The following is a 57,177-nucleotide window of genomic DNA, read 5'->3' on the forward strand; positions in this document are numbered from 1 at the left end:
TCGCGGAGAGAGTCTGACAAAGCTGACGGGGCAAGCGTTGGCGACGGTATACGATGGCGAGCCGATACCTGAACCGGATGTGACTCGGGACGCCGTCGATCACTACTTCGAGTTACTCGAGCAGCGCGATGTCGGCGCCGACGAGTACGTCGATTACTTGGAGCGGGCAGAAGCCGAACAGCTCAGCAAGCTCTCGCTGATCGACCAGCGTCCTGCCGTCGACGTGATCGTGACGAGAACCGCTGAAGAACGGAAGACGGTAGAGGAGATCCGACGGATGTTCGCCGAGTATCGCTGGGACAAGCTCAACGACCTCGTCGAGTCGACCGCCGACTGGCAGGTCTCCATTCCCGTCTACCCCGGCGACAACGAGACGATAGAGAAACTCAGTGCGTGTGAGCCGTTGTTCTCGGGTGCCGATCGGCTGGTGCTGGACGGTCGTCCGGGACGGCACAACGGCTACTTTGACGCCACCGACGGCGTCGTCATCCCCGATACCAGCGTGGAGGCTCGATTGTTGTGAGTGACGGCCCCGTCACTCGGCTGTTGGCGACAGCTCGAGGCGACGCCGTCGACGATCCGTTCCGCGTCACCGGAGTGATGATGCAGTACTACTACGTCTGTGAACGCGAGCTCTGGTTCGAGAGTCGGAACATCGAGATCGACCGAGAAAACGCGAGCGTCGCCCGGGGAACTCGTGTCGACGAATCCTCCTACGGCGAGCGTACACAGGAGAATCTGCGGTTGGGGATGATCTCCCCCGACTTACTCGAGGACGGACGGGTGGTCGAGGTGAAGCCTTCCTCGGCACTGACTGAGCCGGCCCGCATGCAGCTCTCGTACTACCTTTGGTACCTTGATCGAGTGATGGACGTACAGCGCGAAGGCGTATTGGCGCATCCAACCGAACGCCGACGTGAGGAAGTATCGTTAGACGAGGATCGACGCGAGAAAGTCGAGTCGGCGATCCGTAGTATTCACGCAATCGTGACCGCGGAGCGTCCACCGGAAGCCACCGAGAAGCCATACTGTGAGTCGTGCGCCTACTACGACTTCTGTTGGGTCTGATCATGGACAGGAACTACCACATTTTTTCAGACGGACGCATCGAACGAAGCGAAGACACGGTCCGACTGGAGACTATCGACGGTGAGAAAAAACACATTCCCGTCGAGCATGCCGAAGCAATCTACCTCCACGGACAGATCGACTACAATACGCGGCTGATGTCGTTTCTCAACGACCATGGTGTCGCCGTACACGTCTTCGGCTGGAACGATCGCTACGCGGGGTCGCTGATGCCTGAACGCGGCCAAACGAGCGGGCGAACCGTTGTCGAACAGGTCCGGGCATACGACGACCCCGAGCGACGGCAGACGATCGCCGCCTCGTTCGTCCGCGGCAGTATCCACAATATGCGGACGAACGTCACATACTACAACAGTCGGGACTACGACCTCGGAAGAGTCCTCGAGGACCTGGATGACGCGGTTTCACGCATTGACAGCACGAAGGATATCTCAGAACTCATGGGCGTCGAAGCGACAGCCCGCCGGGCGTACTACCGAACGTTCGATACGGTGCTCCCCGACTCGTTCTCATTTGACAGCCGGGAGTACAACCCACCGCCGAACCCCGTGAATGCGCTCATCTCGTTCGGGAACAGTCTGGTATATGCTAACTGTGTGTCGGCGATCCGGGCTACTGCGCTCGATCCCGCAATCAGCTATCTCCACGAACCCGGAGAGCGACGCTACTCCCTCTCACTTGATATCGCTGACCTGTTCAAACCGGTGTTGACGGATCGGCTACTATTCCGGTTAGTCAACCGGAGACAGATCAGCCGTGATGATTTCCGGAATGAAGTCGGTTCCTGCCTCCTCAACGAAGCTGGACGGACAACGTTCCTGAAGGAGTTTGAACAAACGCTCGAGCGAACAGTTGAACACCCAGAACTGAACCGGAAGGTAAGCTATCAGTATCTGCTCCGGCTCGAGGCGTACAAGCTGAAAAAACACCTATTGACTGGCGAGCCATACGAGCCGTTCAAGCGGTGGTGGTAGATGTACGTTATCGTCGTCTACGATATGGAGGCCGACCGCACCCACCTAATGCTGAAACTATGTCGTCGGTACCTGATCCACGTCCAGAATTCAGTGCTTGAAGGTGAGATTTCGGAGGGCGATTTGACGACGATGAAAGGGAAGATAGACGATCTACTGCAAGAAGGAGAATCGGTAGTGATCTACGAACTCTCCTCAGATAAGCTATTGAACCGTTCGGTGTACGGCGATGACCCGACCGAAGACAGTCGGTTTCTCTAGCTGATGTCGACCCCCGGGGGATCCAGGAGGATTGCGGGTCGACAGAAATAGTGAAGTGAATTCCGTGGATAGAGAGGATATGGTGGTCAAATTCACCATGGATTCAGACGTACCCTTGTGGGGTTGAAGCGTGAGGACGTAGATGTGCTCCGGATCGTCTGGGCGATTCAGACGTACCCTTGTGGGGTTGAAGCTCGAGGCCGACGTCGAGGACGAAGCAGAAGGGACGGATTCAGACGTACCCTTGTGGGGTTGAAGCAGTCGGATCTGGACGCCATCGTCGGTCTCGACGGCGATTCAGACGTACCCTTGTGGGGTTGAAGCGGCTCGTGGCTGGTCACACTCAACAGCGTCCCGGTGATTCAGACGTACCCTTGTGGGGTTGAAGCGACGGGAGCTCGTGATTGCCATCCTCGTCGACGAAGATTCAGACGTACCCTTGTGGGGTTGAAGCGCCGAGAGGGCGAGGCCGCCGACGATCGCTACGCGCTGATTCAGACGTACCCTTGTGGGGTTGAAGCACGGTCGGAACACCTCGGCAGATTTTCGCCTCGGCGATTCAGACGTACCCTTGTGGGGTTGAAGCCGAGCGACGCCGACTCCAACCGGCCCGTCCAGTCGGATTCAGACGTACCCTTGTGGGGTTGAAGCCGGAAGTGTACGAGATGGTCATCGAGGAGGTCTGCGGATTCAGACGTACCCTTGTGGGGTTGAAGCGATTGATGCAGGGTCCGGCGAAACCATAGAATCGGGATTCAGACGTACCCTTGTGGGGTTGAAGCGACGAGGAACTCAACGAACCGCAAGGCGCCTACGAGATTCAGACGTACCCTTGTGGGGTTGAAGCCAAATTGTCGCCGTCGCCAGCTTGTCGGAATCGCTGATTCAGACGTACCCTTGTGGGGTTGAAGCGAGATTCGACCGCCTATCAAGCGCGCCGACGGGTTGGATTCAGACGTACCCTTGTGGGGTTGAAGCGTCGAGTACAACACCTACAGCCTCGAGGACGCCCGCGATTCAGACGTACCCTTGTGGGGTTGAAGCCGAAAGACGAGATGCGGGAGAACGGATGGGATCCCGGATTCAGACGTACCCTTGTGGGGTTGAAGCCCGACGACAGAGGTCTTTATCTGGTACACTGACGACGGATTCAGACGTACCCTTGTGGGGTTGAAGCCCGACGACAGAGGTCTTTATCTGGTACACTGACGACGGATTCAGACGTACCCTTGTGGGGTTGAAGCCGCGACAGCGTATCGTCCGAGGCACGCCCGGAGAGATTCAGACGTACCCTTGTGGGGTTGAAGCGCGTGACGGTCAAAGGCGGCGCTCGATCGAAGACCGAGATTCAGACGTACCCTTGTGGGGTTGAAGCGACGCCCTCTCGTGGCTCGATGATGTCCTCGACACGATTCAGACGTACCCTTGTGGGGTTGAAGCTCGCGCACGAAGGGCGGCCTCCAGGCGAAGGACTAGATTCAGACGTACCCTTGTGGGGTTGAAGCAACGGCCTGGGCGCCTCACTCCGACTCCGGGTCACGGTGATTCAGACGTACCCTTGTGGGGTTGAAGCGGCCGGCCCTGTCACGGTAAGCGACAGAGTGGTCGATTCAGACGTACCCTTGTGGGGTTGAAGCGCACTCAGGGCACTGCCAGACGGAGACGACGTCAGATTCAGACGTACCCTTGTGGGGTTGAAGCGCCACATTGACTCGAGTGACAGCACGCTCCTGACCGAGATTCAGACGTACCCTTGTGGGGTTGAAGCTTCCGACCCGTTCGACGCCCTCTCGTGGCTCGATGAGATTCAGACGTACCCTTGTGGGGTTGAAGCGTTTGCCTCAACTCAGCATACACGACTCAAAATGACGATTCAGACGTACCCTTGTGGGGTTGAAGCGTCGAGGAAGGCGAACGCGAACGGATTACCGAGTGGATTCAGACGTACCCTTGTGGGGTTGAAGCGGTCGCGAACCGATCACGCCGATACTCCCGACGAGGATTCAGACGTACCCTTGTGGGGTTGAAGCCTCCGGAAGGAGTTTCCGGAAGTGTACGAGATGGTCGATTCAGACGTACCCTTGTGGGGTTGAAGCGAGTCAGTCCGTCGCGGATCGAGGCGCTATGTAGAGGATTCAGACGTACCCTTGTGGGGTTGAAGCGCGTGACGGTCAAAGGCGGCGCTCGATCGAAGACCGATTCAGACGTACCCTTGTGGGGTTGAAGCTACTACCGTCACAGACCCACGCTCGGAAGCGGGCAGATTCAGACGTACCCTTGTGGGGTTGAAGCGAGCCTACGACAGACGTGATCTACACCGCGAGCGTCGGATTCAGACGTACCCTTGTGGGGTTGAAGCTCGATGTCGAGTGCGTCCAGGACGATCTGCCGGAGCAGATTCAGACGTACCCTTGTGGGGTTGAAGCACCACTCAGGTCCCGGCTAAGGTAGACTCTCCCGCGATTCAGACGTACCCTTGTGGGGTTGAAGCCCCAACCCGTCTCGCGTCGTCGATAAGGTCCTCGTGGATTCAGACGTACCCTTGTGGGGTTGAAGCACACTCGTTAGTGACCGGCCCGAGCCATATCTTCAAGATTCAGACGTACCCTTGTGGGGTTGAAGCATAGGCTACCACCCTCTGGCAGTGCGAGAGAGTCGATTCAGACGTACCCTTGTGGGGTTGAAGCAAGCTCTCCGTCAACGAGGACCGCGTTATCCCGCGATTCAGACGTACCCTTGTGGGGTTGAAGCCCGATGTCGTCGACGATCTCCTCGAGGAGCGCGGATTCAGACGTACCCTTGTGGGGTTGAAGCCTCGAGGGCCGGCTTGTTGCCGATCTGATCGAGAGGATTCAGACGTACCCTTGTGGGGTTGAAGCGACCTCGAGGACGCCCTCCTGGGTCGCGACGTCGACGAGATTCAGACGTACCCTTGTGGGGTTGAAGCCTGGCCGCACTCGGTCGACGTGAGATTGATCCCCAGGATTCAGACGTACCCTTGTGGGGTTGAAGCACAGATAGCGCAGTACAGCGTCGTCATTCGAACTTCGATTCAGACGTACCCTTGTGGGGTTGAAGCGAGCGATTGCATGAGGCGATGGAGTTGGCAGAGGGATTCAGACGTACCCTTGTGGGGTTGAAGCCGCTGTCTCGAAGGCGCCCGGCCCCCCGTCGACTCAGGATTCAGACGTACCCTTGTGGGGTTGAAGCTCAATAAGCCAATCTATTGCGACCGATATTCGCTGAGATTCAGACGTACCCTTGTGGGGTTGAAGCTTGCGGACCATCTCGCGATCCGCTTCATCGCGCCAGATTCAGACGTACCCTTGTGGGGTTGAAGCTCTGACTCGCCAGTGCAGTATTTGCACCAGCTAACGGATTCAGACGTACCCTTGTGGGGTTGAAGCGACGTCCACCACTGCAACCGGCTCCGGTGGGACAACCGATTCAGACGTACCCTTGTGGGGTTGAAGCCCACCTCGAACCTACGGAGGGCGCGTGCGATGAGCGATTCAGACGTACCCTTGTGGGGTTGAAGCCACGCGAGTTCCTGGCGAACGCCCTCCTCGCCGTAGATTCAGACGTACCCTTGTGGGGTTGAAGCGCGTAGTCGGCGTTCCAGGCCGCACCGCACCGCGCGGATTCAGACGTACCCTTGTGGGGTTGAAGCCGGGTTGCGTCGATAGGTACGCGACGACCGCCTCGGATTCAGACGTACCCTTGTGGGGTTGAAGCAGCCTATTTATATACCCCTCCATAAACTGTATGGCGCGATTCAGACGTACCCTTGTGGGGTTGAAGCATCGTGACCACTCCTCGAGGTCGACGTCGTCGGGGATTCAGACGTACCCTTGTGGGGTTGAAGCTCTGACTCGCCAGTGCAGTATTTGCACCAGCTAGATTCAGACGTACCCTTGTGGGGTTGAAGCGACCTCATCTTCGATCGTTCCGTAGCGGTCGGTCGATTCAGACGTACCCTTGTGGGGTTGAAGCCTGCAGCGGCCTCCTTCGCCTGGCCGATCGCGATGGGATTCAGACGTACCCTTGTGGGGTTGAAGCTCTTCCCTGCAACGTAGACGCTCGGTCGCTCAGTGATTCAGACGTACCCTTGTGGGGTTGAAGCGCTCGAGCGACGCTCATCGATCGCACACCTCCGGATTCAGACGTACCCTTGTGGGGTTGAAGCGGTCGCATCCGTGACGTTCAGGTTACGTCTGCCGAGATTCAGACGTACCCTTGTGGGGTTGAAGCCTCCATGATACGGTCGTCGTCCCAGCCCTGGTCGAAGATTCAGACGTACCCTTGTGGGGTTGAAGCGTCATTATGACGTTCTTATGCGCTCACTAACGGGCGATTCAGACGTACCCTTGTGGGGTTGAAGCACGGAGAAACTGACGTCTCGGTTCACTCCCGAGCGGATTCAGACGTACCCTTGTGGGGTTGAAGCCGAAAGACGAGATGCGGGAGAACGGCTGGGATCCCGGATTCAGACGTACCCTTGTGGGGTTGAAGCGTCCGGTTCGTCAGTCACAGTGGGGTCACCTAATCAGATTCAGACGTACCCTTGTGGGGTTGAAGCATCATGTCGACGCGCTGGCCTTCGATCTCTTCGCGGATTCAGACGTACCCTTGTGGGGTTGAAGCCTCGTCAGCATCGAGGTACTCCCGCGTTCCGAACTCGATTCAGACGTACCCTTGTGGGGTTGAAGCCCCCATCGATCCACGCTCCTTGAGGCGATCTTTCGCGATTCAGACGTACCCTTGTGGGGTTGAAGCGCGATCGTGATCGTCGGCGCGTGGTACGTCCTCGCGATTCAGACGTACCCTTGTGGGGTTGAAGCTCGAAGGTTGCGTCAGGGTCTACGTGAATGTGAACGGATTCAGACGTACCCTTGTGGGGTTGAAGCATCGCGAAATCGAGGAGCACTCGATTCGCCTCTGCGATTCAGACGTACCCTTGTGGGGTTGAAGCGAGACGTCTGTCGGGAGCGCATCGATCGCAGTCACCGATTCAGACGTACCCTTGTGGGGTTGAAGCATCGCGACACCTCCGAGCCGTGGGCCGATACCGGATTCAGACGTACCCTTGTGGGGTTGAAGCCTCGCAGGGACAGCCGCAGCGCTCACGGTCGGCGGATTCAGACGTACCCTTGTGGGGTTGAAGCCCCCGAGGAGAGACCGAGGAGGACGCAGACGGCGAGATTCAGACGTACCCTTGTGGGGTTGAAGCGGCGGGATCATGACCTACCTCCTCTGGGCCCGCCGGATTCAGACGTACCCTTGTGGGGTTGAAGCCGGTTGTCGATGTCCCCCGTCTCCGAGATCGCGAACGATTCAGACGTACCCTTGTGGGGTTGAAGCGTGATTTTCACGTCATCGCATTCGAGAGTGCTGAAAGATTCAGACGTACCCTTGTGGGGTTGAAGCGGACGAGGCGCCGCAGCGGGCGCCGGGGCAACCGTGATTCAGACGTACCCTTGTGGGGTTGAAGCGTTATCCATGTCTGTTGGTCCGGGGATCGCGACGCGATTCAGACGTACCCTTGTGGGGTTGAAGCGCTGACGAGGACTCGTCAGGAGGCGGTGGAGGCGGATTCAGACGTACCCTTGTGGGGTTGAAGCGTCGACAAAACCGGGACGAAAACCGCGAGCTTCTGATTCAGACGTACCCTTGTGGGGTTGAAGCAGGAGGCGAACCACAGTGACCGCCGATCGAACCCCGATTCAGACGTACCCTTGTGGGGTTGAAGCTCCGTATCAGAGATAGCATACTTCTCCCGCAGAGATTCAGACGTACCCTTGTGGGGTTGAAGCGAGTAGCCGATTTCCGAGAGCCAGCGCCGAAGCTAGATTCAGACGTACCCTTGTGGGGTTGAAGCGGACACTGAGATCACCCGAAGACCCGCTCTTGGATTCAGACGTACCCTTGTGGGGTTGAAGCGCGGCGACTCCATCAGCGAGCCGACGTCGACGAACTGATTCAGACGTACCCTTGTGGGGTTGAAGCATAGGAGTCTCAGGGTGGTCTCGAGAGGCCGACTCGGATTCAGACGTACCCTTGTGGGGTTGAAGCCAGGGGTTCAAACCGATGAACGCCTATCTCGCTGGATTCAGACGTACCCTTGTGGGGTTGAAGCATCCACGTCCCCGAGGGCGTCGGCATCCACGATCTCGATTCAGACGTACCCTTGTGGGGTTGAAGCGAAGGGTGGTCTCGAACGTCGAACCCTGGGGGTGAGATTCAGACGTACCCTTGTGGGGTTGAAGCCCACGATCGACCCCGTGAGCGTCGATGGTGACTACGGATTCAGACGTACCCTTGTGGGGTTGAAGCGTTCAGCACGAACACAGAGGGGCTGATACCGGTCGGATTCAGACGTACCCTTGTGGGGTTGAAGCAACGACAGCGACCCGTCCCAGTGCTCGACGCCCGAGATTCAGACGTACCCTTGTGGGGTTGAAGCTACCCAACTGATGCCCCAACGGTCGGAAACGTCGAGATTCAGACGTACCCTTGTGGGGTTGAAGCACACCATCCTGACCGTACTCATCGCCGTATCGCTGGATTCAGACGTACCCTTGTGGGGTTGAAGCGTCATTCCGACTCCGTGAGACCGCCCCTGAGTCGATTCAGACGTACCCTTGTGGGGTTGAAGCGCGTGCAGAAACCCGTCTCCACAGCTCTAGATCGACGATTCAGACGTACCCTTGTGGGGTTGAAGCGGCTCGCGGAGTTGAGCGACTACGCCGGCGCCGATCGATTCAGACGTACCCTTGTGGGGTTGAAGCACGACGAGGTAACAGATCATGCCATGGACCGCCTGAGATTCAGACGTACCCTTGTGGGGTTGAAGCCCCGTGTACAGGTCCTCGTTGGTCCCGTTCGGGGGATTCAGACGTACCCTTGTGGGGTTGAAGCGAAGAGATCGTCGTCGAGATAGAGGAACATTTGAGATTCAGACGTACCCTTGTGGGGTTGAAGCCGTCGGATCGCCTGGTCCACGGCGAGAAGGCGACGATTCAGACGTACCCTTGTGGGGTTGAAGCGCGATCGCGCTGATCCAGGGCGGAGACGATCCCGTGATTCAGACGTACCCTTGTGGGGTTGAAGCGAATCGCCGCCGTCCGTTGCTGCAACTAAGGACGTGATTCAGACGTACCCTTGTGGGGTTGAAGCTGAATGGGTTTACTCGACAGTGCACAAAACGCGTGGATTCAGACGTACCCTTGTGGGGTTGAAGCGGTTCTACAGTCGAATGGGTTAGCTCCAGCGGTGGATTCAGACGTACCCTTGTGGGGTTGAAGCGAACTCTTGCTCGAGGGCACCCGGCGGATGGACGCGATTCAGACGTACCTTTGTGGGGTTGGAGCCTCCGATCATGATAACCACACGTACAAGGCCGTGATTCAGACGTACCCTTGTGGGGTTGAAGCCTCCCCCGTTAACGGTTGCAGCGTCGACCTCGCCATGATTCAGACGTACCCTTGTGGGGTTGAAGCCGTGTAGGAGGTTTTCCCTCGCTCGAGTGACTGAGATTCAGACGTACCCTTGTGGGGTTGAAGCCACAAGCTCACCGCCGGCGAACTCTGCCCCGAGAAGATTCAGACGTACCCTTGTGGGGTTGAAGCGCCGTCTACGGACTTCGCGGAACTGATCACCAGGTGGTTCAGACGTACCCTTGTAGAGTTGAAGCTACGAACGACTCCTACCACGACCCCTCTAACTGGGGACGAAGTACAGCGAGGGTTCGATTACCCCGACTGTGGCTATGAAGCCCGCTCGAGGATCGTCTACGGCGCTGAACGGAGAGGTCTCAGAACGTTCAGAATAGTATTTTTTCTCAGGCAGGAAGGGGTGGCCCGAGTCATATGGGCCAGGTTCACAGATGAGTATCGAAGTCATTGACCGCCACAGCGAAGCACTGTTTGAATTCCTCTGGTGTCCAGTCTGCGGGCACGAGGTATTCAGCCACATTCCCTTCGAGGGAGTGTTCTGCAAGAATTGCAACACGCGGGTCGAGTTCCAGGAACCCATGGAAGATCGTGGCTACGAAGATGCCGTCCTCGCCTGTTTCGATACAGACACGGCCTGGAATCTCCACATCGTCGAGAAATTGCGTCGCGACCTTCCCGATGGATCCGCCCGGATGAAAATTCTCGGCTCGCCGTACGCCTACGAGGTCGATTGGTGGAGTCCGGAGCCGGGTGACGAATGGGAGGCGGTCGAACGTGGTGAGTTCGACGATGCCAATGAGCCAGAAGAGGTGTCGCATCTGGCGTAGCGGAATTCGATTCCTCAGCGATTGTGAGATCGTTGTTGTTGCGCCAGTAAGGGGCACCGGCGCACACGCGCCGGGGAGTATCGATGTCAACACGGAGTCAACTCGATTCGTCCAACGAGTCGAACCGAATCCCAGAACAGACAAGTCGAACGTCCGTGATCGGATCATGCAAGTCTACGTCGTGGAACTGCCAACACAGAATCCATTCGACGAACCCGCCGAGTGGGCCGGATACGCTGGCCGGAGACTGATTCGTACGCCGTTCGACGCGTTCTGGAACGGGTATATGATGCGATTCGAGAGGAATCGCAGAGCGTTCGAGAAGGGGCAGACAATGCCGATGAACTCCTGCGAGAGTTCCAGGCGCTTCGAGACGCAGCGAAGCCTCAAACGCCAGGACGACTGACCATCACCTACGAACGATACGACGACACATTCGAGGCCTGATGTCGCAAACCACCGTCACGAGCGACCTGACGACTGCTGGATGCACGCGTTTAGCCGTGTCGTCCTAACTGGACGAACTCGACCAATGTTCGTCCGTCTGCACAAGGGACAAGAGACGAGAGACGAGTGGGTAGCGCCACTCGGAACCGACTACCATCATTGGAGACATCGATCCGATTACCCGCCAAGCCACCAGCCATAGAGCTGTGCCTGCTCGTCAGTGTCGGGATGCTTCTTCGACTGGCCGTAGGTTTTCCCCTTGAGGAGTTGACGTTCGACAGCGTTCGCTGCGAGACGGAGGGCGTGGGAAGCACCGTACCCCTCCCCATCGGCAGTGAAGTAGCCGCGGTCGGTGACCAGTCGAATCCGTGCCAGCACTAGCGGCACACCCCGGCTCTGTTCCTTGTGCTCCTGCAGTTCGATGCTGGCCTTGATCACGCTCATCTCACCGTACTTCGAGGTCATGCGCTCGATCAGCGCGGAGACGTCGTCGTAGTCCATCTCCTCCAGCAGGTCGAGCCCGAACACCTGCACGGCGTTCCGGTCATCGCGCTCCCAGGTGAGCGCCTCGATGACGTCCGTTTTCGTGATGATACCGATCGGCTCGTCGGTGTCGTCGGCCGTGACGACGAGTGAGGAGATTCCTCGCTCGAACATCGTCTCGACCACCCCGTCGAGCGGTGCGTTCCGCTCTACTGTCACGACTGCGTCGGACATCAGGTTCCGTACCGGGAGATCGAGCATCCGGTCGGCGTCGCCCTCGCGTGCGCCGAATCCACCACGGTTCTGCCCGCCACCGCCGCGGCCACCGAAGCCGCTCGACGAACCACCTTGGCTCTTGTTGCCGCCTCGCGTCGTGAACTCGATGACGTCGTACAGGCTCAGCAGTCCCACGAGGTCGTCCCCGTCGACGACTGGGAGATGGGCGATCCCAGCGTCCCGAAGCATATTGAGCGCTTTTCCGATCGAGGTTTCAGGGGCCGCACTGATCAACTCCGTTGTGTAGGCATCGTCGACGGTCACTGCGGCGAGAAACGGACGGACAGCCTCGAGGACCGCATCGCCGGTCACCACACCGACAACACGATCGTCATCGAGTACGGGGAGTGTTTTGGCGCCGCTACCGATCATGAGCCGCGCGACCTCGCGGACATCCTCGGTGCGCTCGACAGTTGGGACGTGCTGTGCCTGTGAGCTAACCTTCGCAGACGGCTGGTTGGACGACGATGCCAGCTGTCGGCGGCTAACGACACCGCGATACTCGTCGCCGTCTGTTACGATGACGGCATCAAGTTCCTGATTCTCGAACGCCCCGGCGACCTTCGAGAGCGGTGTGCCGATGTCGAACTCCGTGAATTTTGGGGAGAGGATCTCAGATATATCCATGTGTGATGTCCTAGTAGAAGGGTTGCTGGACGGTTATGGTTGTTCCACCCCCTAATCATTCTGTCCGAGCCAGCCTAAGTAACAATTTCCTGATATTCGATACAGAGTTGGAGTTAACATGAGTAAGGGAATGTGATGCCTTCTGATTCGATTATTATTTGAACGTCTTCCCCATCGCGTGAGCAAATGTCTACGTCGGGGTCATACTCGTGTCTTATCTCGTCTTCGCCATTTAGCGAGACGACAAGGTGGTCAACGCGATCTTCGACACCCCGTGATTCGTCAGAATGTCCTGCCGGCAACGAGTACGAGTGGTCGAGTAACAGGGAGTCATCCGTCGCATAGACGGCTATTTCGAGGGAAATTTGTTGATCAGTATTGTTACTCGGGATGATTTCGACAATCGTCCCTTCTCCACTCTGTTCCCCGCCGACACCGAGACAACCAGATATGACAATACTGCTCCCAAGAGCGGTGGATAGGAGGGAACGTCGTTTCATGCGCAAAACTCCTATTGTGATGGATAAGTGACTTTTCATTACCTGAAAGATTCGCACGCCTACTTATCGGTCAGTTCAGCGCTAGCGTGACGGAATCAACGAGTTCTCCATGAGAGACACATCCTCGGAGTCAGTCATCTCGTTTCTGACAAGAGTCGAGTAGTTCATCTAGTGTGTGCTGAACTCGGGCGTGACTGTGACGTGTGGTGAGAACTAATTTACGGAAGCCGGTGATCGCTCAGTACGGGTGATTGGATGATCGTTATTCCGCTAACCGTTGTGTACCATGCCATGCTACTTTCCTCGTTGTGGTCCATATTCTGGCCAGAGAATGGCTATTGATCCGCCTACCTCCAAGGCAGAGGTAGCACTAGCGCTCAACACGCCCTACAAAGCGCATACCGGAACGGTGTAGAAGTCGCTAATAGCGGCTACGAGCAAATTCATCATGATGACTCCCACGCCAAGTATAACCGAGTCCAACCCTACGCTGAGACGTGGATACTATGACATCGACTGAGTCGGTTCAGCGGCGATATGATTGGTCGAATATGGAGCCGAGCATAGCCGTCATCGATGCGCTTGCATCCCTGGAAGACGTACGGCCAGTTAACCTCTCAGACGAAATAGGCGGTACTCTATGTGATTTTGTTGATCCGGAAGCGCTTGATGCACTCGTTACCGACGAGAACGCCATATCGATTTCGTTCACGATCACTGAGTATGAGGTGCACATCGACGAAGATAAGTTGCAAGTCTATTACGAGTAAGAGATCTACTGGAGATCTCAGCAGCCAGTTCGCAGATCTACTGAACGGCTGGATCGTTGGCTTCGATGTGAAACAAACAAAGTCGTTGTGCTAAACTTATCCTCTATACCTCACACACAACTTCTGATAGCATTTCGGCAGTTCGTTGTGACTCTGCGAGATACAGGGCGCATATCTCGCACAACAGTCCCAGAGGAATGCGATATATCGGCCTGATCAACACCGGTCTGGTGACGTACGGTCATTTCTGAAAAGTCGCGATTACAACCGTCAATTCTGCTGATAAAGGCTGGTGTTTTGTTCACTCACACCGCTGAACAGCCGTTATGAGTTGGCTTTTTGGAAGCCACTCGTCAGAGAGGGTGGGAAGGTCATCTCGGTTGCCAAACTGTTGGTAATGGTCTCGAAGACGATTCTCTGACCGCTCATGTCGGTCAGTATCGACCTCTGTATTTTCAATACCCTTCTCGAGTGAATGGATTCTGTGTGCGAGTCCCATCAGTGGTCGAGCCGCTGCGGACTCTTTGAAGAGAATTGCGTCCTCGGTCTCTCTGGAGATGCGTCCAACGAACATCGTGGGTGTGGTTCTGTCCGCGACTCCAACCTTCTCGTCGGCCAACCAATCTGGAAGTTGAATAAAAAGCTCGTCGGTGCCAAGAAGCCCCAACAATTGCCATAGTTGCCGGGTTTTCTGTTCGTTGAGAAGCCCCCGTTCCCGGGCTTCTCCGAGAGAGATATCGTAGTCAGTGAGGGTATCTGAATGCCACGCACGAGCAAATGAGTCGTAGTCGGCGTATTCGGTAATCAGGTCATTCACTCCGACTCAAGAGGGAGTGCAAACACATAAAGATTCCACCGATTCTGACAGCTGTTCTGATTAGAGACTGCGAAATACCCAGAGTCGTCGTGCTGAACTCATCCGCTGGATCTCGCACGCTATTCCTGACAGAATTCGAGTTGTTCATACTACTCTGCTGCACTCAAAGCGCGTAGTCAACAGATCGAGATCTCTCAAAAACGGGTTAACCGAATTGTTCGTCCCCCTTTCACATAGCTCCATGGAAGGGTTTCCCAGCCAGTATAACATCGTTCGAGTAATGGCGACTGCGGGCTACCTTTACCGTTCCATTCGATCAGCTCCTCCTCGGCACCGTGTTCGCACAACTCCCGGGCGTGAGGGTTAAACTGGAGCGACTGATCCGGAAGTCCATTTCCACTCAGTGGGAGTACGAAACGCTCGAGCCGTCGAAGGGATTGACCCAGCAGAGGGCAGTCGATGCGACGACCTTCCTCGAGGGTGGGATTATCCTCGGGTCGCCAGTACCGCCTTTGCCACCTCAAACCTACCAATTCTCTGGTTTATTCGTCCATCTTGCGGTTCGCGACGCTCGCCAATCAGACCCTCCAATGGGGCCGCTCATCCTCAGTTGAGTCGGTTCTGGTATTCGAAATTAGGACGTAACAATAGATCAAAAACCCCAGACGGGCGCCAAGCGGAGCTGTACCGCCTTAGCGTTGTGAATCACGGAGGATCAACGGCTCGATAGCAAGTGTCCGTTTCGCTATGGTGACGATACGAAGGACATACGAGACGAACAGCATGAATGGAACGAGCGTCACTGCAAACGCACCGCCGACGACAAGGACGATGTGATCGAAACCGAGCGTGTTTCCCGGGAACGTCCCCGCATCAACGATTGCGATCATGATACCCGCAATAGCCAATGCCGGGACTGCAGCATAGAGAATTAGCTGAGACAAGTTGATGAGTGCCCACTGGAAGTACAGCGTCTTGATGTGCTCGCGTGCTGGTCCAAACAGTGACAGCGCTGTTTTGAGATCGTCAAGCAAGCTGTGTTCTTCCTCACCGAGGCTCTCTTCGTATTCGTTCGCGAGACGTTCAACTTGGAAGATTTTCCAGCTGTAATTGAAATTCAGTGCGGCAAATAACACGTCGAACGAGCCGAACTGCGCACCCTCAAGTTGGTCACGTACCGTGTCAGCGTTCCCAGTGACGCTTTCAGCAAATTCATCGACCTCTTCTCGGAGGTTCTCGTCATCATTCTTGCCAATAGAATCTCGAAGAGCCGTAGTCCGTTGTGCCGTGACTCCGATGATCTGTCGGAGGAACTCGGATGGATCGGCAGGACTCGGAGACCCAATTAATTCTTCAGTGAAATCCCGGAAATCCATTGAACTGGCCATCCGCTCGCGTTGATCGCCAAGCGGGCCGTTCTCCTGGGAGAGGACGAGCTGACCGATCGTGACGACGAGTGTCGTCCCAGTCACGATGACCGTGATCATCGTCGAGAACATCGTGTCGATCATGTCGCCGGACTCGATTTGCCGTGAAAACGGTGGATAGAGGACAGCGACGGCGATCACGAATACGACAAATACGGCACTGGTCAGGACGAGGGAAACGAGAAGGCGGTTCGCGCGCAGCAGCACCCAGAGTTTTATCCGACTCTCGCCCGAGCGCTCACGCATCGTGTTGGCCGTGCTGATGTCGGTCTCATCAGTCATACTGACTCACTCGATTGGGCAGGTCGCTTGAAAACGAGGTACTTGGTGCCGCCTCCCTCATAGTCGATCGTCTCCATAAACTCCCAGCCCTCTGCACCGAGTTGATTCAACTCTGCTTTCGGATCCTCTGATTCTTTTTTGGTCTCACCGCGCGGCGGGCGAAGCGTCTCGTACTCCCAGTGGGTCGCTTCTGATTCGGACATCACTACTAGTAGGTACTGCAGCCCTCTATACCCCGCTCCACCCCCGGATGGAGGGAACATTTCCTGATCGAGAAGACGGGCTGCTTGGACGCTTAGCAATGCAACGCTCAAGCACTCGGGCACCGAAGAGGACAAGTAATGACTGACACTCCCTCACGCCACCGCGTCGTTGCGACGATAGCCCTGCTTGGGCTGGTTGTTGGGAGCGGCTGTCTGACGCTCAGCCCCACAGTCACGATAGAGACGACCGAGTCGACAGTGTTCGAGCAACTCTCGGTGACCGAGCCCTGGGCCAGCAAGAGTGTCGAGACGACGGTGACGTTGACGCCGGCAGCAACCACGACGAATGGCGTCACGCAACTCGTCGTGATCGCCGAAAGCGGGAGTACGTTCGACTCGACGACGATAGATAGTGGGCAGACGAGTGTAACAATGTATCTCCCTACGAATCAGAACGCAACGATCGTCGCAGTGAATGCGGTTAACGGGACAGTCGTGGAAAGACGGACGGTCGCTACCGATGGGAACAAATTCTTCTAGACTCGGACGTCGGGAGTGCGCTCTGACGATATGACGACGGCTAGACCAGCCAGTGGGCCGTCAAAGTAAGCGCTCACAACGGCTCCCTCGATGGGACGGACCGACTGAGGAAGCCTTCAAACGAGCCACGTGGCATTCCACGGGTCTCTGAAGAACGCACTCGGAGAGGTCGCTGTCGAAACCGGATAGTCAAGTAAAATCCAGAAACATATTTATGTAGTCCGGTTCTATAATTACATAGATGATTACGAAGGCCGGACTTGCTGTCATTGACGCACTCAGCACCGGCCGAGAAGCAACTCCGGAAGTGCTCGCGATGGAAACCGGATATTCACAGACCCATCTCTACGACGTACTCGATGAGTTGCTCGCAGCAGGGCTCCTCGTCGAGACTCGTGGTCGGAAAAACCAGCGGCGAGTCCATCTCGCTGACCATCCGGTCACTGAAGCGTATCGAGCGCTGCGATCGGAACTCGGCCATGTGGACTGGGTTGACCTTCTCTCGCCAGCCACCCTTCGGGTGTGCTGGTATCTCGACGAACCGCGTCGCGTCACGAATATAGCAGAACAGCTCGGAATGAGCCGGCAAGGCGTCCATAACGCGTTGTCGCCACTCAAACATCGAGCAATGCTGTCCCCGTCCGGCCCCGAGTACGCGGTGAGTGAGGACCTCGCGCCGCTGCTGGCGTTCGCTCAGGCCGTCGCGACCCACGAGCACCGGTCGCGAGCCCGGGAGATCGCGCCGAGTGCGACGGTCGAGTGGTGCGACCCGAAACGAACACTCGTCCGCGTGCAGACCACCGAGGATACAGACGCGCTCATAGACGCACCTGATTGGCAGGTGACCGGGCTCGGTCGATTCGAGGAGTACGGGCTGCAGTTCTTCCTTGCAGGTGAGCCTGCGTTCTGGTATGCACCCAACGAGGAACTCACGCCGGGCGAAGTGATGTGTCACACGCTCGTCCTCGATAGCGGCTCCCGCCGGGTTAGCTATGCGATGCTGTTGATCGAGGCGTTGGACATCGACCAAGAGACGCTCACAGACACTGCAATGTGGTACGATCTGGAATTCACGGTCGCTGCGATGTACCAGGGGCTGCAGGGAGAGGTCAAGGACTCGGACGAGATCCCTGTCGTCCTTCCAAGTGAATCAGAATTTTTGGCGCTCAAAGACCAGTACGGTGTAGTATGACGGTATTCAAGGGTGGTGAGGCGATCAAAGAGTTCCTCGAGGAGTTCGATAGCTGGCTGTCAGAGTCCGTGACAGTGTATCTCCTCGGTGGATCTGCGATGACGGTTCAGGGGTTGAAAGACCAGACTGAGGATATCGATCTCGCGCTGGGTGTGGTGGCCGAATTCGAGCACGTCTACAGATAAAGCAGGGCGAGTGCCTCGGGGCTTGTCACCGAGGTACTTCATCGGACTGGATCCTCCGTCCTGTTTTTTGAACCCCCGAAAGGGGTACGGGTCATCAGCCCTCCCGCAAACCATCGATGAACACGATCGCACCACCAACACCCTCGGAAGGAGTACAGTCAGCACAGCCCGCTCAAAACTACCGAGAGCCGGTCGCATACGTCGGCTTTCGTGTTGACGACAACACCGTCGTCCTAAACCTCTCGGATCATCGGCGGGTCTCCCTCGAGCGCAGCCTCCAACTCGTCAACCACAGTCCGCGTATCCAACCGAAGGTACTTACGTGATACAGACGTATCACAGCATATGAGCACTGACAGCGACGCCGGTGGCGGTGAAATGGAAAAGATCAACGTCCGGGTACCACAGTCGCTGCTGGCAAAGGTCGACGAAGTTTGGGAGGAGCGGGGGTATGCAAACAAATCCGAGTTCATCCGCGACGCACTTCGGGATGCCGTCAACCCGCCAACGCAGCTATCCGAGGAAGCGCTAGAGCATCTGGCTGAGAGCCGCAAGCAGCGCGAACAGGGCGAGGTGGTGTCGCAGGCCGAAGTGAAGGACCGGCTGGGTATCGATGACTGAGGTTGAGTGGACACCGAAAGCACTCGATTTGTTGGAAGGACTCGACACCGAAGCCCAAGAGCGGCTAGTGAAGAAACTCGACGAGGCAAAAGACTGGACCTCCCACCGCCTCGAAAAGCTCAGTGGGTATCCATACTACAACCTTCGCGCTGGCGACTACCGAGCGATCATCACATGGGGCCGAGAAGAGGATGTCCTCATCGTCGAGGCAGTCGGGCATCGGCGGAATATATACGACCGTCACCTCCCACCGTAACCCATTCTGCCTACGGGGATGCTTCGGTCGATGATGGACTCGCTGTGAACTACTCCGCCCTACTGCGCTCGGGCCTACCCGGTCCTCGCTTGTTGAGGACGGAACTTCCTGTTTCTGTGTCGGAACTTGCAGGAACAGACCCCACAGCGGTTCCAGACTCCGCAGGCGACTTCCCTTTACGGGCGGTTCGGAGTGTCCCACTCCTACCGGTTCGACACTCAGCCACAACCGCCGTTGCACGCTTCTTGTCGCGTTTGAACAACGCCGGAAGCGTAGTGAGCATCTTACTACCCCCTTCAACCGTATGGGTAGTAAGGATGCTGCTGGGAGTGAAAATAAAACGTGCGGGCGCTGTATCCCCTCCCTGCTCGCTTCGCTCGCTGAGGAAGGGGGCTTAGCGCCCTCAATCACAGCTAAAATCCAAGTACGGTTCCGAGTCGGTAGTGTTCATTGCCCCCGAGAGGGGGCGGGGGTGCTCGAACGCGCATCTCACGAACAGACCGATGAGTGGAATGACCGACTCACATCCGCACGTACAGAGAGACGCCTCAGATGACGTCGACGTCGTCTATCTTGGCTACCGTCGTCGAGGCCGCGCCATCGTCGAGAAACGCCCCAGCCAAGAACAGCTCACGCCAGAGCGGAGTCTCGGGGTGATGAACCACAGCCCCTCCGGATTCAGCTGGGGATACGCCGGCAGTGGTCCAGCCCAACTCGTACTCGCCCTTCTGCTCGATTACACCGACGATGAGGAGGTGGCACTGGCCGGAGTACATGTCCTTCAAGACCGAAGTCGTGAGCCAGCTGGAGTGCACAGGGTCCGACGGCTGCTGGCGAGTCACCGAACGTGAGATCGACACTGTCCTTCGCGAAACATCGGATAATCCAGTCGCACCGTCCGTCAACTAACAACCAGAGAGCAATCCATGTCAGAACACAACCCGCAGTCTCACACGAAAACTGAATCGATGGAGAACAGTGATCGACAGGCACCAGTGGAGTACATCGAACGGAGCGACGTTGGTGTCTCCCTCACCGTGAAGCTCAAGCGTGGAACCGGAACGAGGGATGAGGACCAGATCACGGCCAAGGTGAAAGCGAAAACGCTCGAAGACACCCGTGAGGACATGGAAATCCTCCGCGAGTACATCCACGACCTCGCCGAAGACGCTCGCCAGATCCAGCCAGCAGACCCGCATAAATAGTAATTTATTTGAGTGTTACACAGATTTGTGCAATCATAGGATGTACGAAGTATGCGGTGAGAAGGAACTCAAGGTCATCCTCGCGCTCGAACCGAGTGATTCCATATCCGACGTCGCGCGGAAGATCGACGAGAACCGGGAGACGCTTCGGCGCGCCGTGAATCGTCTCGAGGAGGCGGGATACGTCGTATACAATGATGGTCTCCAGCTTGTCGATCAGTCAATCCGAGACGCCGGTCTCGAGTTCCTAATCGCAGCAGCCGACACCTCACCACCATCGATTTCGGAGGCGTACGTCCTCCCACAGTTCGCCGGCATGGACTACGCCTTCACCGCCATCGACGCGGTCTATGTCTGGACTCGCGGTGGCTACCAGGTCGCTCGCGACCCCGAGGACTATCCGCTGTTCATCGCAATCCACGAGACCGATCTTGACGCCTGGACGGCGTTCTTCGATCGGTTCGGAATCCCGGCTGCGAAAGAGCGCCAGCCAGCCGACGACCTCGATGGTTCGATACAGGTGGTCCTCAAGCCACGAGCACAGATCGAGGCCGAGATGGTCGACGGACGGTCCGTCATCTCCCTCAAAGAAACCGTAGCGTTCGCAAACGAGCACTACGCGCACTTCCAGTCAGCACTCGACATGCTCGACCGTATGTACGACGAGGTCGATACTGACGCGAACTACCGCCCGTATTGACGAAGATTCCGTTTAAACCATCCACAGATGTTTAAGTCATCGCAGTGCAATTGTGTAGACATGGCTGTGGATCTCACTGAACGGGTGCAAGAAATCGCCGAAGCGCGAGGCATCCCCAAGTCGGAGATCCTCGAACAGGCGTTGGAACGCGGCGTCGAAGACCTCTGGATAGACCTCATCCTCTCACAGTACGTGAACGACGAGATCGATCGAGAAACGGCGATCGAACTCGTTGGACGTGACCGCGTCAAGCGTGCGGAACGCGAACTGCAGGCAGTCGAAGACGATGTTCGGTGGGGACTAAGTGCGTGATTGTTGCGGTCGCTGATACAGGCCCACTCATCCATCTCGACGAAATTGATGCCCTTGACTTGCTCTCGGTAGTCGATAAGCTCCTCATCCCGCAAACTGTATACGACGAACTCAAGGTAGGTACAGTTCCGGCGGCACTCAGTACCATTAGTACGAACTCGTCGAGGCAGAGGTAACTGAACGCACCGATGATTTAGACCCCGGCGAGACTGCCGCTCTTGCAGTCGCGTCTAAGCACTCGGCTGTACTTTTGACTGACGACCTCGCTGCAAGAGACGCCGCTGAGGATGTCAATGTCGAGGTGCATGGCTCAATCGGTGTCATTGTTCTCGCATACACTCGTGGGGAACTCACCAAATCGAAAGCAGCTGAGCTGATGCGGGCACTCCAGACAGAGACAAGCCTGTTCATTACTGACGCCGTGGTTGAACGGGGAATCGCACTGCTCGATGAACCATTCGAGTAATTATGCGGCTATTCTCGCCTCTCAGTTGAATATCTACAACGAGTAGAAGCGGTGGAAACTAATCAAGGAAGGAGCTCGTAATTAGAGCAGTTTATCGTCGCCTCCAGAGAGCGAAGGCGAACAGAAGCGAGTGACTCGTCAGACCTATCCATCGAATCAGGTAGTCTCACACCGGAACAGCGTCTCGAACCGCCAAACACTCGATTCATCAACACTGGTATCGCGACGATTCACGACATGGAGACGCTGCGGGCGTGCGTCGCCTACGAGAACGCGAATCAGCAGCGTGTCCAGATCCTCCGCCGGCTTGAACAGCGGGCCAGCAAAATCCGATCACGGGACGACTGACGGGACATTCGGGATGTCTATCACAGTCTTAGTAGTAAAGGATCGAATGGTTGACCCGCCGTATTAGGGACCAGGATATTATAGTTTGGACTATTATAGTCTGGTTCCTAACTTCGGAGCACATATGTCCCTCCCACAACGACTGGAGGTATGGACCAGTTCGTCAATCGTATCGATGAACTCGATCGGTTGCAGACCCTCTATGAGAGTGACGCTGCAGAACTCGCAATCATCTATGGGCGCCGGCAGATTGGCAAGAGCGAACTCGTCCGCCAATCGATTGCCGACCGAGACGATGCCGTGTACTATCAAGCAGTCCAAGGAACAGCGACGACACAGCTCAGGCGATTCGTCGAGGCAGCAGCGACGACCTATCCAGACATCACGGCCGTCAAAGAGGAATGGGAACCGCTCTTAACGTACCTCACCGACAGAGACGCCATCATCGTCATCGACGAATTCCCGTACCTTATCGAATCAAACGAGGGGCTTCCGTCGGTCATTCAACACCTGTGGGATACAGCTGTCGACGAGAGCCAGGCAACGCTCGTACTCACAGGCTCTGCAATCGGCATGATTCATACCCACGTCCTCAATGGCGGTGCGCCACTCTACGGTCGGGTGTCCCAGACACCGAATGGCCGCCTCGAACTCACCCAGCTGCCGTTTCGCTCCATCCAAGAGTTCGTGCCGACGTACGATCCCGAAGAACGGGTGTTCGTCTATGGCATCTTCGGCGGCACACCCCGATATCTCAGCCCTCTCGATCCATCACAGAGCCTCGGAGAGAACATCACGCGGCTGCTGTGCGATCCGGATGGCCCACTCCATGACGAGCCTGAAACCGTCCTCCAGATGGAACTCAACGAAGTGAACACGTATTTTTCGGTTCTGGAGTCGATGGCCAGCGGGAACCGCAGTCGAAACGAGATCGCTCAGGGAGCCGGCATTGAGAGCACCAACACGTCATACTACTTCGACCGGCTGGAAACGCTCCAGATCATCGAGAAACACCATCCGGCACTCGCCGACCCGGCGCGCAGCAAGCGGACTCGGTACCAGATTCGAGATCCCGTATTCCGGTTTTACTTCCGGTATCTCTACGGCCGCGGGGGGCAGTACGAACTCTACGGCGAGAACGCCTACGCTGATCTCATCGAACCAGAATTGCCCGACTTCGTCAGCGAAACGTTCGAATCGCTCTGTCACCAGGCGGTGTCGGCGCTCTATGCAGACTACCAGCTCACACAGGTACCAAGCCAGTGGTGGTACAAGGGCCGGGAGATAGATGTTGTCGCACCAACTGACAAGTCAACGCTGATCGCTGGCGAAGCGAAATTCACCAACACCCCCCTCGGCTATGGCGTGCTCGCGGACCTCGAAGACGACGTGGAGTACATCGATTGGACGCCCACCGGAGGTGGTGAGCCGACGTATGAATTCGCCTTGTTCAGCCGCTCTGGGTTCAAACGCTCCGTCGAGGAAGCTGCAGACGAGCGTGATGACCTCCGTCTCTTCGATCTGTCCGATATCGTTGCCGTTCTCGAGAGTAGAGCCAACCATTAACGCCGGAGAGTAACAGCTGGGGATGGTTTTTTGACCCCCGGGAAGGGTGCGGGGGGTTCGACTGAAGCTCACGCAGTAATCCATGCGACCAAGCAACGTAGCACCAGCGTCGTCAGACGCTGAGACGATAGGGCTCCTGAAGCGAGGGGTCGCCAGATGACTAGGTGTACCGAGTGTCGGGTACCGACCTGTACGAGACTCACCCGTGATCGGGCCGGATACGCTGGCCGGAGACTGATTCGTACGCCGCTCGACGCGTTCTGGAACAGGTATATGATGCGATTCGAGAGGAATCGCAGAGCGTTCGAGAAGGGGCAGACAATGCCGATGAACTCCTGCGAGAGAGTTCTTCGACTTAATCAGCTGTGCCTTGTTCTGATGAGGGCAACCCAGCCTCGGTATTCTGTGACCGCTCGACAGCGATGCGTGCACGTCCACTCGTTTCGTCAAACATCAGATGAGTGTGTGGATACGCCATCTCGACATTAGCATCATCAAGTTCTTCCCAGACACTCTCGTGAACCTTTGATCGCATCTCGATAGGGAGATACGGCTTTTCAACCCAGAATCGAAGATCAATATGCACTCCATGATCACCGAATTCGGTAATGAACGCCCTAGGTTCAGCGGGATATCTCGTTCCACCGAGTCGAATCGCAGGCCCTCCGCTAATCACACCGTTTATGCGTTCAGTAGCTCGCTCCAGGAGTCGCTGCGCTTCTTCGAGATCTCCTTCATATGTCACCGTGAATTCAATCGAAACCCGCGTTCGCTCATCACTTGCGGAGTAATTTTTCACATCACGGTCGTAGATTGTTGAATTTGGAATGACTAGGAACGTATTATCTAACGTTAAGATTCTCGTATATCGGAGTGTAATGTCTTCGACATAGCCTCGGTTCTCCTCGTCTACAATCTCAATCATATCGTTGATCTCGTAAGGTCGATTGACCAAAATCAGAAATCCGGCGACAAAATCAGTGGCGATAGGCGCTAAAATGACTGCCAGAAGGGCGGAGAGGACAGTGACAGAGAGGAAGAGACCAGTAACCTCGACGCCGAGCATCCCCAAAGCGAAAAGAACGGCAGCGACCATCGCTCCCGCGCGAAGAAGTCGAAGAACGATATCTGTGACACTTCGTCGTCGGAAGTGTCGAGTGACATTTGGTCGGATAAACCGTGTGAGGAGTTTGGAACCATACCATGCGACCACAAGTACACCTATTACAAGGAGCCAGTTGCCACCCGGAAGTTGCACAAGTTCATCCATCCGCTGGGTTGGATTGGTTTGACCGAGTATCAAGGTCATAGGCCACTATACAACATAGTCGGAGTAAAGGGCTGAGTCCAAGATCACCAATTTCCTATGATATCGGTCTTTCCGCGTACTCGAGCCTGAGGAGTACTGCAACTGCCATGGAATGATCTCACCCCCTGACAAAGACTAACCCCGTGCTGGATAGCGAATCTTCTTGCGAACTTGTCTTACAGCAGAATCAGTCTCATCAGATCGGTTTTGCTATTCTAGCCATTGGCAACGTATCGCACTGCTCCAAGGCTAGCTATTCTGGCTTTTTCGATACCGTGTGTAGGTATTTGTATAATTCATGAATGAACTAATGAACGGTACTGAAAACGATTCTAACTCTTCTACCAGCACTGAACACGCCAACGAGAAACTGAGCAGCTGTACTTCCTGCCAGTCCTCGAGGCGGACGTTCGTGAAAGGCGCGGCCATTGCGGGTATCTCTGCGCTCGGTCTCTCTTCGACCGCCGCGGCCTCGGGCTCGTACACGAAGTACGACGGCGAGTACCGCCACGTCGTCAACGTCGTCGAGGCCGGCGCCGACAACACTGGAAACAAATCGATCACTCCCGTTCTCAGGAACATTCGGAACGACAATACGCTGTTTTACTTCCCACCTGGGCGCTACGCGATGGACAGCCAGCTCCGGTTTACCGGCTTCGACAACGTCGCCTTCATCGGCAACGACGCGACGCTCGTCCCCGCGAACCACTACAACTTCGAGGGGCCGAAGTACCGGCTCTTCCGTCTCGGCGTCGGCTACAGACCAGGGCGTCGCCTGCGTTTCGAGGGATTCGACGTCGACCAGACGGCCCCCGACACCGGGATTCGCGTCATCGAAGCGCACGTCTCCGATCGCCTCGAGGTGCGCGACATCAACATCGAGGGCCAGCACGACAGCGGGACGTGGGGACCAGGCCTGTTCAACGTCACCAGTTCGAGCGGCTACGGCATCGTCGAGCGCTTCCGCGCAGCCGATGGCGGCGAGTGGATCGACAACACCCCGACGGCCGGCGAGCGCTGGCGCGGTCCGACCGGTATCCTGGCCAACCAGAACGCCGGCACCCTCGAGTTCAAACACTGTACGCTCGGCGCCTTCCCGGACAACGGTCTCTACGCCGCCGGCGGCACGGGCAAGATCATCGTCAGCGGCGGCACCTACCGGAACAGTAACGGCGCGAACATCCGTGTCGGTGGCAACGGTAGTGAGATCAACTGGCCGACGGTCACCGTCGACGACACCCGCCCGGAAGACGTGACCCAGCGCGGGATTCGAATCGAGAACGGCCAGAACCTGCGTATCAAAGGAGCGGCCGTCAACATCACCTCACCGATGCCGACCAGTCACGCGATCTCGACGATGGGCAGCTGTGAGAGCGCTCGAATCGAGCGCATCCACATTGACATGCAGGGCAACGACGTCAATCACGGCATCGTTGTCTCACCCAACGCCGGCGAGATCACCATCGTCGAAACGAAGATCAACCACGAGACGGCCGGCGGCTACCCGCTGTGGATCCGCAACACGAACGCGACCGACCGCGTGCTCGCCGAATACCTCACGATCACCGGCGAGGCAGGCGACGCTTCCGGATTCCGTGACAGCATCCGCGTCGAGCGGGACAACTGCCGGTTCAACGCGATCGAGGTCACCCAGTCTGCACGGAGCGGTGCCAAGCGAAACGCGATCACGTCGTCCGCCAACGACCTGACGGTCTGGATGAGCACCCTTCGCGCGAGCCAATTCCCCGTCGTCGAACTCGGTTCCGGGTCGACCTACCTGGACATCGACGCCGAGTCGTACAGCGGCCGTGAAGCGGCCTGCCTCTACGATCAGAGTCGCAATATCTCCATGCGCAACAGTCGGCTGATCAACGGCGTGCGCGACCTCGGCTCCTCGAGCCTCACGCTGTCGAACAACACTACCGCGTAATCACATATCGAGACACATATAGGGCAGCTGGTTCTCGCTCTTTCTAATTTGCTTTATACGACACTATTCTAGACAATATTATGAAACGACGAAAACTACTGGCAATTGGTGTAACAGCGTATGGAACGATCCTCGCAGGTTGTACTTCAAACGAAGACGAGAAGGAACCGAGCCCAGTTGATGGCGATGATGCCGGAAATAGTAATGAGAATGAGAACGACGATAACAACGGCGATACAGCCGGGGAAACCGAAGCGGAAGATGTGGAGGTGGTGATTGGTGCACTGGTCGATGGCGATCAGATACACCTAGTCGTTGAGGACGTAACCCATCAAACAGAACTGGGCAGTTTTTTCGAGGCTGACGAAGGGAACGAATTCGTTGTCGTTTCACTGGCAGTGAAGAATGTCTCTGATGAGTTCCCCGAGATATCGAACCTACTACAGACCAGTCTCCATGACAGTGAGGATTATTCGTACAACAAGACCTTTGTTGGAGGTGAAAAGCCGACATTCAACGATGGTCCGTTCGCCCCTGGAGAAGTCGAACGTGGCGTAATTGTCTTCGAGGCTCCGGTAGACGCAAGCGGACTTGAACTCCAATTTGATTTTGATGTCTCGGTCTCCGGTGGTGGCAACCAGGTTCATGTCGATCTCGAGTCGGAGACCAATGTTCACACCCTTGAGCAAGATCTCCAGATCGAGATCTCCGACATCGGCCAGACGATCGAATACGGAGGGACGGAGGTATCAGTCAACAGCGTCGAATTCGAGGACAGCCTTGGTCGATTCGCTGAGCCTGACCCGGGCAACGAATACGCTGTAATCGATATTTCAATCACAAACGAAACAGGGGAGGAGCAGCGTGTTTCGACACTACTCCAGATGTTGGTAAAAGACGAGAAGGGCTATAGCTATCAAGAGGATTGGACTGCAGCTACGGAACTGGACCAAGAATTCGACGAATCGAGTCCGATAGAAGATGGTGAAACCCGTCGTGGAAAGGTCGCATACCAGATTGAAGAGGACTTGAGTCCGCTGTACTGGGTGTTCGAGTTCGATATGTGGGTTAACGGCGACAAAACGTTCTGGCAACTACGGTAGTAGTACGCAATATTATTGTAGTGAGAAGAGACGGATTAGAGTCGGGGTCGCAATGGAACGAAACCTACAGATGGATGATCGCTAATGGGTCCTGAAAGAGAACCTGGCAAACGATACTACTCAGGTCCAATTCCGAATTTCATTGCTAAGATCAAACTATCCGTTATGTGTGATGAGGACGTAACACTGTCAGTTCCATCAATAATTTGCAATTTTTCTGAAGCGTGCTGGATCGAAGATGAGAGAAACTCGTAGCGGTGCGTGCTGAGAGTTTTTCTGAACGCGGCCACGGTAGTAGTCGTATGGCCGATAAGAAAATCGCAGTAGTGACAGCAGCGGGAAGCGGTATCGGAGAGGCGTGTGCTCGGCGAGTGAATGAAGCTGGATACACGCCAGTTCTGTTATCATGATTATGAGGTGCTGTTGAGGTTGCGAACGAGCTCGGAGGAGACGGGTTTAAAGGCTCGATGACCAACCCTGATGACTTGGCAGCGCTCGTTGAGACGACGGACGAGCGCTACGGTCGTATTGACGCGGTAGTGAACAACACAGGCCACCCGCCCATTCGGATTAGCAGAGTGATGTAACAAAAGTTGGAGCTATTATCGACAGATGTGTTAGCGCATATTCGTTCTGAATATCGATTGACGCTGTTTTCTCGCTCCCAGAGTAGCCATACTCGAACCCTTAGAGGAGGTCATGGCGTGTAGGCCGGTGACTCGGGGGTTTCGGTACGTCTCTCAGAGAGATGTACGGTTAAGCCCGCCAAACACTTACTGAGAAAGGCGATTAGTTTTCCTAACAACCCATACGACGGGTATAACAAACATACCACGTGTTGGACTGTCCCTTGAGATGGACGACCTCACAGGGTTCCAACGAGACCTCCTATACGTCATTGCGGGTGCCGATCAACCGTCTGGACAGGATGTCAAAGAAGAAGTGGAGCAGTACTACAGCATCGACATCAACCATGGACGGCTGTATCCCAACCTCGATACGATAGTCAACAAGGAGTTAGTCGAAAAGGGGCAGCTAGACCGAAGGACGAATTACTACGCGATCACGGAATCCGGAGAGCAAGCAATTGAGGAAAGGCGAGAGTGGGAATCACAATACGTCGATTAGCTGACGGAGACCTCGTAGTAGTTCGTGTACTTCACGAGATCACATCCCTGGAGTCCATCTGAGACTGAATGATCGACAGAACCGTCAGCAGATTATGAGACTATCGTCCATCGTGGGAAAAAGCAACAACTGAACAAATCAAGATAGCGGATCACTTTCGAAGATCACGTTCCAATACCACCCAAAGTGGATTCACTCCAAGACCAATGACTGCTGGTAACAATATGATCGAAAAGTATTACCAGGGGAGTGTGTCATAGAGTATCAATGACTCAGTCTCTTACGAACGAGAGCAATGAGATACACGAACAGATCATAGACGAAGTAGCAGCTCTTGAAGATAGGGACCCGCTAGAGCTTCCTCCACTCTATGACGCCGTCGAACCTGACGCACTGGAGTCGATCTTTTCTACAACCATTGGTGGGACTACCCGAGTTGGCCGAGTAGAATTCCCATACGCAGGGCATACGATTACTGTGGAATTTGAGGAAGAGCCGGTTGTCAGAATTGAGTGAGAGCAAGTGAAGCTTCGACGCCATCTATAGTAGCCGTCACTGAAATCGAACTGCACAAGAAGTAACCTGGCCGCTGTTTATCGTCGCCTCCAGAGAGCGGAGGCGAACAGAAGTGAGCGACTCGTCAGATCCATCCATCGAATCAGGTGGTCTCACGCCGGAGCAGCGTCTCGAACCGCCAAACGCCCGACTCATCAACGCTAGTATCGCGACGATTCACGACATGAAGACGCTGCGGGCGTGCGTCGCCTACGAGAACGCAAACCAGCAGCGCGTCCAGATTCTCCGTCAGCTCGAAAATCGAGCTAACGAGATTCGCTCAGAAGATACCTGAATGGATGGTCGCGGGCTGTTTGTCGGCGCCGTCATGGGTGGAGGCTCAATAGAATGAGTAATCGGCCCGAGATCAAGATTCAGCGACAGACCGCGTTCAGAGACGATGGCCAACTCGAAGTAACCGAGACGAGCGTCGAGACTTCGCTCGAGGACTTCGGCGCAGACGTCGATCATCGCGACCGAGATTCACGACTCGATCGCCCCGAGGCCAGTGAGTTTGGCGTCGATGATCGGCCGGAAGTAGAGCAGTCCTCACCAGGAGATCAGTCCACGCTCTTTGCGGATACGGACGCCGACCAGCAGACGCTCACAGGTGACGAAGCAGCGATGCAGTGCCTGTTTGACGATTAACCAACAATCGCCCTCCTTCTCTACTGTTGTTGGTTAATAGTGAGTCTGTCGTGCCCCGTGGAGCCCTGCGGGGCGACGGAGTCCCGCAGGAGACTCCTCATGGCCATTCACGACAGCACAAATCCAGTTAGCAATAGCTCCACTGAGACACACACTGACGCCCGACAGGCGGCGTACGTGGCGTTCCTCCATCGGGTTCCGTTTGCAATCGATGCGCTGACCCTCGGCTTCCTCCCTGGGTTTCGCGAGGATTGTACGTATCAGCAGTCGCAATTCGATACTCTCGAGTGTCCAGTCGGAATGCTCGATAACGATTTTCGGAATCACGACCTCGACCGGTACGTCGATCGGACGCTCGAGTACGAGCCCGAGGTGGGTGTTATCGGTGACGCCTACGACGCTACGGAAGCACAGGTGTACGTCGACACAATTCGAGAGCTCCAGGAGAGTCTACCCGAGACGGAGTTCATCATTGTCCCGAAATGCTGGGCCGCCATTGAGGCAATTCCCGACGATATCGTACTCGGCTACTCGCGAGGGTATGCGGACACACTTGCACACGAGTTCTCTGATCCCGTTGACTGGCGGGGCCGTCGCGTCCACATCCTCGGTGGCAGCCCACCCAAGCAACTCGAGGTCGTGGAGCAGCTCACTCAGCCAACGCTGACAGGGGAGCCGCCGGCCGACATCGTCGGCCTCGACTGGAACGGGCTGCATCGTGGCGCGCAGTTCGGCGAGTTCTGGACAGCCGACGGCTGGAACGACAGCGGTCGCGACGCCGATCACGTCACCGTTCGGAAGACGGTACGCCATAGTCTCGCCCGAATCCGTGAATTCTGGAAGTCCCACGGTATCTGGCCTGAATCGACACCGGAAGATGAGGGATTGGACGTCGAATACGAGGGGCCAAGACCAGCTGATCTTGGGCAGGCCTCCTGCACTGAGTGCGGAACGAACGTCTGGCGAACCCGTCGTGGCCCCTATGTCGCCGAATACGATACCGGGGCAGTCTGTGGATACTGTAGCTACGAGTGCTACTTCACTCACCGCCACCGAAACAACCTCGAGGAAATCGCCGGCGAGCAGAGTGTCTACTTCCCACCGGCATAAGCGCTGCCGGATTAAGTGGTATATCAACCATGGAATCTCGAAAACACCACCCCATAATTAAACTATCAGAATTGGTTTATCTTTCTAAAACGAGCGAAGGATTCCGTACCCACGTTGACTATTAGAAAATCCAAACCGAATCCATACTTAATAATCCCGGTACGTCTAAAGAGTGACCTTCGTCGCAGGTGCGATTTCTGCGTCAACGTACTGATAGAGGCGTTCGTACAGATCCGAACCCTCTCTAAGCGTATCCCAGTCACCGATCAAGGCACAAAAGGCCTTAGCACGGGTCATGGCAACGTTGAGCCGTCGTCTTCCTATTTCATCACCCAAGAAGCCGATGTTACCTCGTTCATTCGATCGAGTGAAGGAAAGAATCATCGCGTCACGTTCGCTTCCCTGGAAAGAATCAAACGTATCGACTTTCAACTCTTGGAGATTACCGATACCTGCCTGATTCAAACGGTCTTTGATATGCTCTGCCTGTTTCCGGTGCGCAGCAGCAACCCCGATCTCATTATCTTGCAGTCCCTTCTTCCGAAGCATTTTGATCACCCGTTCCACGTGTTCAGCCTCTTTCGGGTTGTACTTCGACATCCTTCCTTCTTCGTAATCTCCGTTCACCTCGAAAATTCCCATAGGCAGCATATCGAGTTGACCTCGAATGTTCCCTGCACTTCCCGCTGTCTTGAGATCTCCACCGTAGAACTCCTGTGATGGAAACTCTGCTATTGTCTCGTTCATTCGATATTGGATGTTGAAACGGGTGCCGATATCTGGTCCGTATAAACCATTTTCCGCGTACAAGCGTTCGAAGAGTGATTCCTGGGTCTTGTTCTGTAATTGGGAGAACGGTGGCAGCTGCTTATGGTCACCGACAAGGATAGTTGTCCTTCCCCTGACGATAGGGATCAAACTGGATGGAATCGAAGCTTGAGTAGCCTCATCGATAATCACGTAGTCAAAGGAGTCAACACCCAGTTTAGCAGAGCTGCTGTTCGTAGAAGCTACTACCTCCGCAGCTTCTGGAGAATAATCGGCCAAGTGTTCCCTAGCAAGTGGATGGACCTCTTCCCCATCCAGATTTGTTCGCGCAGTATTGATTTCGTTTTCCAGGTGATGGTGAAGCAAAGAATCCGTGTCAGCCTCAAATTCGTCACTACTTCCGATCAAAATGTTGTCGACAGCTGCATTTGTCTCTGCTGCGATCAGCACTCGTTTATCGGCTAAGGCAAGACGACGAGCCAGTTCGACGATGACACGTGTTTTCCCAGTACCCGGTGGTCCCTGAAGACAAGCAAGGATTTCAGCGTTCAGTGCTTTTTCAATTCCTTCTTTTTGACGTTTATTTTTATAAAGGTCTTCGTCGAGTTCGCGTGTGTTAGCAACGAACTGGTGGGAGAACTGAACTGGTTCACTGCCTGTAAGGACGGATGCGATAGAATGGTTCTGAGCGTATTCTACTGCGTCCAGCTGCCTATTGTATGTTACCGGATTGAGTATTCCGCCGATCGATGAATTGCTGGATTTAGCGATTTCTCCTTGTCGGCTCAGATCTCCGGCTGCCTCACCAGTAACCTTGACGTCGATCGAGTGCTGTTTGATTTCTTTTATAACACCGGCGGCTTGCACATCGTCACCCTCGTATTCTCCCTGGAGAAGTACTTCATTACCCTCGTATAGTCCGTATTTATCTCGTACGTTGGCTGTTTCACCTGTCTGTGGATGTACGGGGATTTCAACTGACAGGACATCCGGAGGTGTGAGTGTTGACCTGGTAATCTCGACTCCGGGAATGAACGGGGTTCCTTCCAAATACTTTAGTTCGTTTGCAGAGTGGTCGGTAAGCGTCTGGATCGCCTTTTCGCGTTCGATCTGTCTTTCGTGTGTGACTTTTTCTCGGAGTTGGTCGAAAACTTCGGTTGTGGTGCTGGTCGTGTCCTTAGGTTGCACCTGGCCTTCCATTCAAGACTATGGTAGTTATTGAATGAGTAAAAGCTTTCAGCTTTTTCTGGTGAGAGCAGGCAGCTCTCCGGTCCCAAGGAAACCGACGCCTCGCTGCTCGTCCGTAGCGACGTCGACTTCTACGACTGTCGGCTCAATGCCGGGGGGTGCGACCACACTCCCGTCCCGGGCTGGTTGGCACACTTACCTCTATGTCTTTGAGGGTTCCGTCGACGTCGGCGGTGAATCCGTGGGGCACACTGAGAGTGCCCCTGTGATTGACGATATCGACGTGGTCGTCATTGCAACTGAGGACTCGACGATCGTCGCGTTCAATATCAACCCAGATGCCTTGATCACGCGCCAAGGTACAATCGGCCGGTGAGATCCGACAGGCAGACCACCGGTGGTGTTTTTTGTCCCCCTTGAGAGGGTGAGGGCTTCATTGAGAGCTCTCACAGTCAGGTGATTTCCGTGAGTCAACAACAGCGAACGGGCGATGTGTCGATCGACGATATTCCAATCAATATCTCGCACACCCAATCCGGGGAAATCGAGCCAGCCGAAGTGCCAGCGAAAATCGAGTCGATTACCCATGGTCTAGCGAGCGAACAGCCACCAACGAACCCACTGGTCGTTCTCAAGGTGGCTCGCTGGTGGTACATTCATGGCAAAGGCGGATCGGATCCCGCCTTCCGGTGGGCCATCGAATGGACGCGTCATCTGGCGACCGAGACGCCTAGTGACGTCAAACGGTTCGACGAGTTCCTCGAGTACCTGGTCACGCTCGGCTTCGCTGACGAGATCCACGAACTCCGTTAACCGAGAGAACGGTTTTTTGTACGCGCCGAAGGCGTGCGGCGCGTTCTGAACTGCCACAGTCGCAGTAAAACCCCATTTGGTGAGCATAATGGCTACAATCAGTGACTCGTCGGTCTCCTTCAATCAGACCGACACGCGATCGGACGAGATGAACAGTACCATCGAACAGTGGATTGACGACCTCGTCGACGGCGTCGACGACGCGCAAGCCAGCGCGGAGTTCCAGGAGTGGCTCGATGTGCAGAGTCGCTTCCATGACTACTCGTATCGAAACACGCTCCTGATCAAGCACCAGTGTCCCGAGGCGACCCGCGTGGCGGGCTACCGAACCTGGCAGGAGGAGTTCGAGCGTCACGTAAAGGAAGGTGAGTCGGCCATCTGGATCTGGGCACCGATCATCACGAAACAGTGCCCGAAGTGTGAAAACTCACCGAGCTACCATGAGAAAATCGACTGCGAGTACGACGAGACGCCCCCCGAGGAGTGGTCGAAGGGCCTGGTCGGGTTCAAGCCCGCCCCGGTGTTCGACGTCTCCCAGACCGAGGGCGAACCGCTCCCCGAACTCGAGACTGAAGCAACCGGTGACGCCGGCGACCTCGTCAACCGGCTGACCGATATCGCGGATGAACTCGGTGTGACGGTTCGGATCGTTCCTGAAGACGAGTGGACGCACGGTGAAGCGAAGGGCATCTGCAAACAGCTCAGTCTCGTCGATATGCAGCCGCGTGTCGAGGTTCGCGCCCGGGAGAACGATGCCGACCTCGTCCGGACGCTGATGCACGAGTACGCGCACGCCCTGCTCCACTTCGACATCGACGACGACACCGAACGGTCGAAACGTGAAGTCGAGGCCGAGGCGGTAGCCTACGTCGTCGGGCGCTACTGTGGGCTCGACACCAGTGGGTCGGCGTTCTACCTGGCTGCGTGGGAGTCGGACGATCCCGAGGTCGTTCGGGAGCGGCTCGGGCGGATCAGTCGGACGGCAGAAGAACTCATCGACGTCCTCCAAAACGAACTCTCGTCCTAACTCAGTTAACCAACGTAGGAGAGGCCTCTACCACTCTGTTTGTTAAGTTTTTCAGCGCCCGCGGAGGGGCGGAGGCGCATTCTGACCTCCGTCGAATCATGACTGATCGCTATCTCACGATGGTCCTCGAGGAGGCCGAGCACGTTGCCGAAAAGCACGACCAGGTCGCTCGAACGGCGGACAACCAAGCCCACGAGTATCTTCGATACGCCGTCCTCCGAGTGCTCGAAGGGGAGGCAGACTACCTGCCAACGGACTGGACGCCGATCGACGGTGTGACTGTCGGCTACGGGAGCGATGAGGCGATGTACGACAGCTGGGGCTCCAGCGAAGACTGGTGGGAGACCGTCCCGCCGCAAGAAGCGTGTACCCGCTTCCGGGTGTTCTTCCCGGACGACCACCAGACGGTTCCCCACGACATCGTCGACGTGATGGCAACGCTCGGTGCCTGGCGCGTCTGGACTGGGTGCGCAGCCGCGTGCGGCTCCTACGACCATCGCGAGCGCCGCGAGGTCCACTACCTGTGGCCGGAAGGCCATCCAGTGGAGGAAGTGCTCTACGAGCGGCTCCGTGGTCCTGCGGAAGCCGTCGCTCCCGACGGTGGCCGAACGGGCGACGTTCGCGACCGCCTGGTCGTCGACGATGACCCACAGTCACAGGACGACCTCGAGCCACGGACCCAGCGCGCCGTCAATGAAGCGATGGACGTCTCACTGCTTTCGAAAGGTGGTCGATACGAGGTGCAGTCCGCGTCTGGACGTTGGTACGAAGTCGACGTCATCAGCGAGTCATGTACCTGTCCCGACTGGCAGCAGCGAACACCCGAGGGTGGCTGCAAGCATATGCGTCGAGTAGATCACGAGATCAAACGGGGACGCGTTCCCCGCCCAGATGGTCGACTTCCTTCTAAGTAGAGGTGGAGACCCGACTACTCCACCGGACTGACTGTGTCGCCTTCTTGGCGCACTCGGTCAAATTCTACAAGATACGCAACCCTGTCCCGGACTTCATCGATGTCTATTCCAAGATCGGCTGCCAGTTCGTCAACGGTCATCGGTTCATCGAGTGCCTGGAGGACTTCGAGCCCGCGGTAGTATCGGTTCGTCAGCTCTTGGATGCGGTCCTCGATCGGTGTAGTCACCCCGTATCGCTCGTCGAGTTCGATCAGAGCCTCGTTCGCGAAGGTGGCAAACTGATCGTCACCGAGCCGGTCGATCTGCGCTTCGAGTTCATCTCGGGCGACGTCGTATTCGAGGCCAGCCTGCACGAGCATATTCATGTCCTCGATGTCGTCGTCGCGACCTGCGATCATCTTAAACAGGAAGATATCTTCGTTACTGACCAGTCGAACCGTCAGTCGATCCGTCGCGAGGAACGGCTCGCTGCGCTCTTGCATACCGTCGGTCAGCACGAGTTTGTTTGCGACCTGTTGGTTGAAGATGTCGAGGCGGCAGCCATCGTCGTTCTCGACGCAGCTGGTCGCACCCAGCGCCCGGTAATCGGCCTCCAGCGATTGCACCTCCGAATATCCGAGGTCCATTAGGACGGCCCACAGCTGGCTGTACGCGTCGCCGTCCGCGACGACGAGGTCAATATCCTTTGTCGCCCCCTTGAGGTCGCGCAGCGACATCGCGCCGCCACCGATCAGGTAAACCGTGAGCGGGTCAGACAGGCCATCTGAGATTCGCTGAAACTCGTTCTCGATGTATTTGCGGCCGAATGTTGGTCTCATTTGGGTAGTGGCACCTCGTAGTCAGCCGCCAGCTCCTGGAACTTGGACCACTCGGGGAGGCGGTCACTGTCGACTGCTCCCTGCGTCTCGAGGTACCGGAGCAGGGCGTCCATTTCGTCTTCCAGGCCGTATTTCACCGCTTGCTCTCGAGGATCATTCTCGTCGATGTCGACGCGGGTGAGTAACAGGAGACAGTACGAGCGGTGGCGGGTGTCATCGTCAATCAGCAGCGTGTGACAGCAGAGTTCCGCCGGCGAGATTTCCGCTACGTCCTCGGAGTAGAGGTAGTAGCGGTGGCGGGTCAACAGAAACTGGAGGTCGAACGCCGCGAATCGAGCGAGGCCGGTTTCGTGGAAGTTCTCCGCGTCGACTTCCGTCTCGGTCTGCGCGAGAAATTCGTCGTGATCCTCCCAGAGAATCGTGCCATTCGGGGCGACCGCTTCGAGACTCTGTCGGTGAAGATGGTGCGTCAATTCGCGTGCGAATTCATTGAGTCGGTCGAAGTCGGCGTTGAAGTCGTATCGGCTGTCGTCCGTGCCGACGAGACCACGGTCGCGCAGCCGTTTCAAAACTCGGTTGACCGTGTTGCGGTAGTTGTTGCTTTGGTCGGCGATTTCGGAGACGGTTCGCGGCTGATCGAGGTAGTAGAGTACCTCGAAGGCCTTGCCGGTCAACAGCTCAGGGAAGTCGATGTGCGAGTGCTGGCGGACGAGGTCCTGGTAGACTTCGACGGCCCGGCTATCAGAGGGAACGACTCGCTTTCGGCGACCGTCGCGTTCCGTGTAGACGAGGCCTTTCTCGACGAGGTCCGCGACAGCCCGGGAGAGATAGCTCTCGCTATGGTCGAGCTTCGTCGCGATCTCGGAGATCGTGTCGCCGCGTTCGACGGTAGCGAGAACCTCGAGTTCGATGCGCCGAAGCATGGTGTAACATTGTACGAAACATGTATATAAAGAAGTTGCGAGTGATGTTACAAGAAGCGGGTGCAGGTCGACGCTGTTAACTTAACCAACAAAACTATGGGTTGTCGACCCTTGTTGGTTAATACGAGGCAACAGCCGATGTCCTACGAACCACCGACCCCATCGACGAACCTCCCGACGGATTTGGTCAATACGCTCAACGAGTCCACTCCGGAGCGCCTCCGTGACATTGCCACGTACGCCGAAGAGCTAGCCGAACACAAGGAACGCAAGGCTCGTCTCGAGGAAGAGACAACAGAGGACGAGATCGAAAATCGACCAGACGACCTCCCAAATGACGTTCCAACGAAGGCAACGATCACGATCAAAGAGATCAACGACAATCGCTACTACTACTGGCAGTGGCGGGAGGGCGAAAAAATAAAATCGAAGTACAAGGGGCCGGTCAATCCAGATGAGTGAACTTGATTCGGGAGATCTTTCCCGTCGTTTCTCTACAACATTCTCCTCGATGGAACTGACAACAAGAAAATCAGAGGTCACACTCCCCGTTTTCGAGTTGTAAATGGGATAATGCGGTTGGATAGCACATCATATCTAAAGGGACGTCGAATCCTGAGTTCCCCACCCCCCGTTTTCGAGTAGTAACGAGAGATTACGGTGAATGACACCCCCCATTTTCGAGTTGTAACCCACCCCAGAGCTCTAACACCCCCCGTTTTCGAGTTGTAAGTGTGGGGAGAATAAGTTCAAGATTAGTTCTTGCTGTGAAACTGCTTCAGCCGCTCGCGGACAACCGTACTGATAGTCGCATCTTCGTGAGCTAGATCTTCGAACCGCGAATCCTCACGAATCGTCTCCATGATCGTTTCCGGATCTTCAGAGAGAGAGAGAAATACATATGCACTCCTCGGCCTCGACCCTTGCCTCGGCGCTCGTAGTCCAACACACCGTACGTACTCTGCTCTGTGACGTGGTTTACGAACGTCTCTCGACTGTACTGATCCGCACCCATCGTATCAGCGATGAATTGGTACGTTTTGAACGTAGGTCCAGCGGGTATCCACTCAGGATGTTCTCTTGCGTAATGGGCTGTAGCCGCCACAGCGTAGATGGAGAGTTTCTTTTGAGTCGAGATCCCGCTAATGTGTCGGAGTTTTCGATTTTCGGTGTATTTCTCCTGGGCTTCACGGACATCGGTCTCGGTAACCGTGCCAGCACCACGGCGTTCGGCTAATTCGCCAGCCCACCTGAGGAGATCAATCGCTTTCCGCGCATCTCCGTGCGTTTGGGAGCCGAACGCGGCAACAAGCGGAATGACGTCCTCTGCAAGAGATTCCGGCTTGAAGGCGTCTCGCCGGTTTTGGAGAATACTACGAAGCTGCATCGCATCGTAATCGTCGAAGAAAATATCATCTGGATTGTATGAGCTCTGTGCGCGGCTGTTGAGATCCTTCATGAAATCGGCATAGTTCGTGATAGTTGTAAGTGAGATCGGACCATCAAAGTCGGCGAGTTTTCGAGCCCGTGAAAGCTGGTAGATAAGAGAATTGTACTCTGCCTCCTGATACGGTCCTTCAAGCATATCGATCTCATCGAGGATGAAGATGACACCGTCGTAGTACTCGCGCATCAGTTCATACAGTCGCTCGAGCTTCTGATCCGTTGAGACGCCGGTTTGGGGGACACCAGGATCAACGCCGAGATCGTCGGCAGCAGCTCTAACTAGCCGATAAACAGCCCGATCCGCAGTCTTCGGCCCCTCACAGTTGATTGAGAGAACCCCGAAGGTCTTGCCTTGTGATTCACACAGCTCAACAATCTATTTGCAGACCGCATGAATAATGAGTGACTTCCCAGTCCCAGATGGGCCGCTCAGGAGCATATCTGGAATGCCTTCGTTCTGGAGCACCGGTTTTAGATTGTCGACGACGCGACCTAGCTGGTCATCACGACCGACGATACGATCCTCGTCGATGATGGTATCTGACCGGACGAGGTCTTTATTCGCGAAGACTCCACCGGATGACTCGGTTTGTAGTCGATCTCGAATTGAGATGCCGCCACTGTCGCCGTTCGTAGCCTCTTGAGACGAATCAGTGGGATCCGAGTTCTTCTCGAACGTCATTTGTGACGTATCGGGGGAATCTGCATCCTGGCCCGTCGATTCAAGATTTTCTGGATCAACAGAGGAGGATTCATGACCCTTTTCATCTTCCGGATGATCCGATTCTGTTCTACGTCCCTCTCGTCCCATTATGAATCCCCTCGAACTCTGGGTATAAAAATATGGACCTTTGTGGAGTTGTAACTGGGCGAAATCAGACGATCTAACTACTACAGTTGTGCATTCTCGAAGTGAACCAGATACCGTCTTCGGAATCTATTACCCTCCGTTGTCGAGTTGTAACGGATCCTCGAGGATCTTCGTCATCGGAATCCTATCGTGACTACCTCCCCCGTTTCCGAGTTGTAACGATTTGAGAAGAGGTAACATATCTGGCACAGTTCTCCCACCCTCCCCATTTTCGAGTTGTAAGTGCAAGTGAATCGAATCGAGTATGAAGACAAAATCTACATGATTTGGATTTTGTGAAGGATGTTTTGGATGATAGGATTCGTCTCACACCCCCCGTTTTCGAGTTGTAAGAACTAGGATTGTTGTGAAGGGACAACGCTTGCGGCACCAGTTCACGAGTGACAGTAATATTGATCTGCAAACACTATAATCATGGAATCAGTTTGTTGATCTCGAATGTTCGACCCCCTCCCCCCTTTTTCGAGTTGTAAGTCGCTTGGGCACAGACCACTCAAGACGGAAAGGAATGAAAGTCGAAAATGAAAACGGGCGGAGAAGCTCTAAAACATCAAGATACACAGGAAAAGACCCCAAATGAGATTGAAGAGTCCGTGTTCTCTCTACGAGCTTAATCATTTAGCTTGGATAGATGATCCGTTTTCCTATGATCTAGTAGGGTTATGGTTAGTAGATATACTACATAAACTTTCGTATTGGTAAATGTATATTGTAGAATCTAGTTTTCAGACCTTCTATTTCGTGTATCCAGTACAATTGGCTGTCTGATCACCTTTTTTGCTGTTCATCCCTTCCCCACCGTCACGAATTTACAACTCGAAAAAGGGGGGAGGGGGTTCGTCAGGTCCAGTCCGTGATACCGACTACCCGTGTTCCATTGAGCTTTCGTCGAATGTCCTTGCGATCCCAACCAAAAGGAGAAAGTATGCTTTCGACAACTTGGACGAGCTGCGTTTCGTAGTACGAGGAGTCGTAGATCTCGCCCCTTCGTGAGTGAGGGCCCCTCACACTTCTTGTGTTCGGCCAGCTCATTGGCGTAGCGGGCAATGTCTCGGAGTTGGTCCAGTGTAGACTCGTTGAGGCTGTTGACTATCTCCGTCGAGAGGTGTGCCGGTGGGGCGGTGGTTCATAGGACATCGGCAACTCTCGTGTTAACCAACACGGAACAACAATCCATAATTTTGTTGGTTAAGACAATCCGGATCCGTCTGCCTCCGCCAGCTATGGGGGACCAGTACACGACCTGATAGTCCCCGACCGCTCCCGACGGAAGAACAGCTCGAGCGGCTTAACCAGATTTTGGAGACATACGAACCCGAGGACTGGCTAACTCCTCTTCTCTTGTTATAGTCGCTGATACAGCTGCTTCAGAAGCTCATAGAGCAATAGAACCCACGCAGAGAGCAACCCAACGACGAAGATGAGCATTCCAAAAGCCAGATACCCACCACCGGACAGTACCCCACCTGAGGCGATCGCGACGACGGAGATCACTAGGGCAATCAAGCCAGGCTTGTTCGAGGTCTTGACCTCTGACTCGGAAAAATACTCTTTGTACGTCCGCATCAGCTCAACGACCGCCACACCGAGGAAGAGCAACACACCGGAGTAAAACATGAACAGCCCGATCGGCGTCGACATACCCGCAACCGACGATGCAACAGATTCCAGGAAGCTCGTCTCCTCGTCAGTATCTGTGTTGTCGACGGGGTCTGTGGTCGGTGGCTCGGTAATCGAAACCTGCCCCGCAGACACGTTTCCGACTTCAATTTGATACTCTCCAGGGAATGCAAATTGAGTTTCGAGCGTGATTTGTTTGGTGCCACTCGGCACGGTCACGGTTTCGAGTTCGGTTAGATTTCCGTTAGCATATACCCGGAGCCGTTTCTCGACCGTCTCATTACTAGGATTTTCGAGCGTCGCTGCAATCTCGACGTGGACGTCAGTTTGCTCGGAATTGGTTTCGACGGAAGCTGATACGACTGTTGCCTCGGGAACTTCTGTATTCTGGTTAGGTGTTGCGTCGGAATGTTCGTCCGTGTTCTCCTCCGTGCTATTGATCGTTCCATCCTCTACTGGCGGACTATCAACCACAATCGAACCGGACCCGGACCCATCGACACTTTCGGCCTCGCCCTCTATCGCCTGACGTAGCTGGTCTTCGATATTCGATTGGAGTTTGTCAGCCATCTGGTTGGCTTCGCTTTTGACTGCTCCAGATAGAGCTACGTCCCCTGTTCGCTCCATATCGTAGGCGACGAGTGCGTATTTCCCTGGCACATCTGCCTCGAGCTCACTCGCGCTCACTACTTCACCAGTGATCTCGTACCGTCCCTCTTCGGGCTCGACGACCGTGTTCTGAATCGTACTCGAGAACCCAGCGTAAGGAACAACGGTGGTTCCATCGACGAGACCGCCAGAGTGGATTACAGTGTCCGTCGAGACGGGAACACACACTGGAGTCGTCGGAATCCACACGGTTTGGTCACCACACGAGACGACGGAGGTGAGAAAGTTCTGGCTCGAGGTAGTCGTCCCCACGACATCGGTTTCGAGGATGACGGTCTTGCCCTCAAGTTCCGAACCACGCTCTTCAATCTCAGAGGCGCCGGAGATCCGCTGGGCATCGTAGTTGACATCCACGACCCAGAACTCGAGACCAGAGAATTCCATGTCCCCATCCATCCCAAAGTAAGTGGGCATCGCGACGGCTGTAATCGTCCCTTCACCGTGGCCCCAGAACTGGCGTTCGAGGGAGAATCCATGATACGCGTCTTCAGGAAGGCGCGACTGTTCTTCGTTATGCGAACCAAGTTCATTTGGAGAGACGTTGAGTGTCGCCCATCTCCCCTGGGCTCCAGGCGGTAACTCGAGCGGATCAGGGAAGCCCGACCCGGGTTCATTGAAGGCGATGATATTGCTTTCCCCAGCCACTCCCGATGCTGGTCTGGCCACGAATGCTGCCGTACTGGTACTGGCTTCCAGTTCGATCACTTCGTAGCTGTACTGTTCTGGATTCGACCGAAGCTCCTCAAACGAGATTCGGTCTCCGCTCTGGTCAACCTCGAAATCACTCGCGATGAGGATATCGAAACTGGGATCTGGATGTGGAATCACGTTCCCTTCAGCGATCACTTCGCCAGCAGGAATGGGTTCATCGCTAAAGACGACGTACGTCTCGTCAGCATCAACGGCGATTATCGAAACCTCGCTGGGCACGTCGACCACATACTCCGAAGCGGTGTCTTCGAATTCTTCTACTTCTCCTGCGAAACCAGGGTGACCACCGATAGGCCCAATTGAAACTCCCGTCACTTCCTGGGAGAGGCTCTGGCCGCTGGCAGTCGCTGAACCACCGACGATCAAGAGTACACACCCGAAAATGAGAAGCACCTTTCTCACGCACGATCCACTCCCATCAAACCCCTCCACATCAATGTGGTGTATTGAACACTCATTTTATCTAACAGTCTAGCGAGTGGCAAAATGTAATAAATCCATAGGCTATGGGCCATGGGATGTTCGAGCTGCAAAATGAGATTGACACCGACGAACTCGAACGGCGCCTGGAGTTCGACCTCGACGATAGAAACGACCAGATCCGCGCGTTCGTCGAGGACGTCAACGGCGTCGGCCCGAAGACGTCGAAGGCGATCGCCCGCGAGTTCGCGAGTTTCGAGGAGTTGCGCGGCGCCGATCGAGAGCGACTCGAGTCCGTGCACGGGGTTGGAGAGGGGACGGTCGAGGCAGTGCTCAAACGGATACACTAACTTCAGATCATGATACGAAATCACACAAGCAGATGGTTCCTTAGCACCGATAGCAAACACCTCGTGATTCCTTCTCTCGTCGAGTGTGCTGGGGGAGAACTGCGGACGAACGTATTCGATGGTGGCCGAGGCGTTGTGTCCGGGGCAGTGAGATAGCCACACTGATGTATTTAAAATCAGTGTCGGTAAAACAGAATTGTTCACTATTACTTATTGGGCTGTAGTCAGATAGGTACAGTATGAGCCAGCGACCGTCTCAGTCGGGATCAAACAGTGAATCAGAGCCGGTCGGCCGAAGAATTATTGCTAGCCAGCATAGTAAGTCTAATATGTCGATAGGTTCCGGGGGAGTGACAACAGGGAAGGACCCTACGCAAGCGATACTGAGCGAATCCGGGTTAGACAGCAAACACCTGTGTGACTACGTTATCAACGTCGCGACCGGGTGCCGCCACGGGTGTAAGTTCTGCTACGTTCCGAGCACTCCGGCTGTCCGGACCAGACCGGATATGCTCAAAGACCACGCCGACGTGGACAACCCACAACTCGAATGGGGGAGTTACGTACTGTACCGAGACGAAATCCCAGACCACCTAGACGGAATACTCAAGCGGAAGCAAAAGTGGAATGAAACCGATCAGGGATGTGGTGTCGTCGGTATTTCTTTCGCGACTGATTGCTATATGGACGGTCGTGCGGGTAAGATCACCCGAGAGGTCGTCCGGCTCCTCGCAAAGCACGGGCAGTACGCACGAGTTCTCACCCGGAATCCGATCCTTGCACTACAAGATCTCGAGACGTTCAAACAGGCTGGCGACTATGTGACAATCGGTTCGTCAATCCCGACGATGGACGCTGCGGAAGTTGCGTCGATCGAGCCGCGGGCGCCATCACCGGAACATCGGCTCCGGGGGCTGCGAGAGTTCTCAGAGGCTGGCGTACAAACCTTCGTAAGTATGAGCCCGACGTATCCGACCCAATCCCGTTCCGATCTCCGAGCTCATCTAGAGCAGATTGCTGAATGCGACCCCGCTGTGATTTTCCACGAACCAATCAACCCGCGAGGCGGGAACTTCGAGATGACCGTCGAAGCCGCCCGTGACGCCGGTGAAACGGAACTCGCCCGACAACTCGACTCGTTGCGTGATCGAGAAACGTGGCTTTCGTATTCCCTCGAGCAGTTCAAAGCGGTTCAAGAAATCGGCGAAGAACTTGATTTACCAGTACACCTGTGGCCAGACAAACACCAGATAAACCACGCTAATAGCGACGTTTCCGAGTGGTTACAGCAGTGGAAAGACAGGCAGTCACCCGAAGAGTTTGCAGATCGGGAAATCCCAAACGAACCAATGCCGGAGATCCCCTCGCGGTTATCATAGACCCTTCTCCTGAAGACCTGTACTAGCAGTAACACTTATGCGGAATTAGTCATCATCTTTTGGTCAATAACTATGACTGACCACTTCGACGGGGGGGACTTGAAAACATCGGCGAAGCTTGTAATTCTCGAGGAATACCTCGACGTGTACACCACGATAATGGATTCGAACTGGCGACAGGATAAATGGTACGTCGATACACACTCAGGGACGGGTCGGACAGTGATCGATGATAACGGGGTTACAATCGATGGTTCTGCCATCATTGCACTCGAGAATCACCAAGACTCGTTTGACAGATTCTACTTTTACGAACTCTCCGAGGCACATTTCCACAAGCTTCATGAAACTATATCAGACCGGTTGGGCCTTGAGTTCGACGTGAGTCCAGCAGGTGTAGAAGGTGAAGATTTCCTCGTTGCACGGTGTGATGACCCATATATTAGAGTAATGCAAATGGATTCCAATCGGGGAGTTAGTTTCCTTGCCGATGTAAATACATCTAGTCACTGGTTCACTTTCGTCGATCCAAAAGGCCTCACGGCGAAGAAATCGACGTTGGACACCCTCATTGGTAGGTCAAATATGGATATTCTGATTAACTACCAAACGACCGGCGTTCTGCGGAGCGCTGCAGAAGGAGCTGAACACGCACACGGTGCTGTAGAGCGAACGATGGGTGATAGCGATTGGCCGAACGCTGCCAGCGCTGATGAGTATGTCAATTTGTATAAAGAAAAGCTCGAAGAAAATCCCGAGATTCGCCCGGTGAAAACGAAAGCGCTAGTCTCGCCTCATGACGCCCGGCACCGGTTTGATCTTGCCTTTACGTGCGAAAATAAGACTGCAAGGGGAATCATGGAAGATATCATGAATCAAGAGAGGCTCTGGGAGAAAGCGAACGAAAGAATCGGTCAATCAGGACTCGGGAGTTTCGGTTGATTCACCAGGGTCCTCACTTTTCACGAAAGTTTCTGGAGACAATCGATGTCGACCACGGCCACCTCTGGTTCGAGCCACTCGAGCCCTGCGAGGAAGCGGTGCCGTGTAAGCCCGTAACTCGCGGGTTTCGGTACGTGGATTCGTAGTTTGTACCAATCTACCGATAACACTTAAACCGTTTACAGGTCGATTACCAGCACGGGCATGAGTGAGCCAGACACAGATCGGATCGAACTCCCAGATGCCGAGCTCCGGTTCGATGCGAAAGGGTATGAAGAGAACGTGTTGTTGTTGATTCTTCTCGTTCGGGGGCTCACCGCTATTGCACTCATTTTGACGCTTTTGATCTGGACGCTCATTACCGCGAACTCCGTGTTTGGGTCCCGGCCAGTCACCTACCTTTTCGGATGGCTTCCGGCTATTTTCGTGATGGCCGCCACTGTGTATCTCCTCGGGAAGTTGTACGAGTAAGGTCCTGACTTGGGGGTTCCGGTCCGTCGATCAGTAAGAGCCCCAACACCTATTGCAGCCCCGCTCACAATCTCACCTATGGTTGCTGGTCAGGATGCCCCTCCCGATCTTCAGCTTCGGGTCGCTGGAGGCCGGTTTGAAAGGCACCTCGTCACCACGATCGTCGCCCTTCAGGTGGCACTTGCTGCTATTGGTGTCACGGTGTCTGGGTTCGTTCTTCTCGCGACAGATGGTCTCCACCCGATTCCCGTGGGGGTGGCATTGCTTTCGTTTGGTCTTGCGTATATCCTCTCCTATCTGTACGAGTAGTCAGTCCTCGAAAACAGGTCCCAGTACGTCGATCGGTAGCGGAAACGGCCACTGGGTCTGAGGGGTGGCCGGGTTATGATGGTGCGACTCGTCCGCTACAATGCCTAACGGTCTGTATCCCTGGGGGTAACAGACCATTTTGGACTCCGCCAGTGAGAGCGAAGACTATTTTCCCGTCGTATTCAGGGGAGCTCGAGACAACCGTCAGGGCCAGCGAACACTCAAGTAGATTGACTCGAGTACCCACGTATGGCGCTGAAAGATGTCCTTCCGGACCGGCCACTCACGTTCGACGAGTTTCAGGACCTCCAGTCCCAGAACGCGTTCGATAGCGTGATGACCCTCGATACGCCCAGCGTGCATAACGAGTACCTCATTTTGGAGAAAGACGACACCGAGTACGTCCTTCACCACACCGACGAGAAGGGCTGGCACCGGTGCGAGGGATCGGAGGAATAGATGATGTCCAGAATTTCCTTCCTCCTCCAGATGTGGAATGCGTTGTCCCGATATCAGAGGGGATTCACCTTCGTTTTCGTGTTCTGTTCAGCTTGGGCGGTTTATCTTGCTCTAACGCATCCTGATGTGACGTGGGTCAATGTTGTCGCAGCTACGATTGGGTTTAGCTTTATCTGGGTGGTCTGGTTTGTTATTGCGCGGGGCGAGCTTGCCATTGAACGTCTGTCTGATCCAGAATATTTCCTAGATGAGAAAGAATGAGTTCGCAGCGAATCGGTCGATCATTCGTCTCTCCGTTTTCGGCACCCGATACACTGCTCGCCGGCAGGTTCGAGCGTCTCCGAGTCGTGAACCGTCCGGAAGAGATGGGGGTGAACCCGCTGGAAGACCTCGCGAATCCGGTCGTCCATGATCGGCTTTATCTCCTCATTCCGGAGACCCGTATCCCAGAAGCAATCCTCGAGGTCGTCCTCGTGGTACTGCCAGCGGTCAGTGTGGGTCGGGTCCATCAACACGTACTCGAAGTGACCGTCGTCGGCGTCTTCGAGGCGCTGGGTGACCTCGACGAGTTTCGACGTCCCCTCGGCGTTGTGACGCCGCCAGAGGATTGCTCCCGGAAGCGGGGCCGCGCCGGGTTCGGTCGGCGAGAGTTGCGTCGGGAGGCGATGAGCGAACGAGCTGTTCCGTTCGCGAGCGCCACGGGCTAGCGCCTCGATCGCGCTGGTCATCCGGTCGGTCCACTCACCGTCGGTGCACATCCGACAGCGCTCGTCGTAGCGAACCGGTACCGGGTGACCGCACTCGGTACAGTCGTCCCACTCGCTAGCGTCGCCAGCGCCGAAGGAAAACATGTGCGGGATAGAGACGTTGCGCTCGACACACCCCAACTCGAGGGCGGCGACCAGCTCGTCGCGGTCGGGACCGGGACCGAGGTCGAGCACGCGATTGGGCGGAATGAACAGGTCCTCGAGCGGGACGTCGAGCATCCCCTCCCGAGCCGTCTTGACGCGTCGATCGGCGTACTCGAGTGCTGTCTGAAACGGACTTCTCATTTATATATGGCGCACAGTTGGCGATGGTATGTCTACGTGAAGCTGTTATTATGAGTTCCGTTAAACGTCATGATTTATGTCATCTACATTATCTATTGTACAGTGAGTTAAACAAATCCAATTTCATATGTCGATTCATCACACCAACTTTCAAAAAATGTAAAACTCAGAAAGATTTATAATTGGTTGTCTATAATGTCATTTTGGTGTTTGAAGTATGGAAAAATCAAGAAGAGAAATAATGAAGCAGGCAAGTATGATTACAGCATTAAGTACAACTGGGTTATCAGCCACAAGTACTGCAGCAGCCGAGGATCTCTTATTGGGCACGTGTAAATTCACAGAATTAAGCGTAGAGTATAGAGGAGTGAGCAATCAAACAACTACTGTAGGTTGTGGTGGCTTAGAATATTTAACATCTGATGGGGTAGTAACACTTCTAAGAACATCTGAAAGAAATAAGAGTCCAAAAAACATAGCCATTGGATATAAAGGCAAAATTCGCTCTCCTTCATATTTTAAAAATAGAACTAAAACACACGTGTTGCCTGTTGATGGAACTTTCCAAGGGCATGGTATTAGCTATGTTAGATTATCTAACCCCTATTCCCAGTATTGTCCAAAGATTACTGCAGCAAATAAAGGGGTTGATTTGAATTTTGGTGATAAAAACATCCATCTAGATAATGGTGACATGGAAGAAATATCGTTGGAGAAAGAGAAAGTCCACATAATTCCCAAGCCAAATGAAACAGAGGAAGTTGAAATCAAATCAAGGATGAATGATAAAACCATAACAAAAGAACGGTTTATAAAACCTGACCCGGTCGAAATGGAAATAAAGCCAACACTAATTGCTCGGCACCATGGTGTAGTAGAGTTCTTTGGAGCGGAAGACAAAATTGTGGTTCCTAGAAAATCAGATCATCTTTTATCAAAGCACTATAGAAATATGAAAGAAAGTGCAAAAAGCAAGGGTAATCTTGTTGTAGCTTCTAAAAAAGGTGAAAACGTATGACTGTAATCCAGGATTTTGTTATGACAGAACGATTTTACCAGTATTATTCAGGTAATCCAGAGAGTACCTTAGATCGAGCAGCAGATCATTGTTCTACTCAGTGGGAAAATTTCTTAAGTGATTCTGAGGACGCGTACTTCTATACACAGACGAATGATAGATTGGATCTTGAGTTCAATCGTTATAGTGAACAACCCCTCTCGGATCGGTTAGACGAGGCAGTTGAATGGTTCAATGATGATGGTCCTTATTGGTGGGATTCTACTGATGCAGTTATTATATTAGACCATGCGGATCAAGAAGGACATCAAGGATGGGTATCAACAATAGGGAGTGCAATTTATTGCGATGATAGAGTAGGAATTGTTGATTATGCTTACGAAGGAGATCTTTCTTGGTCGCCAATAGACAACATATCTTTCCACGAACTGATTCATCTATATAATGGAGAACACCGGGATGCAGCGATATTTGCGAATGATAAAGCCACAGTGATGTCGAGTTGGAATGATATTGGTGCAGTTGAATACGGTTGCTATAATGACGGAACAAATGGTAAAGATGAAAGAGTTGATCGACCAGCATATTGTACAGAGTATAAAGTTGATGGCCACATAAATTAGTTTTTGATAATATTAAAATATTATCCATCATGTGATAAAACAGGATGGCAGCCATGATTCAAGGGTTGACGAGGTAACAAGCCTTGGAGTTTTGCAGAGCGAAAAATACGCCGTTTAACATTGGCCCGATCACCCACCCAAGAGTTGTGGAGGTTATTAATCTGCGTATTCAACGTCTCATACCCACTTTCCGATCAGTTTCGACCGATGTAACCGAATTAACCACTCAATCTCCTAACAAGGTTGCAGTCAGATAGCTATAGTTATCAGCGAGTAACACAGACTCGCAGAGATTGTGTTAGACTACAAATTTATTCTGATCACGCTCCACAGCCTGTTCGCTCATCAAACGGACCTAACTAGCCACTGTCATCGAAATCCATAGCCCGGTACAGCACAATCTAGCTTCACAAAATCTAACCGTCCTAGCTCCTACAACCACTAAAACAGGCGCTTTCTCACGGAACAACTGAATTCACCTAGTTTGACCCTCATTCTTTTCTAAACACGACCTTCGAAACCTATTTTACATATATATCCCAAACATAGGTTTGAAATTTTCGTTTAGTATCCTCTGATGTTTGACTTTCGCGGAAATCTGTGTCCATCCAGATCGTTGTCTCAGCATCAAGATTATTTGGTACTGTATATCTTTCTTTGATTGATTCTTCAGGCTTCAATTCAAGGATCCCAGGAAGATCATCATGTTTTCGATAATGGTCGGGATAGACAAAATCTCCCTTTACGTTTATCGCTTCATTATCTGTATAATAATCGTTTTTGAGAATATGCGGTTCACCGTCCCATGCAACCAGTATCCCGTGGTACGGTCTTCCGTAGTGATTAACCTCGTATGGTTTCTCGCTCCTGTTCACAACTTCAACCGTAAGTCTATCATCTTCAAGCGCTAATTCGAGCTCAAATGGGTCTACTAATTCAACCCCGTTAGGTTCCGGTTCACCAACCGGCATTCTTACTCGAAAATACTCACCATGCCATTCAACTACCGAGGAAGAGAGGTCTGTATCAGATAGTGCAAAATCTGAGTCGCCTAAGCCAAACGGAAGATCTGATTCACCAGAGCCAGAATAAGAGAGACGGGTGATGGCGATTGCAAGTTCACGCTGGGCGGAAGATTCAAATTCAGTTAATGGGATCGCTTCATCGTGAGAATTATCTGTGTAATCTGCTCTAATGAGTTCAGTTGGGGTACCATTTGGTGGTCGATGAGTAGAAGCGGAGGGAAGCGCTTCGGGGTCGTCTGCGTTCCATACAGAGTTAGAAAGGCATCCTGCTATAGAGGTCGTTCCAATCAATGCGGTCGCTTGGAGGACTGAACGACGATTCATATTAATTCTATGCCAAATATGCATATAAAGATTTGGGTTAAATATTTGTATTCTATTGATTAAATATTGAAAATAGCAATATTGGTGAGTCAGAAGACAGTTCGAACAAGGTATACAAGGGCTTTTTGTCCCGGTTTGCATAGAATTTTCGACAAAGTTTGAAGAATGGCACTGATGAATTGCCAGTAAGTAGTTAATTTCACTGTTTCACGCTCTGCTTGATCGTGTGAACGAGACACTGTCATGTTGAATTTAGGGGCGCTTAGGGATACTGTTAGAGAGTTCTATTCACCGTTGAACACCTCACTGACGTCTTCGCCCAGCTCGCTCGCTTCGATGTGGGAGTACATCTGCGAAGTCGTCTTCGGATCGGCGTGCCGGAGCATCCGTTGAGCGGTCGCGGCGCCGCGCTCGCGAAAGAGTGTTTCACCGACACCCCGGCGAGCCCCGTGCAACGTCAGATACTCACCATCCTCGAGATCGGGGATGTTTGCTTCTTCGGAGAAGCGTTTCAATAGCGTGCGTACACCTGACGTCGAGAGCGACGGCGGTTCGATGCCGTGCTCGAGGACGTACGCCCACGGGTTTCCGTCGGGCCGATCGTGGTCGGCGTCCTCGATCGCCCCGTACAGCGACGGCGGATGCCTCGAGGGGAACACCGGCCAGCCGTCGGCCGGCGGGTCGACGATTTGGTACAGCCGCTCGAGAGGTGCGACCGCTTTCGAGGTGAGCGGCGTCTCCTCGCGTTGCTGGTTCTTCCCCAGGACCGTGATCGTCCCGGCCTCGAGGTCGACGCTCTGCCAGCGCAGACCGTTCCGACGGGCGTCGTTCGAATCGGCAAGGACCTCGGCGCCGCGTACGCCCGAGTACGCGAGAACCGTGATGAGCGCCCGGTCACGAACTTCTTCGATAGCGTCCGATCCTTTCTCGTCGATCGCGTCCCGAGCTCGTTCGTCGACGTAGTCCACGATCGCCCGGCGCTGCTCGACGCTCCAGAACTGTTGGTCGCCGCTGTTCGAGGATGGGCGGGGCGGCATGTCGTCTTTCGCGACCTGTTTCTCAGCCGGGTTCTCCGCGAGGTAGTCGTATTTGACCGCCCAGGAGAGGAACGCCGACACTTGGTTGTAGTAGGTCCACGCCGTCGACGCCGCGATGCCGCCGTCGACGTGGTCGGACTGGCCCGCTTCGACGCGCCGATCGAGGTGGGCGGCGTAGTTCCCCATCGTGCGTTTACTCACGCCCTCGAGTGTGGTGACGCCACGATCGTCACACCAGTCGATCCACTTCTCGAGCACGCGGTCGAGATTCTTCGCGTAGTTCCCCGACTGGCGCTCAAGGAACTCTGCCTTTGCGTCCTCGAGCCGTTTTCCCTGGGGTGTAGGCCCTGAATTGCTGGTTTCCATCGACTTAGCTTACCAGACAGCGGCAACCCTAGTAAATCCACCGCAGACTATTGGTCTAATGTGCTGTGTACTGTTGGGGTTAATCGAAATATGGTTTCAGGCTGTGAGAGTCCAGAAATCGTTGGAATTGGGGTGTTTGTAGGCCGTCATGTACCGTATGCCGCTATATCTTTGCGCGTCTCTACTCCTAGATGCTAATACCCAAGATATCAACGTCTGACGCCTGTTAGCGGACGGATAGGAAACGGAGGGGGTACTTACGCTACTTTCCGAATAGGATTCCATCCCGGTAGAAGTGGATTGCGAGTCCAAATAACACCGCTGCGACAATTGCAATTCCGAGGTATTCGATCGGGAAGGGCGTTTCAACCCCATATTGTGATAAGCCGACGACACCTGTCGAGGCGAGACTCAGTGCTATTACCACGCCAGCAGACCAGCTGTGTGTCCACTCCCGGTGAGAGCCCGTTGCCCGATTTATGAAGTCGGGGACAAGCGCCATCGCAACAAGCATGGTAAGCGCGATAATTCCGATAGTCAATGCAGCAGGCGAAACATCTGGGACGAGATTTGCAACCGTCGCCGAAACGTACGCCAACACCTTGTCGAACCCGATATAGACGAAATAACCGCCTACACCAAGAATTCCGATTTTTGCGAGAATTACCGCTCGCCGGTATGGAATCGATTGGGGGTGATCGGTATCGGGGAAGATTGAGAACACGAATACTAAGAAGGAGACTATTCCACCGAGACCGATTGCCCATCTTGGATCTCTCGTGCTCCTGTATACAAGTGCACAAGCGAGGAGGCCTGCACCGATTGCAGCATACTTCCCCCACCGTGCGTGTTCATCGTAGTTTGCCATGGATTCTGATATTTCTCCGAGAGTAAAAAGTCACGGATGGTATATATACCTTGAACTAAGGCGATAACTCGTCGATGATGGAGCTCAGTAATTCATTACATCGGGCTTTATCTCGTAACTGTCCACGCGCTGGGGGTCATCATCGAGATAGCCCGCATCAAACTCCCACACCCGGCCTTCAGCAAGATCGGTCGTGTTATCCAGTCCTTCTCCGATTTGGGTCCCTTCCTCATCGAGGAAGAACACCTCGATGCCGACATAGGAGAGCTCCTCGCCAGAAACGTTCTCCAGACGGCCCTTCACACCCGCGTCGTAGGAACCATTGTTGTACCATTCATGTTCGAGAACTTCGACCTGCTTCTCCTCTTCGGCACTGCCATCATCGTCGCTACTCTCCTGACTGCTATCGTCGCCGTTTCCGTTGCCCGAATCCTCTCCGTTTCCATTCCCGTTTCCGTTGCCGTCGTCAGTTGCCCCTTCCTCTCGGTCACCGTTGCCGTCGTCGCTTGAGGCACAGCCCGCAATCGTAAGCGAGAGGAGAGTCCCACCAGTTGCCAATAGTTTTCGTCGGAACATAACCGCACAGAGGACTGTTCGTTACATAAATATGTTGGCCCACTACTAGTTCTGGGGGGTTCAATTACTCGATCTGCCGTATCGCATCTTCGAGCCCCAGCCCGTGCTCGGCGGCCATCGTGTCGGCGATCGCGTAGGCGCGCTCGCTCCGGTCGGGTGCGTGGTCGCGACGGGTTCGGGAATACTCGACGAGCGCTTCGATCACGAGGAGGTCGTCCTGTGGGTGCATCGCCGGCGTTGGCCGCCCGATTGGATAAAAAGAGTCGGATTAGATGATCGTACCCCACCTGCGAAGGTGACTGCACAATTTCTGAGAATCGTTGTAATTGCTTATGCCCAATATTAGAACGCAACTCGATCAAGCGAGAGAGTCACCCACATAGTTCTTGACATATGGTTGTAGAGTGGCCAGAGGCCTCTATAGTGGGGTGTTCGATTATAGGGTATGGGACGTCGAATATTACCGGTCTTTGCACTGCTCGGTATTGGACTCGGCATTCAGTTCTATTTCGTTGGCCGCCACGTCGTTCGAGAGATGCTAGCGGGTGCTGATATAACGTTCAGTCCATTGCTGGGAACAACGCTCTCGATTGGGGTTCCTATCATCGTTTTACTTGGGATTGCGGGACTCTCAATCGGTGCAGTCACGAAACTTGGGCTTCACAAAATGTGAGGGAGCAGCCATTCAACCAATCGACAAAGACCTCTTAGTTCCCCTTTGGAGGTAAGTGGACAGTTCTTAGCCAGAATCTTCAATCACCAGCGCAAGCTGATTGAGTTTATTCGATGAGTCCGGTTTTAGCAGGCAGGCGTTCGTCTGAAGTTTGTACGATTGAATAATGTCTGAACACGAGAGACTTGACTGGCAGTGATAGTTGTGCTATAGAGAAACTGCGTAGTAGACTGGTTGAGAATCACGCTCTCTGTCATTTGGCGGCAAATATTTCCCTCTGAAGTTGCAAGGAGATGTATGGGGGGGTAACGATGGAGATAGCGGTTCGGTACGGGAGGAATACGACTGCTCGGTTACGAGACCGAGCATTGCCGTAATCGACGCCGTTGCGCATGCTGAAGACGTCGAAATAACCGACGTTTCGGACGCTCTCGATACAACATTGTTTGATCAAGTCGATCCGGACGCTCTCGATGCACTCGTCTCCTCTTCTGACCACGTTTCGGTCGCCTTCTCTGTCGACGATTACGAAGTCCAGATTGAGGGAGACGAGATCGTAGTCAGTGATGAATAGACCCCTAATGTTCTCTTTGACCGTTCGACGCCTAGCGAATAGTTGGTTCAGCGGGGCGGAGCTATCGCATGTACTTGTACGAGAATGACGTGAGAACGTGGCGATAGGGAGCGTTAAATGCTAACACGGCAAATATTGCATATGGTTGCATTAGACGAAGTCTTTGAATTGTTGGAAGATCAAAGACGGCGATATGCTTTGTATTGTCTCTACGAAAAAGACGGACCAGTAGCCGTTTCTGAACTGGTGAAAAAAAATAGAGAAATGGGAAGACGACCCGTCGGAGACAGATGGGAGTATTGATCGGTTCGAAAAAATCGCCATTGACCTGAAACACGTACACCTTCCAAAATCTGCTGAAGTTGAGTTCATCCAGTATGACAAAGAACAAGGGGTTATTCAGGCACAGGGTTCGCCCGAGGAATTTGACGCCCTTCTCACTATCGCAAAAATAATCGAAGAGCCAGAAGAGGGAGACGAAACGTGAACTACCCCGACCTACTCGCGCCCTTCAGGCGCTCCTTGAGCTCGCTGTAGAACATTACTCGTCGCAATCCTGAGCGCAGCAATGTATTCGCCGGGGAGACCGATTGCTCCCAACTGTTCTGGCTGAGTGACGATATTTGCCATCACATATGTCAACACCATTTACAAGGTAGTGATATGCGATTTCTTGAGGATTCAGCAGCTCAAAATGGTAGAGGCATCACTCAGCGGTAGCCTACATTCTTATTATCAAAGGCTGTTAATTCACTCGATATGGCACAAGAAACGGCGGGCGAACTCCTCGGCTACCTGGAGGAGGAGTTTGACGACGATCTGCGGAGCGTTGGATACTATACGCCCGAAGAGACCGACTTCCTGTTCGCCCGGGATGATGTCGAGTCAGCATACGACTGTGGCGATCTCCAGCGAGTCTTCCGCGATAACCGATTAGAAGCACTGGATACGCCACACCAGGAGTCGCTGTATGCGCATGGACGATTACTCGCAATCACCCGCTTTTTCAAAGATGCAACAGAGCTTCACTTCGTCGTTGGCGAAACCGAGGGAATTGTCGCTGCAATCGATGCGGGGGCCGCTGACGATATCCGTGAGCTAGTGAGTGAGTGTGCCGACGTCGTTGATGTCGGTATCGAGTGACGACACTGCTGCGGACTGCGGTAGTATCTTCAAAACCGCCTCAATGATCGAGGGCGTTGGTGTTCAAACGCGGGGAAATGATGATTGGTGGTTGGAGGATCCGCAGCAACACCTGGGCTGGCGATGTCCCCCTCCCCGCGCAATCGACAGTCTCGGCCGGGTCGGTATTATTCTAACGGCCAGATTGTA

56 protein-coding genes, 6 pseudogenes and 1 CRISPR repeat array (1 of these 63 running past the window's edge) are annotated in these 57,177 nt (G+C 54.5%); of the genes and pseudogenes, 45 read left to right on the plus strand and 17 right to left on the minus strand.

Going from position 1 to position 57,177, the window contains the following annotated elements; genetic code table 11:
• The 7 genes and pseudogenes from J1N60_RS20270 to J1N60_RS20295 all read left to right on the plus strand — a co-directional run.
• A protein-coding gene (locus tag J1N60_RS20270) for a CRISPR-associated endonuclease Cas3'' (protein ID WP_312912694.1) crosses the window boundary here: on the plus strand, positions 1–523 show its 3' portion. Its footprint begins 2,171 nt before the window's first position; only the last 523 of its 2,694 coding nucleotides appear in the window; its start codon lies beyond the left edge, outside the window; the stop codon is at positions 521–523.
• Positions 520–1,068: a CRISPR-associated protein Cas4 gene (cas4, locus tag J1N60_RS20275; protein ID WP_312912695.1), complete on the plus strand. Its 549-nt coding sequence runs from the start codon at positions 520–522 to the stop codon at positions 1,066–1,068. Before J1N60_RS20270 ends, cas4 begins: the two co-directional genes overlap by 4 nt.
• A 2-nt stretch (positions 1,069–1,070) precedes the next feature.
• Complete coding sequence (cas1b, locus tag J1N60_RS20280; protein ID WP_312912696.1) at positions 1,071–2,063, plus strand: type I-B CRISPR-associated endonuclease Cas1b; 993 nt, start codon at positions 1,071–1,073, stop codon at positions 2,061–2,063.
• Complete coding sequence (gene cas2 / locus J1N60_RS20285; RefSeq protein ID WP_312912697.1) at positions 2,064–2,324, plus strand: CRISPR-associated endonuclease Cas2; 261 nt, start codon at positions 2,064–2,066, stop codon at positions 2,322–2,324.
• 100 nt (positions 2,325–2,424) lie between these two features.
• A CRISPR array of direct repeats spans positions 2,425–10,017; the repeat unit is 30 nt; unit sequence GATTCAGACGTACCCTTGTGGGGTTGAAGC.
• A gap of 41 nt (positions 10,018–10,058) precedes the next feature.
• Positions 10,059–10,229 (plus strand): annotated as a pseudogene (locus J1N60_RS20725) (DUF7568 family protein); the annotation flags it as partial.
• Positions 10,210–10,605, plus strand: coding sequence for a DUF7567 family protein (locus tag J1N60_RS20290; RefSeq protein WP_312912698.1), 396 nt, complete (start codon positions 10,210–10,212; stop codon positions 10,603–10,605). The pseudogene J1N60_RS20725 and the gene J1N60_RS20290, both read left to right, overlap by 20 nt.
• Positions 10,606–10,827: 222 nt before the next feature.
• Positions 10,828–11,052: a hypothetical protein gene (locus tag J1N60_RS20295; RefSeq protein WP_312912699.1), complete on the plus strand. Its 225-nt coding sequence runs from the start codon at positions 10,828–10,830 to the stop codon at positions 11,050–11,052.
• A 177-nt stretch (positions 11,053–11,229) separates the two neighbouring features.
• On the opposite strand, the gene J1N60_RS20300 is transcribed toward J1N60_RS20295, so the two are convergent.
• Both J1N60_RS20300 and J1N60_RS20305 read right to left on the minus strand, forming a co-directional pair.
• Positions 11,230–12,438, minus strand: coding sequence for a CBS domain-containing protein (locus J1N60_RS20300; protein ID WP_312912700.1), 1,209 nt, complete (start codon positions 12,436–12,438; stop codon positions 11,230–11,232).
• A 113-nt stretch (positions 12,439–12,551) separates the two neighbouring features.
• On the minus strand, positions 12,552–12,938 hold the full coding sequence (locus J1N60_RS20305; protein WP_312912701.1) for a hypothetical protein: 387 nt from the start codon (positions 12,936–12,938) through the stop codon (positions 12,552–12,554).
• A 506-nt stretch (positions 12,939–13,444) separates the two neighbouring features.
• Here J1N60_RS20305 and J1N60_RS20310 point away from each other — a divergent pair.
• The gene (locus J1N60_RS20310) at positions 13,445–13,708 is read left to right on the plus strand and encodes a HalOD1 output domain-containing protein (protein ID WP_312912702.1); all 264 of its coding nucleotides are present in this window, start codon (positions 13,445–13,447) and stop codon (positions 13,706–13,708) included.
• A 301-nt stretch (positions 13,709–14,009) separates the two neighbouring features.
• Here the strand turns inward: J1N60_RS20310 and J1N60_RS20315 are convergent, their stop codons facing one another.
• From J1N60_RS20315 to sp36, 3 genes are all read right to left on the minus strand, one after another.
• Positions 14,010–14,525: a hypothetical protein gene (locus J1N60_RS20315; RefSeq protein ID WP_312912703.1), complete on the minus strand. Its 516-nt coding sequence runs from the start codon at positions 14,523–14,525 to the stop codon at positions 14,010–14,012.
• Between the two features lie 692 nt (positions 14,526–15,217).
• Complete coding sequence (locus J1N60_RS20325; RefSeq protein WP_312912704.1) at positions 15,218–16,234, minus strand: DUF7972 family membrane protein; 1,017 nt, start codon at positions 16,232–16,234, stop codon at positions 15,218–15,220.
• On the minus strand, positions 16,231–16,437 hold the full coding sequence (gene sp36 / locus J1N60_RS20330; RefSeq protein ID WP_312912705.1) for a Sp36 family protein: 207 nt from the start codon (positions 16,435–16,437) through the stop codon (positions 16,231–16,233). Before sp36 ends, J1N60_RS20325 begins: the two co-directional genes overlap by 4 nt.
• 138 nt (positions 16,438–16,575) lie before the next feature.
• Here sp36 and J1N60_RS20335 point away from each other — a divergent pair, with 138 nt between their 5' ends.
• The 12 genes and pseudogenes from J1N60_RS20335 (at position 16,576) to J1N60_RS20390 (ending at position 23,828) form a co-directional block, all read left to right on the plus strand.
• Positions 16,576–16,977, plus strand: a complete 402-nt coding sequence (locus J1N60_RS20335) for a hypothetical protein (protein WP_312912706.1) — start codon at positions 16,576–16,578, stop codon at positions 16,975–16,977.
• 241 nt (positions 16,978–17,218) lie between these two features.
• Entirely contained in the window at positions 17,219–18,169 is a 951-nt protein-coding gene (locus J1N60_RS20340) for a MarR family transcriptional regulator (protein ID WP_312912707.1), read from the plus strand.
• Positions 18,166–18,351, plus strand: a pseudogene (locus tag J1N60_RS20345) (hypothetical protein); the annotation flags it as partial. The gene J1N60_RS20340 and the pseudogene J1N60_RS20345, both read left to right, overlap by 4 nt.
• 348 nt (positions 18,352–18,699) lie before the next feature.
• Positions 18,700–18,975 carry a ribbon-helix-helix domain-containing protein gene (locus J1N60_RS20350; RefSeq protein WP_312912708.1) on the plus strand — a complete coding sequence of 92 codons (276 nt, stop codon included), beginning with the start codon at positions 18,700–18,702 and terminating at the stop codon, positions 18,973–18,975.
• Positions 18,968–19,231: a type II toxin-antitoxin system RelE family toxin gene (locus J1N60_RS20355; protein WP_312912709.1), complete on the plus strand. Its 264-nt coding sequence runs from the start codon at positions 18,968–18,970 to the stop codon at positions 19,229–19,231. Before J1N60_RS20350 ends, J1N60_RS20355 begins: the two co-directional genes overlap by 8 nt.
• A 503-nt stretch (positions 19,232–19,734) precedes the next feature.
• Positions 19,735–20,140, plus strand: a pseudogene (locus J1N60_RS20360) (DUF6166 domain-containing protein).
• Positions 20,141–20,157: 17 nt separating this feature from the next.
• On the plus strand, positions 20,158–20,436 hold the full coding sequence (locus J1N60_RS20365) for a DUF7389 domain-containing protein (protein ID WP_312912710.1): 279 nt from the start codon (positions 20,158–20,160) through the stop codon (positions 20,434–20,436).
• Between the two features lie 40 nt (positions 20,437–20,476).
• Entirely contained in the window at positions 20,477–21,136 is a 660-nt protein-coding gene (locus J1N60_RS20370; protein ID WP_312912711.1) for a helix-turn-helix domain-containing protein, read from the plus strand.
• A gap of 60 nt (positions 21,137–21,196) precedes the next feature.
• Positions 21,197–21,448, plus strand: a complete 252-nt coding sequence (locus J1N60_RS20375) for a ribbon-helix-helix protein, CopG family (RefSeq protein WP_312912712.1) — start codon at positions 21,197–21,199, stop codon at positions 21,446–21,448.
• Positions 21,445–21,914: pseudogene (locus tag J1N60_RS20380) on the plus strand (PIN domain-containing protein). Before J1N60_RS20375 ends, J1N60_RS20380 begins: the two are co-directional and overlap by 4 nt.
• A gap of 150 nt (positions 21,915–22,064) precedes the next feature.
• On the plus strand, positions 22,065–22,262 hold the full coding sequence (locus J1N60_RS20385) for a DUF8129 domain-containing protein (RefSeq protein WP_312912867.1): 198 nt from the start codon (positions 22,065–22,067) through the stop codon (positions 22,260–22,262).
• A 150-nt stretch (positions 22,263–22,412) separates the two neighbouring features.
• Entirely contained in the window at positions 22,413–23,828 is a 1,416-nt protein-coding gene (locus J1N60_RS20390) for an ATP-binding protein (protein WP_312912713.1), read from the plus strand.
• Positions 23,829–24,183: 355 nt separating this feature from the next.
• Here J1N60_RS20390 and J1N60_RS20395 read toward each other — a convergent pair whose 3' ends face one another.
• A complete protein-coding gene (locus J1N60_RS20395; protein ID WP_312912714.1) occupies positions 24,184–25,137 on the minus strand; it encodes a mechanosensitive ion channel family protein in 954 nt (317 codons plus the stop codon).
• A gap of 298 nt (positions 25,138–25,435) precedes the next feature.
• Between J1N60_RS20395 and J1N60_RS20400 the strand changes: the two genes are divergently transcribed.
• The 8 genes and pseudogenes from J1N60_RS20400 to J1N60_RS20435 all read left to right on the plus strand — a co-directional run bounded on the left by J1N60_RS20400 (position 25,436) and on the right by J1N60_RS20435 (position 31,611).
• A complete protein-coding gene (locus tag J1N60_RS20400) occupies positions 25,436–27,067 on the plus strand; it encodes a pectate lyase family protein (protein ID WP_312912715.1) in 1,632 nt (543 codons plus the stop codon).
• An 80-nt stretch (positions 27,068–27,147) separates the two neighbouring features.
• Positions 27,148–28,170 (plus strand): DUF4352 domain-containing protein, encoded by a 1,023-nt coding sequence (locus J1N60_RS20405; protein WP_312912716.1) that lies wholly within the window; start codon positions 27,148–27,150, stop codon positions 28,168–28,170.
• A 302-nt stretch (positions 28,171–28,472) separates the two neighbouring features.
• A pseudogene (locus tag J1N60_RS20410) lies at positions 28,473–28,730 on the plus strand (SDR family NAD(P)-dependent oxidoreductase); the annotation flags it as partial.
• Between the two features lie 295 nt (positions 28,731–29,025).
• A complete protein-coding gene (locus J1N60_RS20415) occupies positions 29,026–29,298 on the plus strand; it encodes a PadR family transcriptional regulator (RefSeq protein WP_312912717.1) in 273 nt (90 codons plus the stop codon).
• Between the two features lie 267 nt (positions 29,299–29,565).
• A complete protein-coding gene (locus J1N60_RS20420; RefSeq protein ID WP_312912718.1) occupies positions 29,566–29,814 on the plus strand; it encodes a HalOD1 output domain-containing protein in 249 nt (82 codons plus the stop codon).
• Positions 29,815–29,926: 112 nt separating this feature from the next.
• The gene (locus J1N60_RS20425) at positions 29,927–30,148 is read left to right on the plus strand and encodes a DUF8129 domain-containing protein (RefSeq protein ID WP_312912719.1); all 222 of its coding nucleotides are present in this window, start codon (positions 29,927–29,929) and stop codon (positions 30,146–30,148) included.
• A gap of 53 nt (positions 30,149–30,201) precedes the next feature.
• The gene (locus J1N60_RS20430) at positions 30,202–30,501 is read left to right on the plus strand and encodes a hypothetical protein (RefSeq protein ID WP_312912720.1); all 300 of its coding nucleotides are present in this window, start codon (positions 30,202–30,204) and stop codon (positions 30,499–30,501) included.
• Between the two features lie 99 nt (positions 30,502–30,600).
• Positions 30,601–31,611 carry a DUF6610 family protein gene (locus J1N60_RS20435; protein WP_312912721.1) on the plus strand — a complete coding sequence of 337 codons (1,011 nt, stop codon included), beginning with the start codon at positions 30,601–30,603 and terminating at the stop codon, positions 31,609–31,611.
• Positions 31,612–31,776: 165 nt separating this feature from the next.
• Here J1N60_RS20435 and J1N60_RS20440 read toward each other — a convergent pair whose 3' ends face one another.
• Entirely contained in the window at positions 31,777–33,579 is a 1,803-nt protein-coding gene (locus tag J1N60_RS20440) for a DEAD/DEAH box helicase (RefSeq protein ID WP_312912722.1), read from the minus strand.
• 453 nt (positions 33,580–34,032) lie between these two features.
• On the opposite strand from J1N60_RS20440, the gene J1N60_RS20445 reads away from it, so the two are divergent.
• From J1N60_RS20445 to J1N60_RS20455, 3 genes are all read left to right on the plus strand, one after another.
• Positions 34,033–34,380 carry a DUF8013 domain-containing protein gene (locus tag J1N60_RS20445; protein ID WP_312912723.1) on the plus strand — a complete coding sequence of 116 codons (348 nt, stop codon included), beginning with the start codon at positions 34,033–34,035 and terminating at the stop codon, positions 34,378–34,380.
• Between the two features lie 88 nt (positions 34,381–34,468).
• Positions 34,469–35,407 carry an ArdC-like ssDNA-binding domain-containing protein gene (locus J1N60_RS20450; RefSeq protein WP_312912724.1) on the plus strand — a complete coding sequence of 313 codons (939 nt, stop codon included), beginning with the start codon at positions 34,469–34,471 and terminating at the stop codon, positions 35,405–35,407.
• 98 nt (positions 35,408–35,505) lie between these two features.
• Positions 35,506–36,321, plus strand: coding sequence for a hypothetical protein (locus J1N60_RS20455; protein WP_312912725.1), 816 nt, complete (start codon positions 35,506–35,508; stop codon positions 36,319–36,321).
• A 14-nt stretch (positions 36,322–36,335) separates the two neighbouring features.
• On the opposite strand, the gene J1N60_RS20460 is transcribed toward J1N60_RS20455, so the two are convergent.
• Both J1N60_RS20460 and J1N60_RS20465 read right to left on the minus strand, forming a co-directional pair.
• Entirely contained in the window at positions 36,336–37,139 is an 804-nt protein-coding gene (locus tag J1N60_RS20460; RefSeq protein WP_312912726.1) for a DUF6036 family nucleotidyltransferase, read from the minus strand.
• Positions 37,136–38,062, minus strand: a complete 927-nt coding sequence (locus J1N60_RS20465) for a helix-turn-helix transcriptional regulator (protein ID WP_312912727.1) — start codon at positions 38,060–38,062, stop codon at positions 37,136–37,138. Before J1N60_RS20465 ends, J1N60_RS20460 begins: the two co-directional genes overlap by 4 nt.
• Before the next feature lie 138 nt (positions 38,063–38,200).
• Between J1N60_RS20465 and J1N60_RS20470 the strand changes: the two genes are divergently transcribed.
• A complete protein-coding gene (locus J1N60_RS20470) occupies positions 38,201–38,524 on the plus strand; it encodes a DUF6788 family protein (RefSeq protein ID WP_312912728.1) in 324 nt (107 codons plus the stop codon).
• 293 nt (positions 38,525–38,817) lie between these two features.
• On the opposite strand, the pseudogene J1N60_RS20475 reads toward J1N60_RS20470, so the two are convergent.
• Positions 38,818–40,190 (minus strand): annotated as a pseudogene (locus tag J1N60_RS20475) (Cdc6/Cdc18 family protein).
• A gap of 1,533 nt (positions 40,191–41,723) precedes the next feature.
• Positions 41,724–43,811 (minus strand): hypothetical protein, encoded by a 2,088-nt coding sequence (locus J1N60_RS20480; RefSeq protein WP_312912729.1) that lies wholly within the window; start codon positions 43,809–43,811, stop codon positions 41,724–41,726.
• Positions 43,812–43,897: 86 nt separating this feature from the next.
• On the opposite strand from J1N60_RS20480, the gene J1N60_RS20485 reads away from it, so the two are divergent.
• From J1N60_RS20485 to J1N60_RS20515, 7 genes are all read left to right on the plus strand, one after another.
• Positions 43,898–44,149, plus strand: a complete 252-nt coding sequence (locus tag J1N60_RS20485; RefSeq protein WP_312912730.1) for a helix-hairpin-helix domain-containing protein — start codon at positions 43,898–43,900, stop codon at positions 44,147–44,149.
• A gap of 329 nt (positions 44,150–44,478) precedes the next feature.
• Positions 44,479–45,528: an SPL family radical SAM protein gene (locus J1N60_RS20490; RefSeq protein WP_312912731.1), complete on the plus strand. Its 1,050-nt coding sequence runs from the start codon at positions 44,479–44,481 to the stop codon at positions 45,526–45,528.
• A 72-nt stretch (positions 45,529–45,600) separates the two neighbouring features.
• On the plus strand, positions 45,601–46,470 hold the full coding sequence (gene tcmP / locus J1N60_RS20495; RefSeq protein WP_312912732.1) for a three-Cys-motif partner protein TcmP: 870 nt from the start codon (positions 45,601–45,603) through the stop codon (positions 46,468–46,470).
• Positions 46,471–46,674: 204 nt separating this feature from the next.
• Positions 46,675–46,941, plus strand: a complete 267-nt coding sequence (locus J1N60_RS20500; RefSeq protein WP_312912733.1) for a hypothetical protein — start codon at positions 46,675–46,677, stop codon at positions 46,939–46,941.
• Positions 46,942–47,019: 78 nt separating this feature from the next.
• A complete protein-coding gene (locus J1N60_RS20505; protein ID WP_312912734.1) occupies positions 47,020–47,250 on the plus strand; it encodes a hypothetical protein in 231 nt (76 codons plus the stop codon).
• A 249-nt stretch (positions 47,251–47,499) separates the two neighbouring features.
• Entirely contained in the window at positions 47,500–47,709 is a 210-nt protein-coding gene (locus J1N60_RS20510; RefSeq protein WP_312912735.1) for a DUF7964 domain-containing protein, read from the plus strand.
• Positions 47,710–47,970: a hypothetical protein gene (locus tag J1N60_RS20515; RefSeq protein WP_312912736.1), complete on the plus strand. Its 261-nt coding sequence runs from the start codon at positions 47,710–47,712 to the stop codon at positions 47,968–47,970. It begins immediately after the preceding gene.
• Between the two features lie 20 nt (positions 47,971–47,990).
• On the opposite strand, the gene J1N60_RS20520 is transcribed toward J1N60_RS20515, so the two are convergent.
• Positions 47,991–48,761 carry a hypothetical protein gene (locus J1N60_RS20520; protein WP_312912737.1) on the minus strand — a complete coding sequence of 257 codons (771 nt, stop codon included), beginning with the start codon at positions 48,759–48,761 and terminating at the stop codon, positions 47,991–47,993.
• A 217-nt stretch (positions 48,762–48,978) separates the two neighbouring features.
• On the opposite strand from J1N60_RS20520, the gene J1N60_RS20525 reads away from it, so the two are divergent.
• Together J1N60_RS20525 and J1N60_RS20530 are read left to right on the plus strand one after the other, a co-directional pair.
• Positions 48,979–49,779 (plus strand): hypothetical protein, encoded by an 801-nt coding sequence (locus J1N60_RS20525; RefSeq protein WP_312912738.1) that lies wholly within the window; start codon positions 48,979–48,981, stop codon positions 49,777–49,779.
• Complete coding sequence (locus tag J1N60_RS20530) at positions 49,776–50,402, plus strand: hypothetical protein (protein WP_312912739.1); 627 nt, start codon at positions 49,776–49,778, stop codon at positions 50,400–50,402. Before J1N60_RS20525 ends, J1N60_RS20530 begins: the two co-directional genes overlap by 4 nt.
• 521 nt (positions 50,403–50,923) lie before the next feature.
• Here J1N60_RS20530 and J1N60_RS20535 read toward each other — a convergent pair.
• The 5 genes from J1N60_RS20535 to J1N60_RS20555 form a co-directional block, all read right to left on the minus strand.
• Positions 50,924–51,751, minus strand: coding sequence for a hypothetical protein (locus tag J1N60_RS20535; RefSeq protein WP_312912740.1), 828 nt, complete (start codon positions 51,749–51,751; stop codon positions 50,924–50,926).
• A gap of 284 nt (positions 51,752–52,035) precedes the next feature.
• A complete protein-coding gene (locus tag J1N60_RS20540) occupies positions 52,036–53,154 on the minus strand; it encodes a tyrosine-type recombinase/integrase (RefSeq protein ID WP_312912741.1) in 1,119 nt (372 codons plus the stop codon).
• 262 nt (positions 53,155–53,416) lie between these two features.
• Complete coding sequence (locus J1N60_RS20545; RefSeq protein WP_312912742.1) at positions 53,417–54,022, minus strand: hypothetical protein; 606 nt, start codon at positions 54,020–54,022, stop codon at positions 53,417–53,419.
• Between the two features lie 84 nt (positions 54,023–54,106).
• Positions 54,107–54,598, minus strand: coding sequence for an FxLYD domain-containing protein (locus J1N60_RS20550; protein ID WP_312912743.1), 492 nt, complete (start codon positions 54,596–54,598; stop codon positions 54,107–54,109).
• A gap of 64 nt (positions 54,599–54,662) precedes the next feature.
• A complete protein-coding gene (locus J1N60_RS20555; RefSeq protein WP_312912744.1) occupies positions 54,663–54,827 on the minus strand; it encodes a hypothetical protein in 165 nt (54 codons plus the stop codon).
• Positions 54,828–55,554: 727 nt separating this feature from the next.
• On the opposite strand from J1N60_RS20555, the gene J1N60_RS20730 reads away from it, so the two are divergent.
• The 4 genes from J1N60_RS20730 to J1N60_RS20560 all read left to right on the plus strand — a co-directional run bounded on the left by J1N60_RS20730 (position 55,555) and on the right by J1N60_RS20560 (position 56,988).
• Positions 55,555–55,845 (plus strand): HalOD1 output domain-containing protein, encoded by a 291-nt coding sequence (locus J1N60_RS20730; protein ID WP_425499364.1) that lies wholly within the window; start codon positions 55,555–55,557, stop codon positions 55,843–55,845.
• Positions 55,846–55,986: 141 nt separating this feature from the next.
• On the plus strand, positions 55,987–56,148 hold the full coding sequence (locus tag J1N60_RS20735) for a DUF7344 domain-containing protein (protein ID WP_425499365.1): 162 nt from the start codon (positions 55,987–55,989) through the stop codon (positions 56,146–56,148).
• The gene (locus tag J1N60_RS20740) at positions 56,144–56,332 is read left to right on the plus strand and encodes a DUF7344 domain-containing protein (protein ID WP_425499368.1); all 189 of its coding nucleotides are present in this window, start codon (positions 56,144–56,146) and stop codon (positions 56,330–56,332) included. The genes J1N60_RS20735 and J1N60_RS20740 overlap by 5 nt, the downstream gene beginning before the upstream one ends.
• A 272-nt stretch (positions 56,333–56,604) precedes the next feature.
• On the plus strand, positions 56,605–56,988 hold the full coding sequence (locus tag J1N60_RS20560) for a DUF7522 family protein (RefSeq protein ID WP_312912745.1): 384 nt from the start codon (positions 56,605–56,607) through the stop codon (positions 56,986–56,988).
• The last annotated feature ends 189 nt before the right edge of the window (positions 56,989–57,177 follow it).

Origin of the sequence: Natronosalvus caseinilyticus, from assembly GCF_017357105.1 — an archaeon.
Lineage (GTDB): Archaea > Halobacteriota > Halobacteria > Halobacteriales > Natrialbaceae > Natronosalvus > Natronosalvus caseinilyticus.

Excerpts from the sequence above, each read along its gene's own strand:
- cas1b (WP_312912696.1), top strand. The coding sequence starts at position 1,071 with ATGGACAGGAACTACCACATTTTTTCAGACGGACGCATCGAACGAAGC.
- cas2 (WP_312912697.1), top strand. The coding sequence starts at position 2,064 with ATGTACGTTATCGTCGTCTACGATATGGAGGCCGACCGCACCCACCTA.
- J1N60_RS20290 (WP_312912698.1), top strand. The coding sequence starts at position 10,210 with ATGAGTATCGAAGTCATTGACCGCCACAGCGAAGCACTGTTTGAATTC.
- J1N60_RS20300 (WP_312912700.1), bottom strand. The coding sequence starts at position 12,438 with ATGGATATATCTGAGATCCTCTCCCCAAAATTCACGGAGTTCGACATC.
- J1N60_RS20305 (WP_312912701.1), bottom strand. The coding sequence starts at position 12,938 with ATGAAACGACGTTCCCTCCTATCCACCGCTCTTGGGAGCAGTATTGTC.
- J1N60_RS20310 (WP_312912702.1), top strand. The coding sequence starts at position 13,445 with ATGACATCGACTGAGTCGGTTCAGCGGCGATATGATTGGTCGAATATG.
- J1N60_RS20325 (WP_312912704.1), bottom strand. The coding sequence starts at position 16,234 with ATGACTGATGAGACCGACATCAGCACGGCCAACACGATGCGTGAGCGC.
- sp36 (WP_312912705.1), bottom strand. The coding sequence starts at position 16,437 with ATGTCCGAATCAGAAGCGACCCACTGGGAGTACGAGACGCTTCGCCCG.
- J1N60_RS20335 (WP_312912706.1), top strand. The coding sequence starts at position 16,576 with ATGACTGACACTCCCTCACGCCACCGCGTCGTTGCGACGATAGCCCTG.
- J1N60_RS20340 (WP_312912707.1), top strand. The coding sequence starts at position 17,219 with ATGATTACGAAGGCCGGACTTGCTGTCATTGACGCACTCAGCACCGGC.
- J1N60_RS20350 (WP_312912708.1), top strand. The coding sequence starts at position 18,700 with ATGAGCACTGACAGCGACGCCGGTGGCGGTGAAATGGAAAAGATCAAC.
- J1N60_RS20355 (WP_312912709.1), top strand. The coding sequence starts at position 18,968 with ATGACTGAGGTTGAGTGGACACCGAAAGCACTCGATTTGTTGGAAGGA.
- J1N60_RS20365 (WP_312912710.1), top strand. The coding sequence starts at position 20,158 with ATGTCAGAACACAACCCGCAGTCTCACACGAAAACTGAATCGATGGAG.
- J1N60_RS20370 (WP_312912711.1), top strand. The coding sequence starts at position 20,477 with ATGTACGAAGTATGCGGTGAGAAGGAACTCAAGGTCATCCTCGCGCTC.
- J1N60_RS20375 (WP_312912712.1), top strand. The coding sequence starts at position 21,197 with ATGGCTGTGGATCTCACTGAACGGGTGCAAGAAATCGCCGAAGCGCGA.
- J1N60_RS20390 (WP_312912713.1), top strand. The coding sequence starts at position 22,413 with ATGGACCAGTTCGTCAATCGTATCGATGAACTCGATCGGTTGCAGACC.
- J1N60_RS20395 (WP_312912714.1), bottom strand. The coding sequence starts at position 25,137 with ATGACCTTGATACTCGGTCAAACCAATCCAACCCAGCGGATGGATGAA.
- J1N60_RS20400 (WP_312912715.1), top strand. The coding sequence starts at position 25,436 with ATGAATGAACTAATGAACGGTACTGAAAACGATTCTAACTCTTCTACC.
- J1N60_RS20405 (WP_312912716.1), top strand. The coding sequence starts at position 27,148 with ATGAAACGACGAAAACTACTGGCAATTGGTGTAACAGCGTATGGAACG.
- J1N60_RS20415 (WP_312912717.1), top strand. The coding sequence starts at position 29,026 with ATGGACGACCTCACAGGGTTCCAACGAGACCTCCTATACGTCATTGCG.
- J1N60_RS20420 (WP_312912718.1), top strand. The coding sequence starts at position 29,566 with ATGACTCAGTCTCTTACGAACGAGAGCAATGAGATACACGAACAGATC.
- J1N60_RS20430 (WP_312912720.1), top strand. The coding sequence starts at position 30,202 with ATGAGTAATCGGCCCGAGATCAAGATTCAGCGACAGACCGCGTTCAGA.
- J1N60_RS20435 (WP_312912721.1), top strand. The coding sequence starts at position 30,601 with ATGGCCATTCACGACAGCACAAATCCAGTTAGCAATAGCTCCACTGAG.
- J1N60_RS20440 (WP_312912722.1), bottom strand. The coding sequence starts at position 33,579 with ATGGAAGGCCAGGTGCAACCTAAGGACACGACCAGCACCACAACCGAA.
- J1N60_RS20450 (WP_312912724.1), top strand. The coding sequence starts at position 34,469 with ATGGCTACAATCAGTGACTCGTCGGTCTCCTTCAATCAGACCGACACG.
- J1N60_RS20455 (WP_312912725.1), top strand. The coding sequence starts at position 35,506 with ATGACTGATCGCTATCTCACGATGGTCCTCGAGGAGGCCGAGCACGTT.
- J1N60_RS20460 (WP_312912726.1), bottom strand. The coding sequence starts at position 37,139 with ATGAGACCAACATTCGGCCGCAAATACATCGAGAACGAGTTTCAGCGA.
- J1N60_RS20465 (WP_312912727.1), bottom strand. The coding sequence starts at position 38,062 with ATGCTTCGGCGCATCGAACTCGAGGTTCTCGCTACCGTCGAACGCGGC.
- J1N60_RS20470 (WP_312912728.1), top strand. The coding sequence starts at position 38,201 with ATGTCCTACGAACCACCGACCCCATCGACGAACCTCCCGACGGATTTG.
- J1N60_RS20485 (WP_312912730.1), top strand. The coding sequence starts at position 43,898 with ATGTTCGAGCTGCAAAATGAGATTGACACCGACGAACTCGAACGGCGC.
- J1N60_RS20490 (WP_312912731.1), top strand. The coding sequence starts at position 44,479 with ATGTCGATAGGTTCCGGGGGAGTGACAACAGGGAAGGACCCTACGCAA.
- tcmP (WP_312912732.1), top strand. The coding sequence starts at position 45,601 with ATGACTGACCACTTCGACGGGGGGGACTTGAAAACATCGGCGAAGCTT.
- J1N60_RS20500 (WP_312912733.1), top strand. The coding sequence starts at position 46,675 with ATGAGTGAGCCAGACACAGATCGGATCGAACTCCCAGATGCCGAGCTC.
- J1N60_RS20505 (WP_312912734.1), top strand. The coding sequence starts at position 47,020 with ATGGTTGCTGGTCAGGATGCCCCTCCCGATCTTCAGCTTCGGGTCGCT.
- J1N60_RS20510 (WP_312912735.1), top strand. The coding sequence starts at position 47,500 with ATGGCGCTGAAAGATGTCCTTCCGGACCGGCCACTCACGTTCGACGAG.
- J1N60_RS20515 (WP_312912736.1), top strand. The coding sequence starts at position 47,710 with ATGATGTCCAGAATTTCCTTCCTCCTCCAGATGTGGAATGCGTTGTCC.
- J1N60_RS20520 (WP_312912737.1), bottom strand. The coding sequence starts at position 48,761 with ATGAGAAGTCCGTTTCAGACAGCACTCGAGTACGCCGATCGACGCGTC.
- J1N60_RS20525 (WP_312912738.1), top strand. The coding sequence starts at position 48,979 with ATGGAAAAATCAAGAAGAGAAATAATGAAGCAGGCAAGTATGATTACA.
- J1N60_RS20530 (WP_312912739.1), top strand. The coding sequence starts at position 49,776 with ATGACTGTAATCCAGGATTTTGTTATGACAGAACGATTTTACCAGTAT.
- J1N60_RS20535 (WP_312912740.1), bottom strand. The coding sequence starts at position 51,751 with ATGAATCGTCGTTCAGTCCTCCAAGCGACCGCATTGATTGGAACGACC.
- J1N60_RS20540 (WP_312912741.1), bottom strand. The coding sequence starts at position 53,154 with ATGGAAACCAGCAATTCAGGGCCTACACCCCAGGGAAAACGGCTCGAG.
- J1N60_RS20545 (WP_312912742.1), bottom strand. The coding sequence starts at position 54,022 with ATGGCAAACTACGATGAACACGCACGGTGGGGGAAGTATGCTGCAATC.
- J1N60_RS20550 (WP_312912743.1), bottom strand. The coding sequence starts at position 54,598 with ATGTTCCGACGAAAACTATTGGCAACTGGTGGGACTCTCCTCTCGCTT.
- J1N60_RS20555 (WP_312912744.1), bottom strand. The coding sequence starts at position 54,827 with ATGCACCCACAGGACGACCTCCTCGTGATCGAAGCGCTCGTCGAGTAT.
- J1N60_RS20735 (WP_425499365.1), top strand. The coding sequence starts at position 55,987 with ATGGTTGCATTAGACGAAGTCTTTGAATTGTTGGAAGATCAAAGACGG.
- J1N60_RS20560 (WP_312912745.1), top strand. The coding sequence starts at position 56,605 with ATGGCACAAGAAACGGCGGGCGAACTCCTCGGCTACCTGGAGGAGGAG.